51 protein-coding genes, 1 tRNA gene and 3 pseudogenes (1 of these 55 cut by a window edge) are annotated in these 56,059 nt (G+C 63.8%); 23 read left to right on the top strand and 32 right to left on the bottom strand.

All coding sequences use genetic code 11. The features are described 5' to 3' along the window. The 5 genes in view from R3C13_RS12120 to R3C13_RS12100 are tightly spaced (each overlapping or abutting the next) and all read left to right on the top strand, a layout consistent with a single transcriptional unit that may run on beyond the window. A protein-coding gene (locus R3C13_RS12120) for a DUF4350 domain-containing protein (protein ID WP_371311089.1) crosses the window boundary here: on the top strand, nt 1-847 show its 3' portion. The gene continues 383 nt to the left of window position 1, outside the view; only the last 847 of its 1,230 coding nucleotides appear in the window; its start codon lies beyond the left edge, outside the window; its stop codon occupies nt 845-847. After that, nucleotides 834-1,790, top strand: coding sequence for an AAA family ATPase (locus R3C13_RS12115; protein WP_371311088.1), 957 nt, complete (start codon nt 834-836; stop codon nt 1,788-1,790). The genes R3C13_RS12120 and R3C13_RS12115 overlap by 14 nt, the downstream gene beginning before the upstream one ends. Beyond that, nucleotides 1,787-3,100: a DUF58 domain-containing protein gene (locus R3C13_RS12110; protein WP_371311087.1), complete on the top strand. Its 1,314-nt coding sequence runs from the start codon at nt 1,787-1,789 to the stop codon at nt 3,098-3,100. The genes R3C13_RS12115 and R3C13_RS12110 overlap by 4 nt, the downstream gene beginning before the upstream one ends. Continuing rightward, nucleotides 3,097-4,098, top strand: a complete 1,002-nt coding sequence (locus tag R3C13_RS12105) for a stage II sporulation protein M (RefSeq protein ID WP_371311086.1) — start codon at nt 3,097-3,099, stop codon at nt 4,096-4,098. The genes R3C13_RS12110 and R3C13_RS12105 overlap by 4 nt, the downstream gene beginning before the upstream one ends. Beyond that, entirely contained in the window at nt 4,095-5,039 is a 945-nt protein-coding gene (locus tag R3C13_RS12100; RefSeq protein WP_371311085.1) for an RDD family protein, read from the top strand. Before R3C13_RS12105 ends, R3C13_RS12100 begins: the two co-directional genes overlap by 4 nt. On the opposite strand, the gene R3C13_RS12095 is transcribed toward R3C13_RS12100, so the two are convergent. Both R3C13_RS12095 and R3C13_RS12090 read right to left on the bottom strand, forming a co-directional pair. Further along, on the bottom strand, nt 5,036-6,190 hold the full coding sequence (locus tag R3C13_RS12095; protein WP_371311084.1) for a DUF3137 domain-containing protein: 1,155 nt from the start codon (nt 6,188-6,190) through the stop codon (nt 5,036-5,038). The two genes, R3C13_RS12100 and R3C13_RS12095, sit on opposite strands and share 4 nt — an antisense overlap. Nucleotides 6,191-6,253: 63 nt before the next feature. Further along, entirely contained in the window at nt 6,254-7,018 is a 765-nt protein-coding gene (locus tag R3C13_RS12090) for a GGDEF domain-containing protein (RefSeq protein ID WP_371311083.1), read from the bottom strand. Nucleotides 7,019-7,338: 320 nt separating this feature from the next. Between R3C13_RS12090 and groES the strand changes: the two genes are divergently transcribed. From groES to R3C13_RS12075, 3 genes and pseudogenes are all read left to right on the top strand, one after another. Next, complete coding sequence (gene groES / locus R3C13_RS12085; protein ID WP_371311082.1) at nt 7,339-7,629, top strand: co-chaperone GroES; 291 nt, start codon at nt 7,339-7,341, stop codon at nt 7,627-7,629. 55 nt (nt 7,630-7,684) lie between these two features. Continuing rightward, nucleotides 7,685-9,317: pseudogene (gene groL, locus R3C13_RS12080) on the top strand (chaperonin GroEL). Between the two features lie 195 nt (nt 9,318-9,512). Next, nucleotides 9,513-11,132, top strand: coding sequence for an acyl-CoA synthetase (locus tag R3C13_RS12075; protein WP_371311081.1), 1,620 nt, complete (start codon nt 9,513-9,515; stop codon nt 11,130-11,132). Here R3C13_RS12075 and R3C13_RS12070 read toward each other — a convergent pair. The 3 genes from R3C13_RS12070 to R3C13_RS12060 are packed head-to-tail and all read right to left on the bottom strand — an operon-like array spanning nt 11,129 to nt 12,593. Continuing rightward, entirely contained in the window at nt 11,129-11,560 is a 432-nt protein-coding gene (locus R3C13_RS12070; protein ID WP_371311080.1) for a PaaI family thioesterase, read from the bottom strand. The two genes, R3C13_RS12075 and R3C13_RS12070, sit on opposite strands and share 4 nt — an antisense overlap. Beyond that, on the bottom strand, nt 11,557-12,021 hold the full coding sequence (locus tag R3C13_RS12065; RefSeq protein ID WP_371311079.1) for a DUF192 domain-containing protein: 465 nt from the start codon (nt 12,019-12,021) through the stop codon (nt 11,557-11,559). The genes R3C13_RS12070 and R3C13_RS12065 overlap by 4 nt, the downstream gene beginning before the upstream one ends. Before the next feature lie 50 nt (nt 12,022-12,071). Next, entirely contained in the window at nt 12,072-12,593 is a 522-nt protein-coding gene (locus R3C13_RS12060) for a cold-shock protein (RefSeq protein WP_371311078.1), read from the bottom strand. A 291-nt stretch (nt 12,594-12,884) separates the two neighbouring features. Between R3C13_RS12060 and R3C13_RS12055 the strand changes: the two genes are divergently transcribed. The 6 genes from R3C13_RS12055 (at nt 12,885) to R3C13_RS12030 (ending at nt 20,368) form a co-directional block, all read left to right on the top strand. Further along, nucleotides 12,885-13,559, top strand: coding sequence for a response regulator (locus tag R3C13_RS12055; RefSeq protein ID WP_371311077.1), 675 nt, complete (start codon nt 12,885-12,887; stop codon nt 13,557-13,559). Further along, nucleotides 13,556-14,560 carry a sensor histidine kinase gene (locus R3C13_RS12050; protein WP_371311076.1) on the top strand — a complete coding sequence of 335 codons (1,005 nt, stop codon included), beginning with the start codon at nt 13,556-13,558 and terminating at the stop codon, nt 14,558-14,560. The genes R3C13_RS12055 and R3C13_RS12050 overlap by 4 nt, the downstream gene beginning before the upstream one ends. Nucleotides 14,561-14,678: 118 nt before the next feature. Then, nucleotides 14,679-15,734: an efflux RND transporter periplasmic adaptor subunit gene (locus R3C13_RS12045; RefSeq protein ID WP_371311075.1), complete on the top strand. Its 1,056-nt coding sequence runs from the start codon at nt 14,679-14,681 to the stop codon at nt 15,732-15,734. Between the two features lie 4 nt (nt 15,735-15,738). Beyond that, nucleotides 15,739-18,849 carry an efflux RND transporter permease subunit gene (locus tag R3C13_RS12040; protein WP_371311074.1) on the top strand — a complete coding sequence of 1,037 codons (3,111 nt, stop codon included), beginning with the start codon at nt 15,739-15,741 and terminating at the stop codon, nt 18,847-18,849. Beyond that, entirely contained in the window at nt 18,825-19,136 is a 312-nt protein-coding gene (locus R3C13_RS12035; RefSeq protein ID WP_371311073.1) for a DUF3240 family protein, read from the top strand. Before R3C13_RS12040 ends, R3C13_RS12035 begins: the two co-directional genes overlap by 25 nt. Beyond that, entirely contained in the window at nt 19,133-20,368 is a 1,236-nt protein-coding gene (locus R3C13_RS12030; RefSeq protein ID WP_371311072.1) for a TolC family protein, read from the top strand. Before R3C13_RS12035 ends, R3C13_RS12030 begins: the two co-directional genes overlap by 4 nt. Before the next feature lie 9 nt (nt 20,369-20,377). Here R3C13_RS12030 and R3C13_RS12025 read toward each other — a convergent pair whose 3' ends face one another. Beyond that, nucleotides 20,378-21,037, bottom strand: a complete 660-nt coding sequence (locus R3C13_RS12025) for a TetR/AcrR family transcriptional regulator (protein WP_371311071.1) — start codon at nt 21,035-21,037, stop codon at nt 20,378-20,380. Between the two features lie 75 nt (nt 21,038-21,112). Between R3C13_RS12025 and R3C13_RS12020 the strand changes: the two genes are divergently transcribed. From R3C13_RS12020 to R3C13_RS12010, 3 genes are all read left to right on the top strand, one after another. Further along, entirely contained in the window at nt 21,113-22,054 is a 942-nt protein-coding gene (locus R3C13_RS12020; protein ID WP_371311070.1) for a VOC family protein, read from the top strand. Nucleotides 22,055-22,119: 65 nt separating this feature from the next. Continuing rightward, a complete protein-coding gene (locus tag R3C13_RS12015; protein WP_371311069.1) occupies nt 22,120-22,965 on the top strand; it encodes a fumarylacetoacetate hydrolase family protein in 846 nt (281 codons plus the stop codon). A 3-nt stretch (nt 22,966-22,968) separates the two neighbouring features. Further along, nucleotides 22,969-24,441: a bifunctional 3-(3-hydroxy-phenyl)propionate/3-hydroxycinnamic acid hydroxylase gene (locus R3C13_RS12010; protein WP_371311068.1), complete on the top strand. Its 1,473-nt coding sequence runs from the start codon at nt 22,969-22,971 to the stop codon at nt 24,439-24,441. A 9-nt stretch (nt 24,442-24,450) separates the two neighbouring features. On the opposite strand, the gene R3C13_RS12005 is transcribed toward R3C13_RS12010, so the two are convergent. The 5 genes from R3C13_RS12005 to R3C13_RS11985 form a co-directional block, all read right to left on the bottom strand. Further along, nucleotides 24,451-24,807, bottom strand: coding sequence for a hypothetical protein (locus tag R3C13_RS12005; protein ID WP_371311067.1), 357 nt, complete (start codon nt 24,805-24,807; stop codon nt 24,451-24,453). A 7-nt stretch (nt 24,808-24,814) separates the two neighbouring features. Then, nucleotides 24,815-24,889 (bottom strand) — tRNA-Glu (locus tag R3C13_RS12000). Nucleotides 24,890-24,969: 80 nt separating this feature from the next. Then, a complete protein-coding gene (gene recJ / locus R3C13_RS11995) occupies nt 24,970-26,763 on the bottom strand; it encodes a single-stranded-DNA-specific exonuclease RecJ (RefSeq protein ID WP_371311066.1) in 1,794 nt (597 codons plus the stop codon). 62 nt (nt 26,764-26,825) lie between these two features. Continuing rightward, entirely contained in the window at nt 26,826-27,779 is a 954-nt protein-coding gene (gene glpX, locus R3C13_RS11990; protein ID WP_371311065.1) for a class II fructose-bisphosphatase, read from the bottom strand. Between the two features lie 56 nt (nt 27,780-27,835). Then, a complete protein-coding gene (locus R3C13_RS11985; protein ID WP_371311064.1) occupies nt 27,836-29,119 on the bottom strand; it encodes a homoserine dehydrogenase in 1,284 nt (427 codons plus the stop codon). Between the two features lie 155 nt (nt 29,120-29,274). Here R3C13_RS11985 and R3C13_RS11980 point away from each other — a divergent pair, with 155 nt between their 5' ends. Next, a complete protein-coding gene (locus R3C13_RS11980) occupies nt 29,275-30,156 on the top strand; it encodes a MaoC/PaaZ C-terminal domain-containing protein (RefSeq protein ID WP_371311063.1) in 882 nt (293 codons plus the stop codon). 178 nt (nt 30,157-30,334) lie between these two features. Here R3C13_RS11980 and R3C13_RS11975 read toward each other — a convergent pair. Both R3C13_RS11975 and R3C13_RS11970 read right to left on the bottom strand, forming a co-directional pair. Next, nucleotides 30,335-31,550 (bottom strand): annotated as a pseudogene (locus R3C13_RS11975) (LL-diaminopimelate aminotransferase). Further along, nucleotides 31,550-31,984 carry a hypothetical protein gene (locus tag R3C13_RS11970; protein ID WP_371311062.1) on the bottom strand — a complete coding sequence of 145 codons (435 nt, stop codon included), beginning with the start codon at nt 31,982-31,984 and terminating at the stop codon, nt 31,550-31,552. The pseudogene R3C13_RS11975 and the gene R3C13_RS11970 overlap by 1 nt, the downstream one beginning before the upstream one ends. A 72-nt stretch (nt 31,985-32,056) precedes the next feature. Here R3C13_RS11970 and R3C13_RS11965 point away from each other — a divergent pair, with 72 nt between their 5' ends. Beyond that, nucleotides 32,057-33,883: a PHA/PHB synthase family protein gene (locus R3C13_RS11965; protein WP_371311061.1), complete on the top strand. Its 1,827-nt coding sequence runs from the start codon at nt 32,057-32,059 to the stop codon at nt 33,881-33,883. 99 nt (nt 33,884-33,982) lie between these two features. On the opposite strand, the gene argC is transcribed toward R3C13_RS11965, so the two are convergent. From argC to rplM, 3 genes are all read right to left on the bottom strand, one after another. Then, a complete protein-coding gene (gene argC, locus R3C13_RS11960; RefSeq protein ID WP_371311060.1) occupies nt 33,983-34,930 on the bottom strand; it encodes an N-acetyl-gamma-glutamyl-phosphate reductase in 948 nt (315 codons plus the stop codon). Nucleotides 34,931-35,023: 93 nt separating this feature from the next. Then, the gene (gene rpsI / locus R3C13_RS11955; protein ID WP_371311059.1) at nt 35,024-35,509 is read right to left on the bottom strand and encodes a 30S ribosomal protein S9; all 486 of its coding nucleotides are present in this window, start codon (nt 35,507-35,509) and stop codon (nt 35,024-35,026) included. A gap of 5 nt (nt 35,510-35,514) precedes the next feature. Next, nucleotides 35,515-35,979 (bottom strand): 50S ribosomal protein L13, encoded by a 465-nt coding sequence (gene rplM / locus R3C13_RS11950; protein ID WP_371311058.1) that lies wholly within the window; start codon nt 35,977-35,979, stop codon nt 35,515-35,517. Nucleotides 35,980-36,017: 38 nt separating this feature from the next. On the opposite strand from rplM, the gene R3C13_RS11945 reads away from it, so the two are divergent. Further along, nucleotides 36,018-36,989, top strand: a complete 972-nt coding sequence (locus tag R3C13_RS11945; protein WP_371311057.1) for a hypothetical protein — start codon at nt 36,018-36,020, stop codon at nt 36,987-36,989. On the opposite strand, the gene R3C13_RS11940 is transcribed toward R3C13_RS11945, so the two are convergent. Then, the gene (locus R3C13_RS11940; RefSeq protein WP_371311056.1) at nt 36,967-38,010 is read right to left on the bottom strand and encodes a COX15/CtaA family protein; all 1,044 of its coding nucleotides are present in this window, start codon (nt 38,008-38,010) and stop codon (nt 36,967-36,969) included. The genes R3C13_RS11945 and R3C13_RS11940 overlap by 23 nt on opposite strands. Before the next feature lie 75 nt (nt 38,011-38,085). Between R3C13_RS11940 and R3C13_RS11935 the strand changes: the two genes are divergently transcribed. Beyond that, nucleotides 38,086-38,292 carry a DUF2842 domain-containing protein gene (locus tag R3C13_RS11935; protein ID WP_371311055.1) on the top strand — a complete coding sequence of 69 codons (207 nt, stop codon included), beginning with the start codon at nt 38,086-38,088 and terminating at the stop codon, nt 38,290-38,292. 2 nt (nt 38,293-38,294) lie between these two features. On the opposite strand, the gene R3C13_RS11930 is transcribed toward R3C13_RS11935, so the two are convergent. Beyond that, a complete protein-coding gene (locus R3C13_RS11930; RefSeq protein WP_371311054.1) occupies nt 38,295-39,155 on the bottom strand; it encodes a phosphatidylserine decarboxylase in 861 nt (286 codons plus the stop codon). 16 nt (nt 39,156-39,171) lie between these two features. Beyond that, a complete protein-coding gene (locus tag R3C13_RS11925) occupies nt 39,172-41,010 on the bottom strand; it encodes an ABC transporter ATP-binding protein/permease (RefSeq protein ID WP_371311053.1) in 1,839 nt (612 codons plus the stop codon). Nucleotides 41,011-41,151: 141 nt separating this feature from the next. Here R3C13_RS11925 and R3C13_RS11920 point away from each other — a divergent pair, with 141 nt between their 5' ends. Then, on the top strand, nt 41,152-41,715 hold the full coding sequence (locus tag R3C13_RS11920) for a TIGR00730 family Rossman fold protein (protein ID WP_371311052.1): 564 nt from the start codon (nt 41,152-41,154) through the stop codon (nt 41,713-41,715). A gap of 12 nt (nt 41,716-41,727) precedes the next feature. On the opposite strand, the gene secF is transcribed toward R3C13_RS11920, so the two are convergent. The 10 genes and pseudogenes from secF to R3C13_RS11870 all read right to left on the bottom strand — a co-directional run bounded on the left by secF (nt 41,728) and on the right by R3C13_RS11870 (nt 50,497). Beyond that, nucleotides 41,728-42,720, bottom strand: a complete 993-nt coding sequence (gene secF / locus R3C13_RS11915; RefSeq protein ID WP_371311051.1) for a protein translocase subunit SecF — start codon at nt 42,718-42,720, stop codon at nt 41,728-41,730. 17 nt (nt 42,721-42,737) lie between these two features. Continuing rightward, nucleotides 42,738-44,345 (bottom strand): protein translocase subunit SecD, encoded by a 1,608-nt coding sequence (gene secD, locus R3C13_RS11910; protein WP_371311050.1) that lies wholly within the window; start codon nt 44,343-44,345, stop codon nt 42,738-42,740. A gap of 39 nt (nt 44,346-44,384) precedes the next feature. After that, nucleotides 44,385-44,756: a preprotein translocase subunit YajC gene (gene yajC / locus R3C13_RS11905; RefSeq protein WP_371311049.1), complete on the bottom strand. Its 372-nt coding sequence runs from the start codon at nt 44,754-44,756 to the stop codon at nt 44,385-44,387. 93 nt (nt 44,757-44,849) lie between these two features. Continuing rightward, entirely contained in the window at nt 44,850-45,503 is a 654-nt protein-coding gene (locus R3C13_RS11900) for a protein-L-isoaspartate O-methyltransferase (protein ID WP_371311048.1), read from the bottom strand. Then, complete coding sequence (surE, locus tag R3C13_RS11895; protein ID WP_371311047.1) at nt 45,491-46,252, bottom strand: 5'/3'-nucleotidase SurE; 762 nt, start codon at nt 46,250-46,252, stop codon at nt 45,491-45,493. Before surE ends, R3C13_RS11900 begins: the two co-directional genes overlap by 13 nt. 145 nt (nt 46,253-46,397) lie before the next feature. Next, on the bottom strand, nt 46,398-47,951 hold the full coding sequence (gene serS / locus R3C13_RS11890) for a serine--tRNA ligase (RefSeq protein WP_371311046.1): 1,554 nt from the start codon (nt 47,949-47,951) through the stop codon (nt 46,398-46,400). A 44-nt stretch (nt 47,952-47,995) separates the two neighbouring features. Beyond that, nucleotides 47,996-49,024 carry an NYN domain-containing protein gene (locus R3C13_RS11885; protein ID WP_371311045.1) on the bottom strand — a complete coding sequence of 343 codons (1,029 nt, stop codon included), beginning with the start codon at nt 49,022-49,024 and terminating at the stop codon, nt 47,996-47,998. Nucleotides 49,025-49,111: 87 nt separating this feature from the next. Further along, entirely contained in the window at nt 49,112-49,903 is a 792-nt protein-coding gene (gene tatC, locus R3C13_RS11880) for a twin-arginine translocase subunit TatC (RefSeq protein WP_371311198.1), read from the bottom strand. 160 nt (nt 49,904-50,063) lie between these two features. Further along, nucleotides 50,064-50,262 (bottom strand): annotated as a pseudogene (gene tatB / locus R3C13_RS11875) (Sec-independent protein translocase protein TatB); the annotation flags it as partial. A gap of 22 nt (nt 50,263-50,284) precedes the next feature. Beyond that, on the bottom strand, nt 50,285-50,497 hold the full coding sequence (locus R3C13_RS11870) for a Sec-independent protein translocase TatA (protein ID WP_371311044.1): 213 nt from the start codon (nt 50,495-50,497) through the stop codon (nt 50,285-50,287). Between the two features lie 84 nt (nt 50,498-50,581). On the opposite strand from R3C13_RS11870, the gene R3C13_RS11865 reads away from it, so the two are divergent. Next, nucleotides 50,582-51,358 carry an exodeoxyribonuclease III gene (locus tag R3C13_RS11865; RefSeq protein WP_371311043.1) on the top strand — a complete coding sequence of 259 codons (777 nt, stop codon included), beginning with the start codon at nt 50,582-50,584 and terminating at the stop codon, nt 51,356-51,358. Here R3C13_RS11865 and R3C13_RS11860 read toward each other — a convergent pair. The 3 genes from R3C13_RS11860 to R3C13_RS11850 form a co-directional block, all read right to left on the bottom strand. Further along, nucleotides 51,355-53,289 carry a glycoside hydrolase family 9 protein gene (locus tag R3C13_RS11860; protein ID WP_371311042.1) on the bottom strand — a complete coding sequence of 645 codons (1,935 nt, stop codon included), beginning with the start codon at nt 53,287-53,289 and terminating at the stop codon, nt 51,355-51,357. The two genes, R3C13_RS11865 and R3C13_RS11860, sit on opposite strands and share 4 nt — an antisense overlap. A gap of 99 nt (nt 53,290-53,388) precedes the next feature. Next, nucleotides 53,389-54,165 (bottom strand): hypothetical protein, encoded by a 777-nt coding sequence (locus R3C13_RS11855; RefSeq protein ID WP_371311041.1) that lies wholly within the window; start codon nt 54,163-54,165, stop codon nt 53,389-53,391. 13 nt (nt 54,166-54,178) lie between these two features. Further along, nucleotides 54,179-55,786, bottom strand: coding sequence for a hypothetical protein (locus tag R3C13_RS11850; RefSeq protein ID WP_371311040.1), 1,608 nt, complete (start codon nt 55,784-55,786; stop codon nt 54,179-54,181). Nucleotides 55,787-56,059: the final 273 nt, after the last annotated feature.

Here is a 56,059-nt window from a genome sequence, read left to right as displayed (position 1 = left end):
GAAATTCCAGAAAGACACACGCTTCACGGACGCCAGCACCGTCAACGACCTGCTGGCTCTGCTCAAGATCGGCGGAGAAGTCGGGCGCATCGACGTGCCCGCAGAAGTGGACACGCCCTTCGGCGAAATGGCGCTCAAGCCCGACGTGAAAATGCAGGTGATCCAGTCCTCGACGCTGGAGCCGGTCGCGGGCACGAAAGATGGCATCCTGCTCGGCCAGGTGCCGGGAGAGGACATTTATGTCCTTGCCGATCCGGACATGATCAACACGTTCGGCCTCGCGCGCATCGAGAATGCGCGCTTTGCCGTGCAGGTCATCGACTACATCCGCTATTCCAGCGACGAGCCCATCGTCTTCGATGCGACTCTCCATGGCTTTGAGCGCTCGGAAAACCTGCTGCAGATGATGTTCGATGTTCCCTTTGTCGGCGCGACCCTGGCCGCGTTCGCCACGGCGCTCCTGCTCGGCTGGGCAGCGACCGTGCGGTTCGGCCCGCCAGCACGCGAAGGCCGCGTCATCGCACTCGGCAAGCAGGCGCTCGCCGACAATTCGGCTGGCCTCGTCACGATGGCGCGCCGTGAAACGAGGATGGCGCCGGGCTATCTCGCGCTGATGCGACGGCGCGCGGCCGCCGATATCGGCGCGCCGAAGACACTTACCGAAGCGCAACTATCCGCCCTGTTCGATCGTCTGGGTCCGGAGGACCAATCCGGAAAGACCTTCTCCCAGATCGCTTCCAGCCTGAAAACCACCACGCCAAACCGCGAAACGCTGCTGCATTCAGCGCGCGAGCTCTGGCGTTGGCGCCATGACATTCTAAGGAGATCCCCGAATGACCCCAAGTGACATCCGCGCGCTCGCCGGACGCATCCGCGAAGAAATCCACAAGGCCGTAATCGGCCAGGACATGACCGTGGACCTCCTGCTCACGGCCCTGTTCTCCTCCGGCCATGTTCTCCTCGAAGGCCCCCCCGGCACCGCGAAGACGCTGCTGGCGCAGTGCTTCGCGAAAGCCATCTCGCTGGATTTCGGGCGGATCCAGTTCACGCCGGACCTCATGCCCGGCGACGTGCTCGGCACTAACCTCTTCAACTTCCAGAGCAATGAGTTCACGCTGACCAAAGGGCCGATCTTCACGGACCTCCTGCTGGCAGACGAAATCAACCGGACGCCGCCGAAAACCCAGGCCGCCCTGCTGGAAGCGATGCAGGAACGCACCGTCACCATCGATGGCGACACCTATCCGCTGAACGACCGCTTCATGGTGATCGCGACGCAGAACCCGATCGAGCAGCAGGGCACCTATCCCCTGCCCGAAGCGCAGCTAGACCGGTTCCTGTTCAAGCACACGCTGGACTATCCCTCGCGCGACGAAGAATTCGCCATCGTTGCGCGCCACGGCACCCGCACCGGAATGCGCACACCGGATGCGTTCGGCGTGAAGGCCGTTATCAGTGTCGAGGAGCTGAATGACGCCGTCAATTCGGTCGCCGCGGCCACCCTGAAGGATGACATCATCGCCTACATCGTCGACATCGTGCGGGCGACACGCACGTCGCCGGCTCTGGAAACCGGCGCGAGCCCTCGGGCGGCTTCCGCGCTGGCTACGGCTGCACGGGCACGCGCGGCGCTCGATGGCCGCGACTTCGTCATTCCGGACGATGTGAAGACGCTTGCCCTGCCGACACTGCGCCACCGTGTGATCCTGTCGCCCGCGGCAGAGATCGAAGGCAAGACGACCGATGAAACGCTCGCCACCCTGATCGAACAGACGGCGGCGCCCCGGTGATTTCCCCGACCGCCCGCGCGATCTGGCTCATGCTGCTGGGGTTGCCACTGATGGTGGCCATCGCGCTGCTGCGGCCGGAACTGTGGATCGTGGCGGCGGGATGGATTGCGCTGGTCGGCGGACTGATGCTGCTCGACGCGATGATCGGACCGGCGCTCCGGGCCTTCCGGGTCGAGGTGGATCCTCCGGCGATCCTCTATTCCGGCGGTGACGATCCGTTACCGGCGGTCTTTTCCTTCACGCGGGGCGCGGTTCCGCGCCGCATCGAGGTTCAGCTGGAGACCAATGATTTCCTGGAGGACATTCCGGCGCGCGGCCTGCGCGGCTGGGAAGGGCGCGCGCGGCCGCATGAGTTTGCGCTGACGCCGCTGCGCCGGGGGACGGCGCGGCTGGTGCGCATCTGGAGCCGCTGGCGGGGTCCGTTCGGTCTCGTGCAGAAGCGGCATATCCATGACCTTGGCATCGACATTCCGATCACGCCGAACATCCGCTGGGTGAAGGACGAGGCGATCCGGCTCTATTCGCGCGATGCCGAATTCGGCATCAAAACGCAGATCGAGCGCGGAGACGGACACGAATTCGACGCCCTGCGGGAGTTCATGGCGGGCATGGACCGGCGCGCCATCGACTGGAAGCACTCGGCACGCCACCGCCACCTGCTGGGCAAGGAATACCGTACCGAGCGCAACCACAATATCGTCTTCGCCTTCGATACCGGCCGCCTGATGAGCGAGCCGCTGGGCGGCGTGCCGAAGATCGACCGCGCGATCAATGCCGGCCTGCTCCTGACCTATGTATCGCTGCGCAATGGCGACCGGACGATGTATTTCGGCTTCGATGCGCGGCCGGGCCTGTCGAGCGGGTTCCTCACCGGATCGCGCAGCTTTCCGAAGGCGCAGAGCCTTGCGGCCGGGCTCGACTATTCCACCGAAGAAGCAAACTTCACGCTCGCCCTGTCGACGCTGGCGAGCCAGCTGGAGCGGCGCAGCCTCATCATCATCTTTTCCGATTTCGTCGACACAATCTCGGCCGAGCTGATGCTGGAAAATGTACGGCGCCTGACGGAACGCCATCTGGTTCTCTTCGCGACCTTCGAGGACGAAGCCCTGTCGTCCATTGCCGACGCGCGGCCCGACACGCCGGAAGACGTGACGAAAGCCGTCATCGCCGGCTCGTTGTTATCTGACCGGGAAGTCGTGTTCCGGCGCCTGCAGCGCATGGGCGTTCAGATCATCGAAACGAAGCCCGAACAGTTTGGCGGCACGCTCATTTCGCGTTACCTCCAGATCAAAAAGAGGGACATGCTGTGAGCGATGTTCTGAAATCCTACCGCTTTCGCGAGGAACGTGAGGCCGACTGGCGCAAGCTGGACCTGATCCTGACCCGCGCCGAGAATTCCGGCGTAAAGGGCCTCAGCGATGACGACATGGCTGCCCTGCCGCAGCTTTACCGGCAGGCCGTGTCATCGCTCTCGGTCGCCCGCTCCATCTCGCTCGACCAGAACGTCGTCAATTACCTCGAAGGCCTCTGCACGCGCGCCTATTTCTTCGTCTATGGCGCGCGCAGTTCGATCGGCGAGCGGATCGCGCAATTCTTTCGCGAAGACTGGCCCGCCGCCGTGCGCAGCGCGGTCTTCTCGACCGTGCTCGCGGCCCTCTTCCTGTTCGGCGGCTGGGCACTCGCCTTCTTCCTCTGCCTGCAGGACATGGACTGGTTCTGGACGATCCACGGCCACGGCTTCTTCGACGAACGCACGCCGGACGCGACCTACGAAACCCTGCGCGCAACCATCTATACAGAACCGGGTGAAGTGCGGGACGACCAGCTGACGGCGTTCTCCAGCTTCCTGTTCAATAACAATGCCCAGATCGCGCTGTTTGCGTTCGCGCTCGGCTTCGCTTTCGGCATCCCGACGGCCTGGCTGCTCGTCTACAATGGCGTGATGATCGGCTCGCTCTATGCCGTTTTCTGGGACAAAGGCCTCGGCTATGAATTCACCGGCTGGCTGATGATCCATGGTGTGACGGAACTGTTTGCCATCATCCTTGCGGGCGCTGGCGGCTTCATCATCGGCGGCGCAGTGGCGTTCCCAGGCAGGCTCAGCCGCATCGCGTCAGCGCGCGTTGCCGGAAGGCGGGCGGCGAATGTGGCCATGGGCTGCGTGGTCATGCTGATCATCGCGGCCATACTTGAAGGCTTCGGGCGGCAGCTGATCAATTCCGACACCGTGCGCTATTCGGTGGCCGGCGTGACGCTGGTCCTGTGGCTCGGCTATTTCTACCTGCCCCGGAAGGCGCGTTCGGAATGACTGCGCAGGCCCCATCCCCCGCCATGCAGGTGAGCATCGAGGCCGCGCGCCGCCGCCGCGCCCGCATGGCCGAGGAACAGCGCCAGTCGAAGATGACGCGCGTGCTGGTCACGCCGGAAGGCGCCGCCATTCGGCTGAAGCTGGCGACGGCGGCGGAACGGGCGGGCGCCTTCGCCATCGACGTCGCGATCCAGTGGGCCATCGTGATTGCATCCCTGCTGGGGCTCAGCGCACTGTCCGGGCCTTTCGGCATGGGCAGCGGGGCGAACATCGCCTTTGCCTTCTGGCTGGTCTTTTTCTTCTTCGTCCGGAATTTCTACTACATCTTCTTCGAACTGGGCGCGAAGGCAGCGACGCCCGGCAAGCGGGCGCTGGGCCTGCGGGTCGCGTCCCGCGATGGCGGACGTCTCACCGCCAATGCGGTGCTCGCCCGAAACTTCACGCGCGAACTGGAGATCGGCCTGCCGTTCCAGTTCATGTTCATGGGACAGGATCAGGTAACGTCCTGGCTCGCCCTGCTCGGCCTCGTCTGGTCAGGCGTGTTCCTGTTCTTCCCGGTGTTCAACAAGGACAAGATGCGGATTGGCGACCTGATCGCCGGCACATGGGTGATCCGCGCGCCAAAGGTGACGCTGATGGGCGACATCAGCCATGCCGCCGCAACCGCACCGCGCTCTGCTTCCATCGCCTTCACCGCTGAACAGGCCGACGCCTATGGCATTCATGAGCTGCATGTTCTCGAAGACGTGCTGCGCCAGTCGACACCGCAGATCAAATCGCAGGTGGCCGAGCGCATCCGGACCAAGATCGGCTGGATCGCCGCGCCCGGCGAGACCGACATCGCGTTCCTGGAAGCGTATTACGCCTCCCTGCGCCGCCGGCTGGAGCAACGCATGCTGCTGGGCCAGAAGAAGATCGACAAGTACGACACCCGCACCTAGAGGCGGCCTTTCACCCAGTCGCGCGTCAGGAAACCGTCGATAAGGTCGCACAGCAGGCCGAGTTCCGACAGCGCGCTCGAAAACCGGCGCGGATCGACCAGCGGCTCGAAGATCGAGCCTGCCTCGAACTGGTCCGGCGCTTCCAGCGCGATGGTCATGTGGCCGCTTTCGAACACGCCTCTCAGCTTGCCGCCGGAGAAGTGGCGTTCCAACGCGATGAGCCGTTCCATCCGGTCTGGTGCGAGGATCGCGCGCGCCTCAACCTGGTCGTTGGAGTAGACGGTAAAGGCATCCATCAGCTCCTTCGAAATCAGGTCGACCTTTTTCAGCTCGCCCGCGCCCTTGCCGCGCTTCCACCAGCCGGACCGGGCCATGACGGTGCGGCCAAGGAAGCGTTCGGGGAACTCCACATGCACAAGGATGCCCTGGAACACGGTCTGGCTGTTCTTGCCGCCACTATCCAGCCTGACTTCGACCAGAGAAAATTTCGCGCCGGCGCGCTCGCCTTCGATCAGATCTTCGAATTTGCGCTTTGCGTAGCCGGGCAACAGGGCCGCATCCTTCAGGATCTGAAAAGCCGGGGTTGGCGGCGGGCCACCTTCGCCATCGTGCGAGCTGACCGTCACATCGCCGAATATGGTCTTGAATGTCCTGGCATCGCCGATCTGCGGACCAGTGAGGGTTTCCGCGAGTTCCTTGCTGTGCGCCATCAGGGATTTGAGATCGGACACGCCGGAAAGATCCGGGTGCAGGGTCTGGTAGGTAAAGCCGAACAGGCGGCAGGCCGTGCCGAGCACGAGGTCTTTCGTCTCGCCCTTCAGCGAATAGACTTTCAGCCAGTCCATACCGGAAACTGCCGCGACCACGACTGCCACCAGGAAGAATAAAAGCGGAAAGAAAAAATCGCCTGCGCCGATCACGCCATAGATGACTGTCGCGATGATCAGCGCGAGGACGCCGGACACCACCGTTTTCCGGATCGCCTTGGAAACGGCCTGCTTGCGGACCGCCTCGCGCTCGCCGAGCCGCGGCGCGAGTTCGTTGTCCCAGATCCGTTCGACGTGCGCAAATTCCGGCCGGCGTGTCGCCAACTCCGCCAGCGGCCTCGCGGCCTTGATGCTTGAAGCAATATCCGATCGTCTGGCAGCCATGAGTCCTCCCCGGTCGGTCCTTCATGCAGGGAGGCTCAGGAAAAATCCAGCCAGTTTCAAAGATCAGGCGGCGCGGCGGGCCTTGCCGGTAAAGGTGATACAGTTCCGTCCGGCGGCCTTGGATTCGTAGAGCGCTTCATCGGCGCTCGCCATGACATCATCGAAGACGGCATTGGCGTCCATCAGGGCGAAGCCGAAGCTGGCGGTCACCGGGATCTCATGGTTCCCGACCTTCACGGGCGTGCGCTCAAGCCGCGAGCGCACCCGCTCCAAAACGATCTGAGCGGTGGCTTCCGTCACATCGCTCAGCATGAGGGCGAATTCTTCCCCGCCCCAGCGGCCGAACTTGTCGAACGGGGTGCGGATCTCCGCATGGACGGCCAGCGCAACGCGCTTCAGCACTTCGTCGCCTGCCTGGTGGCCATAACGGTCATTGATGGTCTTGAACCTGTCGAGGTCAATCAGGGCGAGCGCCGCGACGGCACGGGTGCGGCCTTGGCGCGCGATTTCCTCTTCGACGGCGAAGCGGAAGAAACGGCGGTTGAGCACGCCGGTCAGCGGGTCCGTGGAGGCAAAGGACTCCAGCTGGCGCTGGTACCTGCGCATCTGGAATTCATGCTGGGACGCGATGGTGGCTGTCGGGATGGCGACGCAGGCGGCGACCACGAGATTGGTGAGCAGGAAGTTCTGGCTGTCGGCCATCAGGCCCGTCTTGTAGACGAACACCGAGAACGTGAACGAGAGCGAAAGCGCGGTGATCGCCACGAACAGGAAAAACGTGAGCGAATCCCTGAGGTCCTTGGACCTGTCGGCTGGCATCCAGTCCATTGTAACGACTCCTTCCTGGCGTCGACCCGCAGAGTCGCATGCAAGTGATACTGTCGTGCCAACAGCGCCTTTGAAATTTCCGCGCCGGCTTCAGGGACTGGAAACCGTAATATCGGTGGCAGGCCCCGCTCCTCACGACAGACCCTGCCGGGCCAGGATTCCCTGAGAAAATTTCACAATCTTCCGGTTGACGGCCTCAAGGGGGCACCTTAACTCCACGCCATCGTTAGCAGTCGGCCGGGGTGAGTGCTAAATCGCCCCGACGGTGCTGACTTCCGTGAGATCAAACCAACTCGCATAGAGACTAGAGGGCAAAAGCAATGAAACTTCGTCCCCTGCATGACCGCGTCGTCGTTCGCCGCGTCAAGGAAGAGGAAAAGACCAAGGGCGGGATCATCATTCCCGACGCCGCAAAGGAAAAGCCGCAGGAAGGCGAGATCGTCGCCGTCGGCAAAGGCGCCATGGGCGATGACGGCAAGGTCGTCCCGCTCGACGTCAAGAAGGGCGATCGCGTCCTGTTCGGCAAATGGTCCGGCACCGAAGTGAAAATCGACGGTGAAGACCTGCTCATCATGAAAGAGAGCGACATCATGGGCGTGCTGGAGAAGTAATCTCCACCCCTGATCGCGTTCCAAAATACAGCAAATTCAAAGAGGTAAACTCGAAATGGCTGCAAAACACGTAGTTTTTGGCGCTGATGCCTGCGAAAGATGTCCAAGGGCGTCGACACGCTTGCCAACGCCGTGAAAGTCACCCTCGGCCCGAAAGGCCGTAACGTCGTGATCGAAAAATCCTTCGGCGCCCCGCGCACCACGAAGGACGGCGTCACCGTCAGGAAGAGATCGAGCTTGAAGACAAGCTGAGAACATGGGCGCACAGATGCTGCGCGAAGTCGCCTCCAAGGCGAACGACGCCGGTGACGGCACCACGACCGCAACGGTTCTCGCTCAGGCCATCGTCCGCGAAGGCATGAAGCGCGTTGCCGCCGGCATGAACCCGATGGACCTCAAGCGTTGGGCATCGACAAGGCTGTGTCCGAAGTCATCTCCGACCTCGCTCACCACGCCAAGAAGGTGAAGACAAACGAAGAGATCGCCCAGGTCGGCACCATCTCCGCCAACGGCGAAACCGAAATCGGCGCGATGATTGCTGAAGCCATGGCGAAAGTCGGCAATGAAGGCGTCATCACGGTCGAGGAAGCCAAGGCTCTCGAAACCGAGCTGGACGTCGTTGAAGGCATGCAGTTCGACCGCGGCTACCTCAGCCCCTACTTCATCACGAACGCAGACAAGATGATCGCCGAACTCGACGACGTCCTGATCCTGCTGCACGAGTCGAAGCTCTCCAGCCTGCAGCCGATGCTGCCGATCCTGGAATCCGTGGTCCAGTCGCAGAAGCCGCTGCTGATCATCGCTGAAGATGTCGACGGCGAAGCCCTCGCCACGCTGGTGGTCACCAAGCTGCGCGGCGGCCTGAAGATCGCCGCTGTGAAAGCCCCTGGCTTCGGCGACCGCCGCAAGGCCATGCTGCAGGACATCGCTGTCCTGACGGGCGGCCAGGTCATCTCCGAAGACCCGGCATCAAGCTGGAAAACGTCGGCATGGAAATGCTCGGCAAAGCCAAGCGCGTCACCATCGACAAGGACAACACGACCATCGTCGACGGCGCCGGCAAGAAGAAAGAGATCGAAGCCTGCATCTCGCAGATCAGGCAAGCAGATCGAAGACACCTCGTCCGACTATGACCGTGAGAAGCTCCAGGAGCGTCTTGCGAAACTGGCCGGCGGCGTTGCTGGTATCAAGCAGGCGTGACGGAAGTCGAAGTGAAAGAGCGTAAGGACTGCGTCGACGACGCCCTGAACGCAACCCGCGCAGCTGTCGAAGAAGGCATTGTGCCGGGCGGCGGCGTCGCTCTGCTGCGCGCTTCGCGCAACATCGACGTGGTTGGCGACAATGACGACGAGAAGGCCGGCATCGACATCGTGCGCAAGGCCCTCGAAGCCCCGGTTCGCCAGATCGCCGAGAACGCAGGCGTCGAAGGCTCCGTGGTCGTCAACACGATCCTGCAGACCAAGACCCGCTCGCACGGCTTCAACGCCCAGACGGAAGAGTATGGCGACCTGGTTGCCATGGGCGTGATCGACCCGGTGAAAGTGGTCCGCTCTGCCCTGCAGAACGCAGCCTCTGTTGCAGGCCTGCTGATCACGACGGAAGCCTCCATCGCGGAAGCGCCGAAGAAAGAATCGGCTGGCGGCGGCGGTATGCCGGACATGGGCGGCATGGGCGGCATGGGCTTCTAAGCCAGCCAGTCCATTCCCCTGCGGAATGACCCAAGGGCGGCCCTCCGGAAACGGGGGGCCGCTTTCTTTTGGCCATTGATGGCGTCCGGCGCGCTGATACGATTGGCCGGAAATGAGGGCGGCAAACGCTCCGGTAAAAACTCCGGTAAGGCTACGGGAACACTCCGGCCAGCGGATTCGTAGGAGGAAATGCGGATGAGCGCGAAGAATTACTACAATCTCGGGGACATCCTGGATGTCATCGGCAGCGTTCTCGGGCCGGAGGATATGGCCCTGGTGCATGGCGACCGGCGCATCAGCTGGCCGGAAATGACCGCGCGGTCGAACCGGCTGGCGCGTTACCTGCTTTCCGCAGGTGCGCAATGCGGGGACAAGGCCGGCTTCTACCTGCGCAACCAGCCGGAATACACGGAGGCGCTGGCCGCCTGCTTCAAGGCGCGGCTGACGCATGTGAATGTCAATTATCGCTACCTCGAAGACGAGCTCTACTACATCTTCGACAATTCCGACGCGACGGTCGTGTTCTTCGATGTCGAATTCGTCGACCAGGTGCGCAAGGTGCAGCCGCGCCTGCCGGACGTGAAGGTCTGGGTGCAGGTGGGCGGGGGCGCGCTTGAGCCCTACGCCGTGGCCTATGAGGATGTTGTCACGCATGGCGACGGCTCGCCGCTGGCGATCGAACGCTCGCCCGAGGACATGCTGTTTCTCTATACGGGCGGCACGACCGGCATGCCGAAAGGCGTGATGTGGACGCACGAAATCTGGCGCCAGGCCGGGATTGAAGGTGCCGAATCCGCCGGCCTGCCGGTGCCGCAGGATCTCGACCAGCACGCCATGGTGGTGAAGGCGCTCGGCCGGCTGGTGAACTATGTACCCGTCTGCCCCCTGATGCATGGGACGGGCCTGTTCACGGCGATGAATACGCTGATCGGCGGCGGGACCATCATTACACTGACGAGCAACAAGCATTTCGACGCGCACAATCTGTTCGAGACCGTTGAGCGCGAAGGCGTGACCAATATGGCAATTGTCGGCGATGCCTTCGGCAAACCGATGCTGGCGCTGCTGGACGAACATCCCGGCCGCTACAAGCTGGACACGGTCATCGGCATCGTCTCCTCCGGCGTGATGTGGAGCACGGAGGTGAAACAGGGCCTGATAAAGCACATGCCGCAGGTTGCGCTGACCGACAGTTTCGGCGCCTCGGAAGCGGTGGGGTTCGGCACCTCCGTCATGACGGCGGAGGGCGAGGTGAAGACCTCGAAATTCACCATCGGGTCCAAGTGCAAGGTCTTCACCGAGGATGGCCGCGAAGTGGTGCCCGGCAGCGGCGAGGCCGGCTTCATCGCGCGCGGCGGGGCCGTGCCGCTCGGCTATTACAAGGATCCGGAAAAATCCGAAAAGACCTTCAAGACCATCAACGGCGTCAGATATTCCGTACCCGGAGACTGGTGCACGGTGGAGACAGATGGCACGATTACCCTCCTGGGGCGCGGGTCAAACTGTATCAACACGGCAGGCGAAAAGGTCTATCCCGAGGAAGTCGAGGAGGCACTGAAGGCGCATGGCGCGGTGAAGGATGCTCTGGTCGTCGGCGTACCGGACGATAAATGGGGCCAGGCGATCACCGCGGTCGTTTCGCTGGATGCGCCGGCGGACGAGGCAACCCTGCGCGACTTCGTGAAGACCAAGCTCGCCCACTACAAGGCGCCGAAGCGGATCCTGTTCAAGGACGATCTTGGCCGGGCGGTGAACGGCAAGGCGGATTACAAGTCGATCAAGGCCTTCGCGCTGGCCGAGCTGGGCCTCGCCTAGCGGGACTTGCGGCGCAGGCACCGGAACACGGCATCGGCACGCGCGACGAGCGCGCCACCGGGCTTCACGAGGGTGCACATGACGTGGACAAGTTCCCCGTCGATGCCTTTCACCTCGGGATGCGCTTCCAGCCAGGTGCCTTCCTGGACAATGTCCATGAATTCCATGGTCAGCTTGATCGTCACCGATGAGCGCCCGGTGGCCAACCAGACCGCCCAGGCGAGGGCACTGTCGGCAAAGGCGCAGATCATGCCGCCATGCATGAAGCCATGGCCGTTGCAGTGCCTGTCGAGCACCCACATACCGCTGCGGATGTCGCCGTCTGCCTCCGCCAGATAAGACGGGCCATTATGAATGGAGAATTTGCCCCGCGTCGGCCGCAAGGCGAAGCCGGGTGGCGGGGCCTTGTGACTGGCCTGAGCCGTCATCCCTGGCTGTTGCCGAAGATCTCGTGATGGACCGTGTCGCCGGGCTCGATGCCGAGTTCCGCAGTGCGTCCGCCGGCAAGTTCCAGAACCGATTTCACCGGCACGCCCGGATTGATGGTGCGCAGCGAGCCGGGAACGGTGTTGCGGGCGATCGCGACGACCTTGCCCTTCGCGTCGATGAACAGCATGTCGAGCGGGATCAGCGTGTTCTTCATCCACATGCTCGCTTCACGCGGCTGGCCGAAATCGAAGATCATGCCGGCATCCGGTGCCAAGCTGTCGCGGTTCATCAGACCGATGGTGATCTCTTCCGGATCGTCGGCGAGTTCGACCGTGAAGGCGTGCGACCCGTTCCCGGACGCGACGGTCAGCGGCCCGGTTTCGAGCGATTGCACCTGCGCCAGCGCAGCCGGAGCAGACAGGATCAGGGCGAAAAGGCCGGAGGCAAGGATGCGTTTCATGGGCACTGGTTTAGCCGCGCCCCACACGGGCGGCAAGCGCTCGTGGCTGTTCAGATCGGCTTCAGCGCTGAAACATTAGCGCCCTTGCTGCCCATGCCGATGACGGCGTCGAGGCACATGCCGGGCTCGAGCTTTTCATAGCCGGCCTTCCGCATCACGACGGCATGGATGAAGATGTCCGCGTCGTCGCCATCGCGCTGAACGAAGCCGTAGCCGCGGGTATTGTTGAACCATTTGACCATCACCGGCTCATATTCCGGCGTGACGCCCTGCTCCTTGGCGATGACAGCCTTGGGGCGCTCCATCTCGATGATGTTGGCCGTTTGCCAGCCGCGTTCGCCCTGCATGGCGTCGCACACAATCCGGGCACCTTCGTCGGCATAGGATTCGCCATACGTGCGCAGGCAGGTGATGTGCAGCATGACATCGCCGGACAGGCTGGCGTCGGACGTCGACTCAGCCACGATGAATCCATAGCCCTTCGCGCTGTCGAACCATTTTACACGGCCGATCACACGCACCGTTTCCGGCGTCGGTTCATTTGAATCGGATGCCACAGCTATGCCCGTCATCAACCCTATTTCCCCAAGGGAGCAGCCTAGGAAAAGTTAACGCGCTTGTCACGCGATCTTCACACGAAATGGCAGCGCCTTTCTCAGCCCTTTCGCATGGCAATGTGGGCAAAGGGTGGCAGACGTGCGGAAGTTGCGGGCCGATGCGGAAATCACACTTCTGAAAACAAATGACTATTTCAATTCGTGTGCCGGTGGCAGACTTTACCATACACCCGGCCGGGCCTCACCCGGTCAGGACCATGTCAGGCTATTTTCCCAGAATGCTGGCAGACAGGACTTCGGACACGCATGCGCACGCTGATCGTCGAGGACAACCGGGAACTCGCCCTGCTGCTGGCTGAACGGCTCGGCACGCGCGGGATCGAGAGCGATACGGCGTGCACGATTGCCGAAGCCGACGACCAGATGGCGGTGGGCCAGTTCGATGCGATCATGCTGGATCTGGGCTTGCCGGATGGCGACGGGATCGACTGGCTGCGCAGCCTGCCGGAAGACCGACCGCCTGTGCTGATCCTGTCGGCGCGCAGCACGCTGGACGACCGCGTGACAGGGCTCGACACGGGCGCTGACGACTATCTGGTGAAGCCGGCGGAGATTGATGAGATTGCGGCGCGACTGCGGGCGCTCGTGCGCCGGCCGGGACGGCGCGACCCGGTCATCCTGCAGGTCGGCAATGTCACCTTCGACCCGACGAGCCGCCAGGCGGAAGTCAGCGGGCACATCCTCGCCATCGGCCGCAAGGAGGCGGATTTCCTGGAAATCCTGCTGCGCAATGCCGGCAAGGTGGTGCCGCGCGAGCGGCTGGAGGGCATTCTCTACAGCGCGTCGGAGCCGGTAACGCCGAATGCGCTGGAAGCCGTCGCCTCGCGGCTGCGCAAACGCTTTGCAGACGCCGGCGAAGAGGACATCCTGCATACGGTCCGCGGCGTCGGATACTTTTTTGGCAACCGGAAAAGCTCATGAAATCGATCGCCGGAAAACTCCTGTTGGGACTGGTCGTCTCGGGCCTGATCGGCGGCGCCGTGCTCGCCGTGATGGTGACCTATGAGTATGGCCTGCTGAGCCCGAAGCCGCCGCCGCTCTGGATCACCGTGCGCGAGATCACCGAGCATGTGCTGGTGCCATTCGGCGTGTTCGTGGTGCTGTTCGGCACCGGCGCGCTGCTGGTGGTGCGCCGCGTCGAGAAGCAGCTGAAGGAGACGGCGCGCGAGGTTTGCAAGGCGGCGCAGGAGCTGCGCAGCTACCAGGCGCCGGAAGGCACGCTGCCGACGGAGCTCAAGCCCTTCACCGATGCCGTGAACGTGCTGACCGCGCGGCTGGAGGCCCACGCCCGGCGACAGGAAGCCTTTGCCGCCGACGCCGCGCATGAACTGAAGACGCCGCTGGCAATCCTCGCCTTGTCGCTGGACAAGCTGCCGGCGGAGGATGCCGAGCCGCTGCGCACGCAGGTGCTGTCGTTGTCGAATATGGTCGACCAGCTGTTGCTGCTCGCGCGCAGCAATGCGCCGGACCTTGCGCAGCGCCGCTCGCTGATCGAGCCGGATGTCATGGCGCGCCGCGTCGTCGCCGAACTCGCCCCGGCGGCGGTGCAGGTCGGCCGGCGCCTGTCGGTGGAGGAGGACGCGCCGCGGCCTTTCCGCGGGCTGGAAGAAGCGGTCGCGGCCTCGCTGCGGACGCTGATCGTAAACGCGCTGCGCGCAGCGCCGGAAGGATCAGAGGTGATCGTCAAGGCCGGGCCGGGCGCCAGCCTGACGGTCATCGATGGCGGCGCAGGCCTTGCCGCGGACGAACTCGACCGCCTCAAGGCGCGCGGCATCAGGGCCGACCGGGCGCCCGGCGGCACAGCAGGCCTCGGCCTCGCCATCGCCGACCGGATCGCGGAGGCGCATGGCGGCGAGCTGGTCACCTGCCTGCCGGCCTGTGCCGGCCTCACCCTCAATTTCCCGGAAGTCCGCCCCGCCTGACATTTTTTGCCGCGCGGAATGCTGCAATGCAAAAAAGCAGCGCTGCTGTCAGGCTTGTGTCAGTCACCCCCGCCAGAAACGCAGTCCAGGCTGAAAACCACTGAACTGCGAGAAGACCATGGTGAATTGGGTATTGCGCGCTGCGCTGGCTGTCATGTGTGCGGCGAGCCTTTCCGGACCGGCACTGTCCCAGACATTCGAAGTGTCTGCCGCGAGCCGCAAGGCGCTGGGCATTTCGACCGTGCCGGTGCTGGAAAATGGCACCATCGAAGGCACCTCTGCTTTCGGCACCGTGATGGCCCCGCCCGGCAACGCCCACCCGGTGGTGAGCCCCTTCGAAGCCGTGCTGCTGCAGCCCTATGTCATTCCGGGAATGCAGGTGAAGGCCGGCGAAGCGGTGGCCCTGCTCTATAGCCCGGACTTCGAGACCGCGCGCGCCGACCTCGAAGCGCAGCGCATCATGGTCGAACATATGGACCATCTCTATGAGCGGACGCTGGAGCTGCATGAGCTTGGCCTGCGCTCGGCGCAGGAGACCGACGAGGCCGAGCACGACACAAAAACCGCGCGCCTTGAGCTGAATGCTCAAAGAGCGCGACTGAGCGCGCTGCGATCTGCCAAGGGTGCGGGCCGGTTCGAACTGGTCGCCCCGGCAACAGGTATCGTCTCCGAAATTTCCGTCGAGGCCGGCGATGCGGTCGGCATGTCGGAACCGTTCCTGTCGATCTTCGACGGTCAGCGCTACTGGCTCGACGCGGTCCTGCCGGAACGCCTCGCCAGCACGATCCGCGTCGGATCGGCCGTGACGGTGCCGGGCACGCCCGACAAGGCGAGCGTCATCGCGATCGACCCGCAGGTCGATGCGCATCTGCAATCCGTCCGGATAAAGATCGAATTGCCGAAATCGGGCACCTGGCGGCTCGGCCAGCTGGTCGACCTTTCCTTCGAAGCGCCGGAGCAGGCAGCCGCGTTCGTTGCGCCGGCCCGGGCGCTCGTCCGGATTGGCGGCACCGATGGCGTGTTCGTCGATACCGGCGACGGCTTCCGCCGCGTCGAGGTCGAGGTCGTCTCGCGCAGCCGGGATGAAGTCGTGCTTCGCGGCGATCTCGCCAGCGGAGACCATGTCGCCGTGTCGGGCCTGGCCGCCCTGAAGAACCTCGCCGAAGGGGCCTGATACCGTGCTCGACCGTCTTGTTGCCTTCTCGCTGACGCAGCGGATCTTCATTCTCGGCGCGGCCCTTGTGCTCATCGTGTCCGGCCTGTTCGCTTCGGCGAAACTGCCGATCGACGCCTTCCCCGAAATTGCGCCGACGCAGGTGAAGATCATCCTGAAGGCGCCGGGCATGACGCCCGAGGAAGTCGAGTCGCGCGTCGTGCGGCCGCTGGAAATGGAACTGCTCGGCATTCCGAACCAGACGATCATGCGCGCCAAGGCGAAGTATGCCATTGCCGACATTACCATCGACTTCCGCGAAGGCACCGACATCTACTGGGCCCGCCAGCAGGTCTCCGAACGCCTGACGGCTGTCAGCGGCGACTTTCCTGAAACGGTGAATGGCGGACTTGCGCCGATTTCGACCGCCCTTTCGGAAGTCTTCATGTTCACCATCGAAGGCGGCGACCTGACACTGGAAGAGCGGCGCTCCCTGCTCGACTGGGTGATCCGCCCGGCGCTGCGCACCCTGCCCGGCGTTGCGGATGTCAACGCACTCGGTGGCCGTGTGCGGACATTCAATGTCATCCCCAACGAAGCCGCCATGGCGATGGCCGGCATCAGCCTCGCCGACATCCAGTCGACGCTTGAGAACAACAACCGCAATGACGGCGCAGGCCGGATCAGCGAAGGCGAGGAAGCCCTCGTCGTGCGCTCCATCGGTGCCACAGAGAACGAGGCCGACATCGCCTCGCTGGTTGTGCGGGAAATGGATGGGCAGGTCATCCGGGTGCGCGATGTTGCCACCGTCCGCCTCGACAGCCTGACCCGCTATGGCTCCGTCACCCGCGATGGAACGGGCGAAGCGGTGGAAGGCATCGTCGTCGCCCTGCGCGGCGCCGATGCGCGAACCGTTGTCAGCGGCGTGGAACAGAAGCTCACCGAACTCGAAGCCAGCCTGCCCGAAGGCGTCAGCATCGAAGTCTTCTACAACCGGTCGGACCTCATCGAGAAGGCGGTGTGGACGGTGACCGAGGCACTGCTGATCGCCGCCGTGCTGGTGATCCTGCTGCTGATCGTTTTCCTCGGCGACTGGCGCGCCGCGCTGGTGGTGACGCTGATCCTGCCGGCGTCCGCACTTGCGACTTTCCTGCTGATGAAACTGTTTGGCCTGTCGGCCAATTTGATGAGCCTTGGCGGCCTTGCCATCGCCATCGGCATGATTGTCGACGGCGCCATCGTGGTGACCGAAAATGCCGTGGAGCGGCTGCACGAGAACCCGCGCGCCAGCAAGCTGCACGTGATCTATCGCGCCGCCTCGGAAGTCGCGCTGCCGACGGCCTCCGGCATCTTCATCATCTGCCTTGTCTTCGTGCCGCTGCTGACGCTGCAGGGCCTGGAGGGAAAGCTGTTCGCGCCGGTGGCACTCGCCATCGTGTTCGCGCTCGGCTCGGCCCTGCTGCTGGCCTGTACGCTGATCCCGGTGCTCGGCTCCTACCTGCTGAAATCGACCGGCGGGCATGAGACGCTGCTGATGCGCGTGATCGGGCCGGCTTATCGCCGCATGCTGAGCGGCGTTCTCGGCGCCCCCATCGTGATCTACGCGGCCGCCGCCATCAGCGTTGTAATCGCAGCCTTCGCCTATACCGCGACGGGCAAGACCTTCATGCCGACCATGAACGAAGGCTCTATGGTGATGCAGCTCGCGGCCCTGCCCTCGATCAATCTCAACCAGAGCGAAGCCGACGCTATGCGCGTGCAGGCGGCGATCATCGAGAAGGTGCCGGAGGTGGAGCACATTATCGGCCGGATCGGATCCGACGAACTCGGCCTCGACCCGATGGGCCTTAATGAAAGCGACATGTTCCTCGAACTCGCCCCGCGCGAAGAGTGGCGTGGTCCGGATACGGAATGGCTGGTGGAAGAGATCCGCACCGTTGTGGATGAATTTGCCGGCATCGAGTCTTCCTTTACCCAGCCGATCGAGATGCGCGTCTCCGAAATGCTGACCGGCTCGCGCGGCGACCTCGCCATCAAGATCTTCGGGGCAGACTCGGCCGAACTCGCCGACCTTGCCGGCCAGATCGAACGTGCTGTTGCCGAGGTGCCGGGCGCATCGGATGTGTTCACCGCCTCGAACGATGTGTCGGAATACCTGCAGGTGGATATCGACCCCATCCGCGCCGGCCGCTTCGGCCTCGACGTCGTGACCATCCAGAACGAATTGCGCGCACGGCTCGAAGGCGTCTCGGCCGGGGAAGTGATCGAGCCCGGCCGGCGCACGCCCATCCTCATCCGCACCGATCAGGCCGCGGGCGCCGCCGCCTACGATTTCGACAACATCATGCTGGTGAATGCACAGGGGCAGACCGTGCGCCTGTCGGATGTTGCGCATGTTTCCCGCGTCGCCGGCCTTGCCTCGGTCTCCCGCGAGAACGGGTCGCGCTACGCCGTCGTGCAAGCCTTCGTGACGGGCCGAGACCTTGTCGGCTTCGTCACGGATGCACAGGCCGCCGTCGATGCCATCGGCCCGCTGCCGCCCGGCTATACGCTGGAATTCGGCGGCGAATTCGAGAACCAGCGCCGTGCCTCGGCCCGCCTGTCCCTGATGGTGCCACTGTCGCTTGGCCTCATCTTCATTGTCCTGTTCGGAACGCTGCGCTCGTTGCGTCAGGCGCTGCTGATCCTGTTCAACATCCCGTTCGCGCTCGTCGGCGGGATCATCGCGCTCAGCCTGTCGGGGGAATACCTGTCGGTGCCCGCATCGGTCGGCTTTATCGCGCTGCTCGGCATCGCGGTGCTGAACGGGCTGGTTCTGGTGACCTGCTTCAACGACCTGCGTGCGCTCGGCTATGAAACCGAAGAGGCCGTGCGCCAGGGTGCCGCGCGCCGCCTGCGGCCGGTGCTGATGACGGCCACCGCCGCCGCGCTCGGCCTCGTGCCGCTTCTGTTCGCACACGGACCAGGATCTGAGCTGCAGCGCCCGCTCGCCATCGTGGTGATCGGCGGACTTGTCTCGTCCACCATCCTGACACTGTTCCTGCTGCCCGTGCTCTACCGCCGCTTCGGCGTCGACCGCACGCCAGCCGGCATCCCGCAAGGAGAGGTCCAATGGACACGCCCCTACGCAAACTGACCCTCGTCTGCCCAAAGAGTATCGAGCCCACCCTGCTCGACACGCTCGACGGGCTGGTGCCGGAACTGCCGGGCTATACCAGCCAGGACGGCCTCGGCCGCGGCAGCTCGATGGACCTTGCCTCCACCGCCGAGAAGGTGAAAGGCGCGATGAGGATTTTCACCGTGATCATGGTGCTGCCGGAGGACGGCATTGCCCATGTCCTCGAAGCCGTGCGCCGCGCCTGCCCGCGCCGACAGATTTCCTACTGGGTTGAACCCGTACTCGATTTTGGACGCCTGAAATGAAACGTCTCTTTCTTGCCGCCACCGCGATCTGCGCCAGCCTGTTCGCACTGCCTGCATTTGGCCAGTCCGCACCGATCGTGGACATCATGGAACAATCTGTCCGCACCAGCCCCGCCTATCTCGCTGCCGACGCGGACCTGGGCCGCGCCGCGGCTGCCGCAGACCGGATTGCTGCCGGGCCGTATGAGTTCGAAGTCAATGCCAGCGGCGGCCAGCGCAAGATCGACAATCCTCTGGCGTCTGACGAAAGTTATACCGAATGGTCCGCCGGCGTGGCCCGCACGGTGCGCCTTCCGAAGAAGCGGGAGGCGGATTACGGCCTCGCCCGCATCGAGAACGAGCTTGCCCGCGCCTCGCTCGACCAGGTTCTGCAGGCCGAACGCCGGCACTTTGCGATGCTGTGGAGCGCGTGGCGGCAGGCCGAACTCATGCAGGAGACCTCCTCCGTCCAAGCGGACGAAGCCCGGCGCATTGCGGAGCTGGAACAGGTCGCGGTCGACAAGGGCGCGCAACGCCAGATCCGCGCCGACCAGCTGGCGGCAGAAGCCGGCCTGCTGTTCCTGCAGGCGGAACAGGACCGGAATGCGGCTGAAGCCGCGCGCGCGGCGCTGGTTGCCCGCTATCCGGACACGCCGTTTCCGGAGCGGGCCTTCGCGCTCGACTGGTCCGACGAGAACCTCCAGCAAGTCCTGGCAGCCCCGCTGGACCAGACCCCGGCCTATCGAAAGTCCCGCCTTGAGGCCGAGCAGGCCCAGCTGCGCGCGCGGCGCACGCGCATGGACGCCCTGCCGGACCCGACACTGGGCCTCGATTTCGGCAATGAGTTCGGCGGCTCCGAGACCAGCCTGATGGCGCGCATCACCATTCCCATCGGCGGATCGGCGCGGCGCGCCTATTCGCGCGAAATGTCGGCGAATGCGACCGTTGCCGAGCTGAACCGAGTGGGCGTCGAGCGGGAAACCTATCAGGCGGTCGAGGCCGCGCGCGTGTCCCTGAGAGCGTCGTTGTCGATGTACGAGACCGCGCTGGCGACGGCGGCCGCTTCTGAAAAATACCTTGGCACGATGCGCAAGGGTTATGAGCTCAGCGAAATCACCATAACGGAGTTCCTGAACAGCCGCCGGTCGACCATCGCTGCCGAGCGCGCCGTGGCGGAGCAAAGGGCAAAAGTCGAATCCGACCTGCTCACGCTCATGGTGATGACGGGATCGCTCGCGGAGACGGACGGGTGAACAGTCGCGTCAGCTCGCCTTTGCGGGCGCAACAAGCAGCATGGCTGCGCTTTCGTCTGCAAGGCCGCGCGCCTGCTTTTCGCTTACGCCGAGCCCCAGCAGTGCCATGAACATCATGTCCTGCATGAGCGCCGCCGCCTTGCGGCGTGACAGCCGCAATTCGATGACGCTCGCCATGAGGGAGTGACAGGCACCGAGCCAGAACAGAAGGCCTGTCGTTTCTGCCTCCTTGCGTACAAGGCCCTGCGCGCTCGCCGCGTCGATGTCCTTGCGCAAGCCGGAGTTCAGTGGGTGGTCCCGGCCAGTCATCAGCCGGAACCCGCGTGTCATCACGATCGAGCGCTCTTTCTCCGTCAGCGTATAGTCCACCGCCACGCGCATGCCGCCCGTCAGGCGCTGAAGGGGATCTTCAAGGTGCCGGTTGGCCGCGCTGACCCGCGCCTCAAGGTCCATCCGGATTTCCGCGCCGATGGCATCGGCGAATTTCTGCTTGTCTTCAAAATGGTTGAAGAAACTGCCCTTAGCGACACCTGCCGCCGCAACGATGTCGTCGATCGGGACCGCATCTACCGGGCGTTCCGCGAAAAGCTGGAGTCCCGCCGCCACGAGGGATTGCCGCGTGCGGATGCTGCGCGGGTTTTCGGGCTTCTCTGCGACTGGACCTGCCATCACCGGCTCCACTTGACTGAATAGTCACCTAACAGTATATGACTAAAAAGTCAATTAATGACAAGGGAGGAAAAGGTGGAACCGATTATCAGGATCGAAGACATTTCTCATGTGCGGTTCGCCGCGCCGGACCTGTCGGAAATGCGCACTTTCCTCGAAGATTTCGGCCTGATCTGTTCGGAGCATGGCGGCCGGCTCTATGGCCGGGGCTCTGACGGCGCGGCCTTCACGCATTGCACGGAACAGGGCGAACCAGCGTTCAAGGCGCTGGGCTTTCGTGCGGAATCCCTGGCCGATCTCGAGACGTTGGCGCGCCGGGAGGGCGCCGAGGTTGAAGCCCTGGACGATCCGGGTGGCGGCCATGTGGTGCGGCTGACAGATCCCGACGGGTTCCTTGTGGAGGTGGTCGCCGGTCAGGCCCCCGCCGTGCCGGAAGCGCCCCTTAGCGACACCCCGCACAATACGGCTGCGGCGCGGCCACGGCTGCGCAAGACGATCCGGCTCGCGCAGGGGCCCTCGCATGTCCTCCGGCTCGGCCACTGCGTACTGAATGTCTCGGACTTCCGCGCATCTGAGAATTGGTACAAGGAACGGTTCGGTTTCCTGACATCCGATGAGATCGAAATGGCACCGGGCGCCGCAATGGGCGCCTTCATGCGATGCGACCGGGGCGATCAGCCGACGGATCATCACACGCTGTTCCTCGCCCAATTGCCCCAACCGCCGGGCTTTCTCCATGCCGCATTTGAAGTCGCGCATCTTGACGATTTAATGCTGGGCCATGCGCACCTCAAGGCCAAGGGACGCGACCAGGCCTGGGGTGTCGGCCGGCATATCATGGGCAGCCAGGTGTTCGATTACTGGCGCGACCCGTGGGGTCACGAGCTGGAACACTGGACCGATGGCGACCTCTTCACGGCAGCGGACCCGCCCAACAAGATGCCGTTCACGGCCCTGCTCGCGGTCCAATGGGGCACACCTCATCCAATGCTGGCCGGAGAAGACGGGCCGAAATAGGTCGTCCCGCTCCCCATAACTCCCTCCCCTACAGATGGCGGCGCACCGCCAGGAAGGACACGCAGATGAAACTCGCGACCTATAGTGACACGCCGGATAGCCCTGCCCGCATTGGAATCGTCGCGGACGATACGCTCATCGATGCCGGTTTCGATGGCGCGATGCCGGAGCTGATCGCACGATGGGACGAGGTGAAGGACAGCCTCGCAGGCCGTTCCGTATCGGGTGCGGGCAAGCCTCTTTCCTCCGTACACCTGCACGCGCCTGTGAAGCGGCCGGGGAAGATCTGGGCCATCGGCCTCAATTATGCGGACCATATCGCAGAGTCGAAAATGGACACGCCGACGCGACAGATATGGTTCACAAAGGCACAGACCTCTATCAACGGCCCCTATGACCCGATCCTTCTGGCGCGCAACGCGCCCTATGTCGACTATGAGGTCGAACTGGTTGCGATCATCGGCAAGGGTGGCAAGTACATTCCCGCTGACAAGGCGCACGAGCACGTTTTCGGCTATTGTGTCGGCAATGACGTGACCGAGCGGATGTGGCAACATGCGGGACCGCAATGGTCGCTGGGCAAGAGTTTCGACACGCACGCCCCGATTGGCCCCTGGATCACGACCGCTGACGAAGTGGCCGACCCGCACGCGCTGGACATCAGCTGTTCCGTGAACGGAGACATGAGACAAACCTCCAACACCCGACACCTTGTGTTCAGCATCTGGCAGCAGATCGAACATCTGTCGGCGGCGATGACGCTTGAGCCGGGCGATGTGATTTTCACCGGCACGCCGGGCGGCGTCGGCGCAGCGATGGAGCCGCGCCAGTTCCTGAAGCCGGGCGACGTGGTGCGATGTGCGATCCAGGGCCTCGGCAGCATCGAAGGCACGATGCAACAGGAGGCATGAGCCATGTCCGCCCATGACTGCGATGTCCTGATCGTCGGCGGCGGCCCGACCGGGATCGCGCTGGCGCTGATCGCCGCGCAACACGGCGCCTCTGTGATTGTCTGCGAGAAGGAAGCGGACATCTATCCGCTGCCGCGGGCGGCACATATCGACCATGAAGTCATGAGGATCTTCCAGTCGGTCGGCGCGGCAGATGAAATCGCGGCAACCAGCCGCACGACCAGCCACTATGATTTCCTGACGGCGGGCGGCGAGATCCTGCTGCGGTTCGATGGATCCGACCAGACCGGCCCCGGCGGCTGGCCCGGTGCGAACATGATCCATCAGCCGTCGCTGGAACGCGCGTTGAGGAACCGGCTGCCTTACAGCGGACATGCAGACCTGCGCGTCAACTGGAGTTTCGCTGGGTGCGAAGATACTGCCACAGGCATCAGCGCGACGTTCGAGACACCGGACGGACCGCGGATGCTCACCGCAGCGTACCTTGTCGGCGCGGATGGAACCCGCAGCCCGGTGCGCACCGCGGCCGGCATCGAGCTGGACGATCTCAAATTCGACGAGCCCTGGCTGGTGATAGACACGATCGTCCACGATTTCGACCGGCTGCCGAAGGTGAACCTGCAGATCTGCGATCCGGCGCGGCCGACGACCTGCGTGTTGATGGGCGAAGGGCGTCACCGCTGGGAGTTCATGATCCTGCCAGGCGAGACGCCGGAGGATGTGCTGGACGATGCCTTAATCGCGCGCCTGCTGGCGCCGTGGAATGTCGAGGGTGCCGTCACGCTGGAGCGCAAGGCGGTCTACCGGTTCAATGCGCGGGTGGCGAAGCAGTGGCGCAAGGGCCGTGTGCTGCTGGCTGGCGATGCAGCGCACCAGACGCCGCCTTTCGCCGGACAGGGCCTCTGCGCAGGCGCGCGCGACGCGGCGAACCTTGGCTGGAAACTTGGCCTGATCGCCACCGGGCAAGCCCCCGACAGCCTGCTCGACACCTACCAGGCCGAACGCGAGCCGCATGCACGCGCAACGATCCAGATGGCGATGATGATGGGCCGGACCGTGTGCATCACCGATCCCGCCGCCGCCGCGGAGCGCGACCGGCAGATGCTGGCCGCAAGGGCCGCGGGACAGTCGCCCGATGGCCGCACGAACTATCCGGACATTGCGTCGGGCGCGATCCTCGCGGGCAGCGCCGGCGCGGGCGGATATTTTCCGCAGGCGGTGTCACAGGGCGGCGCGGAGCGTCTCGACGACCTGCTGGGCGCCGGGCCCTGGCTGGTCGGGCGCGGCACATTTCCGGATCAGCCTGGCCTGAAATGCGTCCATCTCGACAGCGGCGGCGCTGGCGCGTTTTCGAACGCGCTCGGCGAATGGCTGGACCAGCACAAGGCCGACGCCGTCCTCATCCGGCCTGACCGTTATATCTTTGGCACAGGGGCGCCTGACGCGCTGGCGCAGGCGTGGCGGACCATGGCGTGACTGTGGACCTCAGGACGACCAGAAGCTGACATCGTGATGCATCGGGTCGTGCGCATCAAGCTGCAACGAATTCCAGTCCATCATGGATGACATCGCGAATGAAGCGATCTCTCCCAGACCTGCATGGGTGTCTGCGAGCCCCACATCCTGGAATATAGGCCCTTGGTAGACGGGGAATGGAGCCGCCCGCATAGCAAGCCTGATCCAGGACGGAACCATCACCGTTGACGGATGGGAGGACGCAGCGACCCCGGCCATCCGCGCCGGGCGCATTCTGGATAAGGTGCTGGATGAATTCAGCCGAAATGCGCTTCTGGCCGCCGAAATCTGACGCAGCGACAGGCAAAACGCAATGTAAGGGAACATGGAGCGTTGGCAGTCCCTAGGGGAATCGAACCCCTCTTTCCAGGTTGAAAACCTGGCGTCCTAACCGATAGACGAAGGGACCGCACCGGCTTGAAGAACAGGGCATATAGCGGCTGATGCAGGGTTGGGCAAGCCACCTGTCACCGGCTTTCTGCACATATATCACGCCTCGGCGGCGTCCATCACTTCCAGCTGCACCCGGCGGCGTCCATTCCATTCTTCGGCCTTCAGGCGCCCGGCCAGATGCACTTTCCTGCCCGGCGTCAGGACTTCGCCCAGCGGCGCATCTGCCGCGCGCCAGGCAATGCAGTCGAGGCGCCCGGTTGCATCCTCGGCCGTGATCTTGAGGTGGTTCGCCCCTACCTGACGGGCATGGCTGACATGGACGGACTGGAGTGCAAAAACCGGTTCCGGCGCACCGGCGCCATAGGGGCCGAGGCCCGCAATCTGGTCGGCGAGCTCTGTTGTCACGGCGCCGGGGGCGAGCACGGCATCGATGGTGAGTTCAAGCGCAGCAGCACGTTCTGCAGTGAACTGGGCCATGTGGTCGACCATCCATCGGTCGAAGCCGGGGATCTGGTCCGGCTCGAGGCTGAGGCCGCCCGCCATCGCGTGGCCGCCGCCGGACAGGATGATGCCTTCGCGCGCCGCGGCGGAAATCGCGTCGCCAATGTTCACGCCCGTGACGGATCTGCCGGACCCCTTCGCGACGGGGCCGAGGCCCCGCCCCCAGCCGATGACGATGCTGGGCAAGTGGAAGCGTTCCTTGAGGCGACCGGCGACGATGCCGATGACGCCGGGATGCCAGCCTTCGCCGGCGGCGATAAGGATGCCGCGGTCGGGAGTCTTTGCCAGTGCCTGCTCCGCCTGCGCCGTCGCCTGATCGAGAATGGCGGCCTCGACCGCCTTGCGTTCCTCGTTGAGGGCATGGAGCTGTTCAGCGAGGGCGATGGCCTCGGCGCGGTCGTCGGTGGCGAGCAGTTTGGCGGCAAGCCATGGATCGCCGACGCGGCCACCTGCATTCAGGCGCGGCCCCAGCATGAAGGTCGCGTGGTAGACCGTCTCGACCTTGCTGATGCCGGACACATCCGCAAGCGCCCGGAGGCCCTCATTCTGGCCGCGCGAGAGCATGGTCAGGCCCTGCCGGACAAAGGCGCGGTTCACTCCGCGCAGCGGGGCGAGGTCACACAGCGTGCCGAGGGCGGCAAGGTCCAGCAGGTGCATGATGTCCGGAAGGCCGTCGGACGGGGCAATGCCGCGCTCGCGCGCGAGCCGGTTCAGCGCCGCGACGAAGACGAAGACCACGCCTGCGGCGGCGAGGTGCCCCTGCCCGGACGTATCGTCGGGCCGGTTCGGGTTCACCAGCGCCGCGGCAGGCGGATGGTGACCGGACATGAGGTGATGGTCGATGACCACGACGTCGAGGCCGATCCGCTCGGCCTCTTCCAGCGCGTGCACGGCGGCTGCACCGCAATCGACGGTGATGACAAGGTCGTTGCCGCTTTCCTTAAGGTGGCGGAAGGCTTCGGGCGACGGGCCGTAGCCTTCTTCCAGACGGTCCGGCACGTAGAGGCCGAGTTCCTCGCCCCAGGCGCGGAAATAGCGGGTGAGGATGGCGGAACTGGTGCCGCCGTCGACATCATAGTCGGCGAAGACAGTGACCTTCTTCTTGTCGAGGATGGCGTCGAGCACAACGGCGGCCGCCTTGTCCATGTCGGCAAAGCTGGACGGGTCGGGGAAGCTGTCGCGGAGCGTGGGGGACAGGTAAGCGCCGGCCGTGCCCGGCTCCACGCCGCGCCCGGCGAGCAGGCGCGCCACAAGGTCCGACCCGCCGACGCTGGAGGCAAGCCGGCGCACCAGCGCCTCATCCACCGGCGACAGGGTCCAGAACCGGCCGGTCGCGGACCGGTCGACGCCGAACAGCAGGTCTTCGGTCTTGCGGGCTGGCAGGGACATGGGCGCTCCGGAATCAGTGATCCGGAGAGCCTAGCACAGCCATGGGCGGGATTGGCCCCCGCTTATGCCTTCCGGTTGGAGCGGATGTAGCGGACCATGCCGTCAGCCGAGGTCATCACCAGCGAGTGCGTGTGGACGCGGCCATCGCGGTGCTGCACGCCGCTCAGCAGGGTGCCCTGCGTGACGCCGGTGGCGCAGAAGACGGTGTCTTCCGAGGCCAGCTCGTTCAGCGAATAGGTACGGCCGAGATCGGTGATGCCGACGCGTTCGGCGCGCTTTCTCTCGTCGTCATTGCGGAAGACGAGACGGCCGAACATCTGGCCGCCGACGCATTTCAGGGCAGCTGCAGCGAGGACGCCTTCCGGCGCGCCGCCGGAGCCGACATAGAGGTCGATACCCGTCAGCGGGTTGGTCGTGGCGATGACGCCGGCAACGTCGCCATCTGTAATCAGCGCAACACGTGCGCCGGCCGAGCGGAGGCTTTCGATGATGTCTTCATGGCGCGGGCGGTCGAGCACGCAGGCAGTCATGTCGGACACGTCCTTGCCTTGGAATTTGGCGAGGGCGGTGATGTTTTCAGCCGGCGAGGCGCCGAGGCTGACAATGCCTTCCGGATAACCGGGGCCGATGGCCAGCTTGTCCATATAGGTGTCCGGCGCGTGCAGCAGGCCGCCGCGCGGTGCAATGGCCAGTACAGCCAGCGCGTTCGCCATGGCCTTGGCGGTCAGCGTGGTGCCTTCCAGCGGATCGAGGGCAATGTCGATTTCCGGGCCGGTGCCGGTGCCGACTTCCTCGCCGATATAGAGCATCGGGGCTTCGTCGCGCTCACCCTCGCCGATGACGACGCGGCCTTTGAAATCGACGGCGTTGAAGGCGGTGCGCATTGCATCAACGGCAGCAGCGTCAGCCTTTTTCTCATCGCCGCGGCCGACCAGTTTCGAGGCAGCGATGGCCGCTGATTCGGTCACGCGGACCATGGAATCCGCCAGGCTGGGCGTCAGAACATTGTTTTTCATGAATTTTCACTCTCCGAACGCGGATATCTTGTTTCGTTTTGCCGCTTCTGAAGCAATTAGCTTGCCGCTTCGATACGAATAAGCCGTGGCGCGTCAATTGGTATTGAAATTTTTTCAAGGCGCGCAAGCGCTGCCAACATGTGACTGCGGGGGCAGCGATGCGTGACTATAACGACCGGTGCAGCCCCGCTTTCATCGGCAGAATCCTGCAAAAGCTTGTCCACCGACACGCCTTCGGCGGCGAGCGCCTCGGTGAGGGCGGCGAGGGCGCCCGGCTGGTCGGCAAGGCGGATGCGCAGGAAGAAGGGCGCAACCTCGTCGGCGGCGCCGGCCACGAAGGGGCGCGCCTTGTGGTGCTCGGCACGACCGAAAGCCGGGCGGATGGCCGGGCGGAAGAGTTTTGCAATGTCGCCCATGACGGCCGATGCCGTGGGGCCTGAGCCGGCGCCGGGGCCGGTCAGCGTGATGGCGCCAACGGGGTCGCCTTCGATGCGGACGGTGTTGAGGCTGCCATTGACGCGGGCGAGCGGATGCGTGGCCTGAAGGGCCAGCGGTTCGACGCGGCAAACGACGCCCTTGTCGGTCAGCACGCCTTCCGCGATCAGCTTGATCCGGAAGCCGAGCCGGTCGGCCATGCGCAGGTCGAGGAGGCTGATCTGGTCGATGCCGGAGACGGAAACCTTGGAGAAATCGAGGTCGGCCGAGAAGGCGATGGCCGAGAGGATGGCCGCCTTGTGGGCGGCGTCCATGCCTGACACGTCGAGCGTCGGGTCGGCCTCGGCATAGCCAAGGCGCTGGGCCTCAGCGAGGACGTCTTCATATTCCCGCCCCTGCTCCAGCATGGTGGAGGTGAGATAATTGCAGGTGCCGTTGAGGATGCCGGCGACGCGCTTGACTTCGGTGCCCGCGAGGCTGTCGCGCAGCACACGGACGACCGGGATGCCGCCTGCCACAGCCGCCTCGAACAGCAGGTCGACCTGCTTTTCCGCAGCAAGCTTCGCGAGCGCCATGCCGTGCTTTGCCATCAGGGCCTTGTTGGCGGTGACGACATGCTTGCCGGCCTTGAGGGCGGTTTCGACGGCGAATTTCGCCGGGCCGTCACTGCCGCCGACGAGTTCGACGAACACGTCGACATTCGGGTCTTCGGCGAGGGTCGCGGCGTCATCGAACCAGGGATAGGCGTCAATCGAGACGGGCCGGTTGCGCGACTGGCTGCGCGCGCTGACGCCGGCGATTTCCACCTTGCCCGGCAGGCGCAGATTCTGCTGGCGCTGGACCAGTTCGATCAGACCGCAGCCGACATGGCCGAGGCCTGCGATTCCTATTCTCAAAGGTGCCACAGGGCGCCCCTTTCACATCTCACTCTTCGCGCTGCTGCCTAGCGGGTTTGGGGCGCGGGGGAAAGGGGTGGACCGCCCAAACCAGCGGCATTGCAGAGGTCCGCGGCAACATGCTTAATCAGCGCACACATAAGAAACAGAGGGAGCGCCACACCATGCCAGTCAATCCGGATGCCGTCGGATCCAAGGGAACACCCCGCACCTGGGCGTGGGACTCGCGGGACGCCCTGCTCTATGCGCTCGGCGTCGGCTGCGGCGTCGAAGACCCGGTCGGGTCCGAGTTGGAGTTCACGACCGAGAACACGATCGGCGTGGACCAGAAAGTGCTGCCGACCTTCTGCGTGCTGGCAGGGTTCAATGCCGAGGGCGGACGCGGAGCCATGGGCAATGCCGGGAGCTATGACCCGCGCATGCTGGTGCATGGCGAACAGGGCATCCGCCTTTACCGCCCGATCCCGGTGAAGGGCGAAATCACGCTCAACGACGAGATCACCGGCATTTACGACAAGGGCAAGGGCGCGGTCGTCGCCACGAAGGCCGAGGCCATCCTGACGTCCGATGGCAAGCCCCTGTTCGAATTGACCTCATCCGTCTTTATCGTCGGCGAAGGTGGCTTTGGCGGCGACCGGGGCCCTTCGGACAAGGCCAATGTCGCGCCGGATCGGACGCCGGACCATAGCGTCACCTATCAGACCCGGCCGGACCAGGCCCTGCTGTACCGCCTCAGCGGCGACCGCAACCCGCTGCACTCCGACAAGAAATTCTCCGATGTCGGTGGATTCCCGAAGCCGATCCTGCATGGCCTGTGCACCTATGGCTTCACCGGGCGGGCGCTTCTGTCCGCGCTGTGCGGCAACGAACCGGCCCGGTTCAAAGCAATGGATGGGCGCTTCTCCTCGCCGGTGCTGCCGGGCGAAGCGCTGACCATCAATATCTGGACCGGCGAAGGCGAGGACGGCACGGCCATCTTCCAGACCCTCGGTGGCGATGGCCGTGTCGTGCTTAACAATGGCGGGTTCAGCTACGAGGAGGGTTGACCAACGGGGGCTCCTCCTCCCGCCAGTTCATCCTTCGACTTCGCTCAGGATGAGTCCGGTTACCGCGGCGCCTTCCTAGCTCTCATGCTGAGCGAAGTCGAAGCATGTGCGCGGAGGACCGGGCCCAAATCCGCTCACCCAAGCAAACACCAGGATGAGCGGAGAACTGGAGCGCACCCTACTCCGCTGCCGCGGCCGCAGGCTTGATCTCCTTCACGCCGCGTTTGGCGAGGAATTTCCGGATGTTGCGGGCGGCCTGGCGGATGCGCTGTTCGTTCTCCACGAGGGCGATGCGGACATGGCCGTCGCCATGCTCGCCGAAGCCGGCGCCGGGGGCGACGGCGACGTGGGCCTCGTTGATCAGCTGCAGCGAAAATTCGAGGCTGCCGAGATGGCGCAGCTGTTCCGGGATCGGGGCCCAGGCGAACATCGAGGCCTTGGGGCTCGGGATCGGCCAGCCGGCGCGGGTGAAGCTCTCCACCAGCACGTCGCGGCGTGACTTATAGATGGCGCGGGTCTCGTCCACGCAGTCCTGCGGGCCGTCGAGCGCAGCAACGGCCGCCACCTGGATCGGCGTGTAGGCGCCATAATCGAGATAGGATTTCACGCGGGCGAGCGCGGCGATCAGCTTCTCATTGCCCGCGACGAAGCCCATGCGCCAGCCGGCCATGGAATAGGTCTTCGACATGGTCGTGAACTCGACCGCAATGTCCTTGGCCCCGTCGACTTTGAAGGATCGAGGGCGTCGGCTCCTCGAAATAGATCTCGTTATAGGCAAGATCCGACAGCACCCAGAGTTCGTGCTTCTTCGCGAACTTGATGGCGTCCTTGTAGAAGTCGAGGTCGCACACGGCGGCCGTCGGGTTGGACGGATAGCAGAGCACCATCGCCGTCGGCGGCGGCACGGAATAGTGCACGGCCTTGCCGAGGTTCGAGAGATATTGCTCCGGCGTCTGGGCCGGCACGCCGCGGATCGAGGCGCCGGCAATGATGAAGCCGAAATGGTGCAGCGGATAGGACGGATCGGGCGCGAGGATCACGTCGCCGGGGGCCGAGATGGCCTGGGCGAGGTTGGCAAAGCCCTCCTTGGAGCCGAGCGTCACGATGACTTCCCGGTCTTTATTCAGGGTGACGCCAAAGCGACGCTTGTAATAGTCCGTCACCGCCCGGCGCAGGCCCGGAATGCCGCGCGAGGCGGAGTATCCGTTAACGTCTTCCTTGCGCGCGGTCTCGCACAGCTTGTCGACGATATGTTTCGGGGTCGGCAGGTCGGGATTGCCCATGCCGAGGTCAATGATGTCGGCACCCTCAGCACGCAGGGCGGCTTTCGTGCGGTTCACCTGCTCAAACACGTAGGGAGGCAGGCGGCGGATCTTGTGGAAGTCGGTATTCATTAGCGGTGGACCTTGAGGCCTTCAGTCACTCGGGGAACGTTAAACGCAGCTTCGATCGCCATGATCTCTTCCTGCGTCAGGAAACCGGGATCGGCCGGAAATCCGGCGAAATCCGCGTCTACCCGCTGCAGCAGCGCTGCCATTTCGGCCGCTGCGTCAGCGGGGGGGGCCGCTCGCTCGTTCCCGTCGAACATGGCCTGAAGCACCTGAACCCGGCCCGCCGAGACCGGCAATGTCTTGCCGGGCATCTGGTCTGCAGCGAGTTCCGGCACCTCATAGAGCTTCGGATAGCCCTCGCCGCGGATCTCGGCACGGCGCTCGCCATACCATTCCGGGGCCTGGTTAACGGCGTCCCGGACCTGCGCAAATGAGTTCGTGCACCCTGCCAACAGCAGGATCGACACGCTCATGAGGGGAATCGCCGTGTTTTTCATGGTTAAACTCACTAAATCACAAACATTGCGGCGCATAGTTAAGGACCGCAAAAACAGGCGATAGTGGGACGAATGAGCGGCAACGACAGAAACAGAAACACGCCCGACTCCCTGGCCCAGTTGATGGCCAGCCAGGATCCCATACGCCTGCAGATCCTGCTGACCACTCTTGCCCTCGCCAATACAGAATCCCAAGCACTTCTTGCTGATGTCCTAATGGGGTCCGGCCCGCTGGGCACAGTGAGCCAGGGCGACCCCATGAAAGTGGGCGAAGCTTTCCGCGCCGTCGGCTGGCATATCGCCTCCAACCCCCAGGCCATGTTCACCGCGAACATGGAACTGATGCAGGGCTGGATGAAGCTGTGGCAGGAGATGGCCACCGAATCCCTGATCGGGGAAGACCACAAGGAAACCGACAAGCGGTTCTCCGACCCCGAATGGCACCGCAACCCGGCCTTCAAGTTCATGCGCAAGGCGTATGACCTCAACACCCGCTGGCTGAACAGCCTGCCGGACCATGCGACCGGCCTGCCGGAAAACCTGCACACACGGGCAAAGTTCTTTACCAACCAGCTGACCGAGACGCTGTCGCCGACCAATTTCCTCGGCACCAACCCGACGGCCCTGCGCGCCTTTGTCGAGACCGGCGGGCAGAGCGTGCTGGACGGCCTGCGCCTTGCCCGCGCCGACATCAAGAAGGGCGGCGGCAAGCTCTATATCAGCCAGACCGACGAGACGCCGTTCAAGGTGGGCGAGAATATCGCGACAGCGCCCGGCCAGGTCGTGTTCCGAAACGACCTCATAGAAGTTATCCATTATGCGCCGAGTGGCGAGCAGACCTATTCGCGTCCGCTTCTGATCTTCCCGCCCTGGATCAACAAGTTCTACATCCTGGACCTTCAGGAAAAGAATTCGATGATCCGCTGGCTGGTCGACAAGGGCCTGCCGTTGTTCGTCGTCTCCTGGCGCTCCGCCGACGAGGCGACCAAGGACTACACCTGGGACGATTATGTCCAGAAGGGTGTCTATGCCGCCGTCGAGGCGACACTGATGGCGAGCGGGGCGAAGGATCTCAACGCCGTCGGCTACTGCATCGGCGGCACGCTGCTCTCCTCCGCTCTCGGACATATGGCAGCAACCGGCGACGACCGGATCAAGGCCGCGACCTTCTTTGCCTCGCAGTCGGATTTCGAAATCGCGGGCGACCTCAAGGTTTTCACCGATGGTCCGGGCCGGGATTATATCGACAGCGTCATCGAGGATAATGGCGGCGTGATGCCGGGCTCGATGATGTACGAGACCTTCAACTGGCTGCGCCCGATCGACCTCGTCTGGCGCTATGTCATCGACGAATACATGCTGGGCAAGGCGCCCCGCCCGTTCGACCTGCTCTACTGGAACGCCGACCAGACCAATATTCCGGGCAATGTGCACCGCCGTTACCTCAAGGAATGCTATGCCGAGAACCGCCTCGCTACGGGCAGCTTCAAGGTGATGGGCCAGACGGTGGACCTGAAACAGGTCAAGATCCCGATCATGGTGCAGGCGAGCCGCGACGACCATATCTGCCCGATGGAGAGCGTCTATCGCACCTCCAAGGTGTTCGGCGGCGATACGAAATTCGTTCTGGCCGCGTCCGGCCACATTGCCGGCGTGGTGAACCATCCGGACTCCGGCAAGTACTGCCACTGGACCAATGACGCCTCACCGGCAACGGGCGCGGAATGGCTGAGCGGCGCGGAGGAAATCAAGGGTTCCTGGTGGCCGACCTGGTGGGACTGGCTGCGCCCGAAATCCGGCCGGAAGGTCAATGCGAAGCAGCCGAAGGACATGGGCCTCGGCCCGGCGCCCGGCCGCTACGTGAAAGTACGCCTCAGCGACATCAAGCTGCCGCTTTAGCCCCCGCCAGATCATCCTTCGACTTCGTTCAGGATGAGCCACGCACCCGTTTTGCTGACGTAGCGCTCATGCTGAGCGAAGTCGAAGCATGGGCGCGGGCTAGGTCTGCAGCCCTGCCCCTTCGTCCAGACCCAACGCGATGTTCAGGTTCTGCACGGCAGCGCCTGAGGCACCCTTGCCGAGATTATCGAGGCGGGCGACGAGGCGCGCCTCTTCATCCGATCCGAACACGAACAGTTCGAGCCGGTTGGTGCCGTTGCAGGCTTCCGGCTCAAGCCCCTTCAGCGCATCGCTTTCGGCCAGCGGAATGACTTTGACAAACTGTTCTCCGGCATACGCTTCGGCCAGCGCCGCATGGATGGCGCCGCGCGTCACCTTGCCCGGCAGCGCCCAGAGCGGCAGCGCGATCTCGACGATCATGCCCTGCGCGTACCGCCCGACCGACGGCATGAACAGCGGCGCGTTATCCAGCCGGCCGTAGCGCTTCATCTCGCCGATATGCTTGTGCTTCTGGCCGAGGGCGTAGATGCGGTAATTGTCGTGGGTGTACCCCTCCGCGCCCGCATCCTCGAACTCCGCAATCATCGACTTGCCGCCACCGGAATAGCCGGACACCGCGTGCACATGCACGGGCCAATTGGCCGGCAGCAGGCCACGGCCCGTCAGTGGGCGGATGAGCGCAATCATGCCGGTGGGATAACAACCCGGATTGGAAATCCGCCGCGCCGCCCGCAAAGCGGCACGCTGGGCCTTGTCCATTTCGGGGAAGCCATAGGTCCAGCCGTTTGCCGTGCGGTGGGCGGTAGAGGCGTCGATGATCACCGTATTCTGGTTCGTCACCAGCGACACGCCGAGCCGGGCGGCATCATCCGGCAGGCAGAGGATCACGGCGTCGGCCATGTTCATCAGGCGCGCGCGCTCGTCGAAATCCTTGCGCTTGCCGGGATCGATCGAGATGAGCTGGAGATCTGTCCGGCCACGCAGCCGGTCGGCGATCTGAAGGCCGGTCGTGCCGGCTTCGCCATCGATGAAGACTTTGGGCAACATTGCGCTTCGCGCCCCTATTCAAACGCAAGACAAAAGCAAAGCGGGCGCTTCGTCACCGAAGCGCCCGCCCGAAAAGGAAAAACCGGATGCGGCTTAGCGCTTCGAGAACTGGAAGCTGCGGCGGGCTTTCGCCTTGCCGTACTTCTTGCGCTCGACCACGCGCGGGTCGCGGGTCATGAAGCCGTGCGGCTTCAGAACCGGACGCAGGCCCGGCTCGAAGTTGACGAGTGCGCGGGCGATGCCGTGACGCACGGCGCCGGCCTGACCCATGAGGCCGGAGCCTTTCACGGTTGCGATGACGTCAAACTCGCTCTCGCGGCCGGCTTCGATCAGCGGCTGGGCGATGACCATACGCAGCACGGGGCGCGCGAAGTATTGTTCCTGGTCGCGGCCGTTGATGGTGATCTTGCCGGAGCCGCGCTTGATCCAGACGCGTGCGACGGCTTCCTTGCGGCGGCCGGTGCCGTAGGAACGGCCCTGGGCATCGATCTTTGGCTCGGCGACTTTCACCGGGGCATCAGCGGCAGTGCCGCCAGCCATGGCACCAAGGTCCTGGAGGGAGTTTGCAGTATCGGTCATAATGATCAGGCCGTTTTGACGTTTTTGCGGTTCATCGACGCGAAGTCGACGGTCTCGGGGTTCTGGGCCACGTGCGGATGCTCCGGTCCAGCGTACACGCGCAGTTTACCGTACTGCTTGCGGGCCAGCGGGCTTTCCTTCGGCAGCATGCGCTTCACGGCCATTTGGATGGCGCGCTCCGGGAAGCGGCCGGAAAGGACCTTGCCGGCCGTGGTCGACTTGATGCCGCCCGGATAGCCGGTGTGGCGGTAGTAGACTTTGTCGGTCAGCTTGTTGCCGGTGAACTTTGCTTTTTCCGCGTTGATAACAACGACGTGATCGCCGGTGTCGATGTGCGGAGTAAAGTCAGGGCGGTGCTTGCCGCGCAGGCGTTTGGCGACGTAAGAAGCAAGGCGTCCGACGACGACATCAGTCGCGTCGATCACGACCCACTTATTCTCGACGTCCACGGGTGCGTTATAGGTTTTCATCGCTCTACTCAGAGCCTCTCGCTTTCGGAGTTCTTGGAATGGAATTCAAGCGCTGGCGTTTAAGCGCCACATCCCCCGTTGTCAACGCAGGGCTTGGACTTGCCCTGCTTTTTACCGCAGCCGGGTGCAGCAAGCAGGAAAAGGCGGCAGAAATCGCGCCTGAAGCTGCTGAAATTGCTGCAGATGTGGAGCTTCCGGCCGTCTGGGCGACCCGCTCTCTCGCGGGCCCGGTACGCTCTCTTGCGCTTTCGGGCGGAACCGGGGGCGTTCTCGCGGTCGCCTACAAGGATGGCGGGCTGCAGCTGTTCAACATGGATGCCGAACGGCTCGGCGAGCCGATCCAGTTCCGGATCCGGGCGCTGGCGAACGGCAAGGCCGCGACGATTGCCGGCCGCACGCTGACCCTGTTCCCCGGTGTTACCGACGACGGCGCCATGAAGGCCTATGTCTATGGCGAGGGCCTGATGGCCCCGGCGCAGGTGGACCTGCCGGTGGATGGCGAGTCTCATATTGCCGGCATCTGTTCCGGCCCGACCGGCACCGAGGGCCTGATGCGCCTTGCCTTCTGGACGGAAACCAACAACCGCGTGCTGCAGGCCGGGATCGTGCGCGAGAGCGAGGGCGAACTCTCCTGGGATCGCGGCGATTCGACGTTTACCGATTTCCCGATCCGGTCCTGCGCTTATACCGAAGATACGCTGGTCGCCTCGCCGCGCGCGGTGGCGGCAGCGCCGCTGGTGCGGGGCGGGTTCTCCGGCCTCCTGTCGCTGGAGGAGGATTCGGCGCTAAACCTCTCCACCGATCTCGGCATGACGTCCTCGGCCCTGAAGGTGCGCGACGGGATCACCGTGGTGATGCCCGACTCGGTCGACGCCATGACGGCCATGGGCACGATGATGTCCGGCGGCTATCCGGGCGGGCTGATCGTGGTCGCGGGCGAAGTGGCGCCGGATGACAACCAGGTCGTGTTCATCGACCCCAGCGTGATTACGCTGGCCGGGACGAACTAGGCGCCGACACCAGCCAGACGAGGCGGACAGCCGCGAGTGTGACGATCACGCCGAGCGCCTGGTGCGCGAGGGCCAAGCTCATCGGCGCGGCGTTCAGCAGGGTGAAGATGCCCCAGAGCGCCTGCGCGCTGACAAGCACCGCAAGGTGGACGAAGGCCCTGCCCTGCGCCGCGCGCCGGAACGCCCAGGCGGCCACAAGGCTGCCGGCCCAGATGGCGTAGGCAATGAGGCGGTGATTGAACTGCGTCGCGGCGCGGCCTTCGAACAGGCTGCGGATGCCGAGGCCCTGCTCAATATAATGAGACGGCACGATCTCGCCCGCCATCAGGGGCCAGTCATTATAGGTTCGCCCGGCATCGAGCCCGGCGACAAGCGCTCCGGCAGCCATCTGGACGAAGATGGCGCCAAGCAGCAGCTTTGCAGCGAACCTTGCCCGGTCAGAGGCAGGCTTGCGGTCGCGGTTGCCGAGGTCCAGCCAAATCCAGGCGGTGATGGAGATGATGAGTAGCGCCAGCATGAAATGGGTCATGAGCCGGTACGGCGCGACATCCACCCGCGTTGTTTCGCCGATGCCGCTGGAGACCATCCACCAGCCGATCGCGCCCTGAAGGCCGCCGAGCAGGATCAGGAGGATGAGACGCCGGGCGAGCGGCCCATTCAGCCATTTGCGCAGGGCAAACACGACTAGTCCGCCGACCGCGACAAGGCCGATCATCCGGCCGAAGAAGCGGTGGCCCCATTCCCACCAGTAGATCTGCTGGAACTCCGCCATGGACATGCCGGAATTGACCAGCCGGTACTCGGCGGTCTCCTGGTACTTGGTGAAGGCATCGTTCCAGGCCGCGGCGGAGAGCGGCGGGATGGCGCCCTTGATCGGATCCCACTCGGTGATGGAGAGGCCGGAATCGGTGAGGCGGGTTGCGCCGCCGATCAGGATCATGGCGTAGACCATGAGCCCAACGGCCACGAGCCACAGGCGGATCCAGCGCGACGCAGCCGGGGAGATTGCGGAATTGCTCATGCGCTTTAATTGACGCGGGGGCCGGGCCCGGCAAGTGTCCCGGTCGTCGCAAGCTGCAGAAAGGTCGATTGCCCCATGCGAAAGCCAGCCACCGCCATCCTCCTGCTGCTCTGGATGGGATTCTGGATCGTCGCGGCCGTGACGGTCGGCGGCCTGATTGCCGGCTGGCCGCACTGGGCGCACCTTATCTATTATGTGGTAGCGGGGATCGGCTGGATCATTCCGCTGAAGCCGCTGTTTGCGTGGATGAACCGGGGCGCCGTGCCGCCGGAAGAGGACTAGGCTCAGTCGCCTTCTTCGCTGCGCCGGGCCGCTTCACGCAGGCGGGCGAACAGCACCGCCGGGTCTTCAGACATGTCGGCCTCGTCGGGCGAGAGATAGTCGTCGTCCATATCCTCGGCTTCTTCGACCTTGGGTTCGAACGCGTCTTCTTCCTTGGCCTCCGCCACCGGATAACGGATCTCGGACTCGGCGCCGAGACGGCCGATGACCGTTTCCCCGCCGACCAGAGACTGGCCGGGCCAGGCGGTCACGGCGGCATGGGCCGGCAAGAACACGTCGCACCAGCCGCCGAGGCGGCGCGTGCCGCAGGGCCGGCCGAGCCGCGCGATGTCGCCGGCCACCATGTCGATATCGAGCCGCGGGCCAAAGCCGCCGGAGGCAAGCTTCACGCCGACATGGTCACCCTGGCTCTCAAAGGACATAAAGGCGCGCGCAAGGCCCTCATCGTCCGGGCGCATGGCGAAGGGAATGGAGTTGTCGCCGTCTTCGACGATGGCGTTCTCGAGGCTGCCGGAAATCGGCGTGTAGACCTTGTTGGTGGCGGTGGGCGCGGAAGAGATGCGGATACGGGTCATCGGCTTCTGGTCGAGGCGCAGTTCCGGCGGCACTTCCGCAAGACCGACCGAAACCACCATGCCATCCACCGGCGCGACCACGCCATTGGCGACTTCCGGCGGAGTGCGGTTTGCCCAACGCGCGGCAAACAGGGCCGCCACAGCGGCCGCAAAACCAATCCAGAACAGCGGTGCCCAGATCCAGCCGAGCAGGAGCGCGACGAGCAGCGCCGCAAGCGCCGCGGCGATGCCTTCCACGTCGAACCCGCCATTCAGCCAGGGCGTCGATTTGCGCTCCAGATCGTCCATCGTTCAGCCATTACCCTCATTCAGCCGCGAGCGCGAGATTCGCGCTGCGGGCCTGACGTTCCCACATATCAGCATATTTGCCAGCTTTTGCCAGCAGGGCGGCATGATCGCCCCGCTCGATCACCTGCCCGGCTTCGAGGACGAGGATCTCGTCGGCGGATTTCACGGTGGAGAGCCGGTGGGCCACCATCAGCGTCGTGCGGCCCTGCGAGGCTTCGTCGAGGGCCTCCTGCACGGCCTGTTCGGTGGCGCTGTCGAGGGCAGAGGTTGCTTCGTCGAGAACGAGAATGGCCGGGTCTGCGAGGATGACGCGGGCGATGCCGACGCGCTGCTTCTCGCCACCGGAGAGTTTCAGGCCACGTTCGCCAACGCGCGTATTCCAGCCTTCCGGCAGGCTCTCGATAAAGTCGAGTAGCTGGGCGCGCCGCGCCGCATCGCGCACATCTTCATCACTCGCATCGGGACGGGCATAGGCGATGTTCTGACGGATCGTGTCGTTGAAGAGGACCACGTCCTGCGGCACGAGGCCGAGCGCGCGGCGCAGCGATTCCTGCGTCAGTGTGCGGACGTCATGGCCATCCACCAGAACGCGGCCGCCCTTTACGTCATAGAAGCGGAAGAGGAGTTTCAGAAGGGTCGACTTGCCGGCGCCCGACGTGCCGACGAAGGCGACCTTCTTGCCGGGGGCGAGGTCGAAGCTGACATCCTGCACGCCGACGGCGCGGCCTTCATGGCTGAACGAGACATGGTCGAACTGAACCTCACCGATCGGGTGCGCGAGCTCGATGGCGTCCGGTGCATCGGTGATTTCGGCCTTCATATCGAGCAGGCCGTAAAGCTTTTCGAGGTCCACCGCGCCCTGTTTGATCTCGCGCCAGGCCCAACCAAGAATGTTGAGCGGCGCGTAGAGCGACAGCATCATCAGCATGACGGCGGTGAGATCGCCGATTTCCATTTTCCCGTGAATCACGTTCCAAGCCGACAGGGCGAGTACGGCCACAAGGCCGGCATTCATTACCAGCGCCTGCGTCGTGTTGAGGACGTACATGGAGCGCACGGTCTCGACATAGCGCTCATTGTAGACGCCCATCGCATGGCTGAAGCGGCCGGTCTCGCGGCGTTCGGCGGCGAAGGATTTGACGGTTTCGAAATTGGTCAGGATGTCGACCGCCATAGCGCGGAAATGCGTGTCCGCCTCGTTCATCTTGCGGCGCTGGCGCACGCGCCATTCGGTAATGATGACCGTGGCAATGACATAGACGGCGATCGTCACGACCGCGATCAGCGACAGCTTCACGTCGAAAGCGATGCCGAGCGCGACGGAGGCAAGAATGAGGCGCACGAAGGTGGGCCCGATATTGAAGGCGAGGAAGCGGATCAGATAATCGATGGCCCCTGCCCCGCGCTCGATCACGCGGTTGAGGGCACCGGTGCGCCGGGTCTGGTGGAAGTTGAGCGACAGCATCTGGGCATGACCGAAAGCGTCGACACTGGCGACGCGCTGAGCCTCCTGGCTGACCGGGGCGAACAGCCAGTCGCGCACCTGTGGCAGGCCGGCCGCGGCGAACCGCACCCCGATGCCGATGGCGAGCCAGGCCAGCGCCGCCCCGAACAGGGCCGGCGCGCCGCCCGCAGGCGCAACCTGGTTGATGGCATGGCCGATCAGCAGCGGCGAGACCACTTCGAGGACCGATGCGACCAGCGTGAGAATCACCGCAACCGCCATGACCAGGCGCCACTTTTTCAGCTCCGGCCGGGCCAGCAGCTTCAGGATTCGGAGGATCGAGACCCAGAGACCGCCATCGGCGCTCTCGATCTTGTCATGATCCTTTTGCGGTGTGTCGGTCGTGGTCATCTGACGGCATATGGGGCCGATTTGCGCCGCAGGGAACCCGACGGCGCAGGACCGGGCCTGGAAATGGCCTGATTTTCGCTCTGGATACCGGCAACGGCGCCCCATATGAGGAGCAGAAACGAAGAAAAGAGGCCATCAGGGATGTCGAACGTCAGGTCTGTCTGTGTGTATTGCGGCGCGTCGAATGACGTGAACAAGGACTATATCCGCCTTGCCGAAAAGCTTGGTGCGGAACTGGCGAAGCGCGGCATCCGCATGGTTTATGGCGGCGGCGGCGTCGGCCTGATGGGCGCCAGCGCAAGATCAGCCCACAATGCAGGCGGTAAGGTTCTGGGCATCATGCCCCGCTTCCTGCTGACCAAGGAAATGATCTACGAGGATGTCGAGCACGTCATCGTGGAAGACATGCACACTCGCAAGCAGATGATGTTCCAGGAATCGGACGCCTTCATCGTGTTGCCGGGCGGCATCGGCACGCTGGAAGAGGCGGTGGAGATCCTGTCCTGGGCGCGGCTGAACCTGCACGCCAAGCCGATGGCCTTCCTGGACGAGGACGGCTTCTGGGCGCCCTTCTTCGAACTGATGGACCATATCATCGGCGGCGGCTTCACGCCCAAGAGCTTCCGCTCGATGCTGGTGCACTGCGACACGCCGGAAGCGGCGATCGACGCCCTGTGCGACCGGATCGTGAGGCTGGATCAGTAAGCGGTCAGGCCCTCAGGGCCCGACGCCGGTGAAGCCCTGCACTTCCTCGGCTGTTTTCTTCGTGAAATCCATGCCCAGCGACAGGACCAGCGCCGAGGCGATGAAGATCGAGGAATAAGTACCGATCACGATACCGAAGATCAGCGCGAAGCTCATGCCCTGCAGCACCGGGCCGCCGAGGAAGTAGATCGCGAACAGCGAGATCAGCGTGGTGCCGGACGTCAGCAAGGTGCGCGACAGAGTGACGTTCAGCGACAGGTCGATGACTTCGCGGTCAGGCATCTTCTTGTACTTGCGGCGGTCTTCACGGATGCGGTCGAACACCACGACCGTGTCGTTCATCGAGTAACCAATGATCGTCAACAGGGCCGCGATGGAGGTCAGGTTGAACTCGATCCAGAGCAGCGAGAACATGCCGAGCGTGATGATCACGTCATGCGCCAGTGCCGCAATGGCGCCGACTGAGAACTGCCACTGGAAGCGGAACCAGATATAGACCAGCATCATCGCCAGCGCGACGACCAGCGCCGTGATCCCGTCGGTGAACAGCTCCTTCGACACTTTCGGACCGACGGAATCGTTCCGCAGGATATCTTCGTCGGTCAGGCTGAAGGCCTCTTTCAGTGTCCGGACGATCAGTTCATTGGTGGCGCCCGAGGCGCGCTCCGCCTGCTGATCCGCTGGAAGCGCCTTGAACTCGTCACCGAGCAGGTCGGCCGGCGCCTCGCCGAACTTGACGACGACGATTTCGCGATTGTCGGTGCCGCGGGCACTGTTGACCTCGGCATTGATGGGCATGGCCGCCCGCACGGCCGGAACCGTTACCGTTTCGGTCTTTTCGAGTTCCATCACCGTACCGCCGGCAAAGTCGACACCGAAATTCAGGCCGCGCGTCGCCAGCAGGAAGGCCGACGCCGCGATGAGAAGGACAGAGAACATGGCGCCTGCGAAACGCAGGTTCATGAAGCGGACATTGGTCTGCTTGGGCCAGTAGCGGATCAGCATGGTTTCTCTCCCGGCGCCTAGATGTTGAACCGCTTGGGCTTCATCAGCTTCATCCAGCCGACCGTGATGATCCGGGTCACGACATAGGCCGTGAAGACGGAAGTCACGATACCGATGGACAGCGTGACGGCAAAGCCTTTCACCGGGCCGGAGCCAAGCAGGTAAAGGATCGTCGCCGCGATCAGCGTTGTGATGTTCGCGTCCATGATGGTCGACAGGGCGCGCTCATAACCTGCCTGCGTCGCCGTCCAGGGCGACCGGCCGTCATTCTGCTCTTCACGTATCCGTTCGAACACGAGGACGTTGGCGTCCACGGCCATACCGATGGTGAGGATGATGCCTGCGATACCAGGCAGGGTGAGCGTCGCGCCGATGCCCGACAGGCCGGCAAAGATCAGCACGATGTTACAGGCCAGCGACAGGACCGCGAAGAGGCCGAGCATGCCATAGGCCAGCACCATGAACACGGCGACTGCGGCAAGGCCGATCACGGCGGCGGTGAAGCCGGCATTGATCGAGTCCTGGCCGAGCGTCGGGCTGACGGTACGCTGGTCGAGGAATTGCAGCTTGGCCGGCATTTCGCCTGCCTCGATGATGGCGGCGAGGTCGATGGCTTCCTGCTGGGTAAAGCTGCCGGTGATCTGGACATTACCTCCAGGGATTGGCTCGTTGATGCGCGGGGCCGACATGATGACGTCGTCGAGGACGATGGCGAACAGCTTGCCGGAATTGTTCCGCGTCGTTTCGTAGAACTTGCGCGCGCCATTGCCGTTGAGGCGGAAGGTGATGTCGGGGCGGTTTGCCTGGTCGAAGCTCTGCGCCGCGTTGGCGATGTCGGAGCCGACCACTTCCGGAATGTCACGGACGAGCAGCGGGCCGGTTTCTGCACCGGTCAGCAGGCGGTAGCCGGGCTTCACGACGCCGCGCTGGGCCGCGTCGATCGCGCTCGGATCGGAATCGACGAGGTTGAAGGTCATCCGGCCGTCGCGGCTCAAAAGATTCTTGAGACGCTGCGGGTCGGGTTCGCCGGGCGCTTCCAGAATGATGCGATTGTTGCCCTGCGGCGTGATCGCGATTTCCGAGACGCCATCCGGGTCCACCCGGCGGCGCACAATGGTCATCGTCTTGCCGAGCGCGTCCTTGACCAGCGATTCCTCGGCCGCGGCCGGCACGGTAATGCTGATCGTGTCCGGGGACGTGATCTTCATTTCGTACATTTCGGCGCCGCCGATAACGCCACCGACCGGGCCGTTCAGTTTCTGTAGGCGCTTCAGCGCCTCTTCCGTGCGGAAAGAGCCGTCCTCGTTCGGACGGGTCAGCTTCACTTGAAGGGTGCGGCCGTTGATCTCGGTTTCATTGTAGAGGCGCTCGGCAACGCTCGCGCCGCGCATGGCGGACGAAACATCGCGGGCAAACACGTTCAGCCGGTTGGCGACGACCTCGTCGGGCTCGATCTCCATCATGAGATAGACACCGCCGCGCAGGTCGAGGCCGAGATTGACCCCCTTCTTGGGTACCCAGCCCGGCGCGCCGGACATGTTCGCAACGTTCGGCAGCGCCAGCACGGCGCCCCACAACAGGACCAGGAAAATCAGGCCGATCTTCCAAGGGGGAAACTGAAGCATGGGGGAATCCCTGTCTGGCCGCCGGGGCGGCGACGCACCCTAGTCGTTGGCGGCGACGGGCTCGGCCTTGCCGCGCACCTCAATGACCATCGACTTGATGACCCGGACTTTCACATTCTCGGCGAGTTCGAGCGAGATTTCGTCATCGAACACCTTGTTGACCTTGCCGACGAGACCGCCGGAAGTGACCACTGTATCGCCGCGCTTGAGGCCCGACACCATGCCGGCATGCTTCTTGGCGCGCTGCTGCTGCGGCCGGATCAGCAGGAAGTAGAAGATGGCAACGAGGCCCACCGGCATGATGAGCAGCTCAAACAGGCCGCCGCCGGGGCGCTGGGCGGCCTCTTGCGCAGCGGCGGGAAGCCCCATCAGCGTAGCCCCGGCAATCAGCGCGAAAAGCTTGTTCGACATGGCATTCCTCTCCCTTGGCCCCGAAAAAGATACAGCCCTATAGCTGTGCCCGCGGGCCTTGGCAAACAAGGGCTGCAGGCGCCGAAAACGCAGCTACAGCACCTGTGACCGGCCCTCTGTGAGCCGCGGCAGGGGGTAGGTCAGCGGCATGTTTTCCCGCCGGCCGCCCTCATGGATGCGCAGCAGGGTCTGCCCGGCCCCGCTGACCACCGGGGCAACCAGCAGGCCGCCTTTCGCCAGCTGAGGGAACAACAGGTCCGGCACATCCTCGACCGCGCCGGTCAGCAGGATCCGGTCATACGGCCCCCGCTCCGGCCAGCCGATCAGGCCATCTTCCCAGCGCACGGCGATATTGGAGAGGCCGAGTTCCACGATTCGGCTGCGGAAATCGTCGGTCAGGGTCTGGTAGCGTTCGACCGCAAACACGTCAGAGGCGAGCTGGGCGGCCAGCACCGCCGTATAGCCAGACCCGGCCCCGATCAGCAGCACCCGCGATTCGCGGCCCTGCTTCAGCTGCAATGCCTGCAACAGCTGCCCGGTCGCGGCGGGGCGCGGAATGATCTGGCCGCACGGGATCGGCAGCACACAATCCTCGAAGGCGAGCGGGTTCAGCCGGTCATTCGCGACGAAAGCCGTCCGGTCGATCGTCTCCATGGCCCGCAGCACGCCGTCATCGGTCACGCCCTCCTGCCGCAGGAGAAGGACGAGGCGGGCGGACCGGAACGGGTCGGCAATCAGTTCTGCCATGACCCTTTGAGCTTTTTGAGGAATGCCTCGTGCGTCAAGTCCACATGCAGCGGAGAGACCGAAACATAGCCCTCATAGATCGCTCTGAGGTCGGTTCCCTCATCCGGCTTCGACAATTTGCCCCGGTAGCCGATCCAGTAGTAATCGTTGCCGCGCAGGTCTTCCCGGCGGTCGGTATGGATGATCGACTCGTCGCGGAAGCCCTGACGGGTGATCTGGATGCCCCGCACATCTTCCGGCTCGACGTCGGGAAAGTTGACGTTCATCACCACGTCCGACGGCCAGCCATGATCGATCAAGGGGCGCAGCGTCTTCGCGCCCCAGGCCCGCGCTGTGTCCCATGGCAGCGAGCCGCGCTCGCGGAAGTTCTGCGACTGGCTGAGCGCGATGGAGGGAATGCCCATCTGCATCCCGAACATGGCGGCGGCGATGGTGCCGGAAAAGCTCGTATCCTCGGCGATGTTCTGGCCGCGATTGACGCCGGATAGGACGAGGTCCGGCTTGTCGGGCATCAGTTCGTGCACGGCGAGCAGGACGCAGTCGGACGGCGTGCCGGTGACGGCGAAGGCCTTGGCGCCAACCTTGCGCGTGCGCACCGGATGGGTCAGCGAGATCGCGCGGCCCTTGCCGGACTGCTCCTCTTCCGGCGCGGATATCCAGATATCGTCGGACAGCTCGCGAGCGATCTCTTCCAGCACGGAGAGACCGGGGGCATTGATGCCGTCGTCGTTTGTGAGGAGGATTCTCATCGTTGGGCTCCCTCACCTCCCATCGCTGCGCGATGGGCCCCTCCTCTCCCGGAGGGAGAGGGGTTGCGACGCGGAGCACGGATAACCCCTCTCCCGCTTGCGGGAGAGGAGGGGCCCGCGCCCGCAGGGCGTGGGAGGTGAGGGCTCATACCGAAATCACCTCAAGCCCGCCCATGTAGCCGCGCAGGGCTTCGGGAACGGTGATGGAGCCGTCTTCGTTCTGGTAGTTTTCGAGGACAGCGACCAGCGTGCGGCCCACGGCGAGGCCGGAGCCGTTCAGCGTGTGCACGAATTCCGGTTTCGCGCCGGCTTCCGGGCGGTGGCGGGCGTTCATGCGGCGGGCCTGATAGTCGCCGCAATAGGAGCACGAGCTGATCTCGCGATAAGTGTTCTGCGAGGGCAGCCAGACTTCGAGGTCATAGGTCTTGCGCGCCCCTGCCCCCATGTCGCCGGTGCACAGCAGAATACGGCGGAACGGCAGGTTCAGGCGCTTCAGGACTTCCTCAGCACAGCCCGTCATGCGCTCCAGCTCGGCCAGGCCTTCTTCCTCGTTCGCGACGATGGAGACGAGTTCGACCTTGTTGAACTGGTGCAGGCGGATCATGCCCTTCGTGTCACGCCCGGCACTGCCCGCTTCCGAGCGGAAGCACGGCGTGTGCGCTGTGTAGCGGCGCGGCAGGTAACCCGGCTCGATGATCGTCTCACGGACGATGTTCGTGAGCGGCACTTCGGCGGTGGGGATGAGGAAGTTTTGAGCCGTCAGGTATTTCTCTAAATCTTCAAACTCGTCCTGAACAGGCGCATACCCAAGGTCCAACTCGCGACGTTCCGTTCTCAATTCCTCAATTAATAGGTCGAGACGCTCATCAACCTCGCCATCAGAAATTCCAGTTCGTTTGAGGTACTCCTCCGCTTCGATAAATTTCTTGGTAAAGCCACGCATCATTACAGATCGAAGATGCTCCACCTCGGCAATCTGCATCTTCAATTGTTCAAATTTATGCCTTGTCGACTCAGGCACGAACACACGAGTCTGAAATAGATCCTCTTCAAACTTCGGCAACTGCCCCGTGCCCACCAGCGCCTGGTCTTTGACCAACAAGGGCGGCGAACATTCCGTATACCCATGTTCCTCCGTCTGCAGGTCCAGCATGAAGGCCGCCAGCGCCCGCTCCAGCCGGGCGAGCTTGCCCGACAGCAACACAAAGCGCGCGCCGCTCATCTTCGCCGCCGTTTCGAAATCCATCATGCCGAGCGCTTCGCCGAGGTCGGCATGGTCTTTCGGGGCGGCGATGGCGCGAGGTTCGCCCCAGCGGTGCTGCTCCACATTGCCATGCTCGTCAGAGCCTTCGGGCACATCCTCCAGCGGGATGTTCGGCAGGCCGTAGAGCAGTTCATCGAGCAGCTTGCGCGCGGCCTCCTCCTGCTCGGCGCAGGCGTCGATGGTTTCCTTGGCATCGGAGACGACCTTGCGCAGGCGCTCGAACTCCGCCTCGTCGCCCGAAGCCTTGGCCTTGCCGACCAGCTTGGAGGTCTCGTTGCGCAGCTTTTCGGCTTCCTGCTTGTCGGTCACGGCCGTGCGCAGGGCCGCGTCATGGCCGTGGATGGCGTCGACAGCATCGCCTAGGCCGGGCTTGCGCCGGTTCCAGGCCTTGCGGAACGCTTCAGGGTTTTCGCGGATGGCGCGCAGGTCAAACATCGTAATCGGGCCTCAGGGCTTGGGTCGTCTTCCGGCCCCAGCCTCTAATCCGCTGCGGGCCGCGCGTCCACTTGCGTTTCAGCCGCAGAGGCCTGCGCCTCCCCCTGTGGTGCCTGGTCAGCAAAGCCGAACACGCGGCCGCGGCGGGCGCGGGGGCCGCGCGGGCGCACCCGGCAGACGATCTTCAGGCTCTTGTCGGCCAGCGGGAAAATCTCGATGTCCGGATTGTGCTCGGAGATCTTGCGCATCAGGGCGTTGAAGTTGCGCTGGCCCAGCCATGGCTTCACCCGGTCGCGGTAGCGGGTCTGGAAGCCGTCGATGGATTCGAGCGCGCGGATCACCTTGTTGCGCGGCAGCGGCTGATCCGGCGTCTTGGAGCCGAGCTGCATGACGATGTCGGCGGCAAGCGCGATCTGCTGCTGCGGCAGCGGCGTGCCGTTGGCCTTCTCGGCCCGGACCGCCTCGCGCACCCGCCCCATCAGCATCGACCGGCGTTCCGCCACATGGCGCAGCGGCGCGATTACCGGCGGCGGCGATTGCAGCTTGTACCATTTGCGCGGCGCCCGCTCATAATCGAAGGCCGCCTTCAGCGCGCCGATATGGATGACGGCGTCGGCATGGTCGGAATAGAGTTCGTAGGTCGGATCGGTCTCCTTGCCACCGGTCACCACCCGCAGGGATGCCCCCTGCAGCCGGTTCACCACAGGCACGAAATCGGAGTCGGTGGTCAGGAGGATAATCTCGTCGAGCCGGTGCTGCGTGTGCATCAGCTCGATGGCATCCATGGTCATCACGATGTCGGCGGAACTCTTCCCTGCCGCGATCTTGGACTTGGCATGGGCCCGGCAGTTGAAGGCCTCGAAGCCGGCCGCCTCGAAGGCCGGACGAAGGGAGTCGTACTGGTTGTTCCAGTAGACGCGTTTGGCAAGAAACGTCCGGCGCACGCTGCCTTCCGACAGCGCCCCATCCGACAGCCACAGGAGCCATTTTGGCAGCGTGTCCACGAATGCCTGGCCGGTGGCGGCAAATATGTTGTCAAAGTCCACCAGCAGGACACTTCTGACCCGCGCCACGCTACGCTCCCCGGTTCTCAAGGCGTTTTTCGGGCCGAACGTCCAACATTCCCACTGGCATTTCAACTGTGCCTGACAGCGCAGTCGTCATTCCGCTACGGCAGATGCCTCACGCTCGGCTTCTTTCTTCTCGATCATTTTGACGCTGAGGATGCCGATTTCGTAAAGCAGTAACACCGGTACGGCGAGCAGAACCTGCGAAATCGCGTCCGGCGGTGTAAAGACAGCGGAAAAGGCGAGAATACCGACGATCGCGAATTTGCGTCCGCTGGCCAGTGCCTGCGACGAGACGATGCCGATCTTGCCGAGCAGCGTCAGGATCAGCGGCAGCTGGAACGAGATCCCGAAGGCCAGCATCAGCGCCATCACCAGCGACAAATAGTCCGCCACCTTGGGCAGCATGGTGATGTTGGCGACTTCGCTGTCGGTCAGCTCCATGCCCACGGTGAACCGCGCCAGCATCGGCAGCATGATGTAATAGACGAACGCCGCGCCCATCGAAAACAGGATCGGTGCCAGCACGAGATAAGGCCAGAAAGCGCCGCGCTCATTCTTGTAGAGTCCCGGCGCGACGAAGGCATAGACCTGCCAGGCGAGATACGGGAACGAGACGAAGAGGCCCGCGAACAGCGCAAGCTTCAGCTTCGCAAAGAAGAACTCCATCGGCGCGGTGTAGATGAATTCCAGCTTGGCGCCGCGCACCTGCTCGGCCATCGATGCGAAGGGGCCGATCAGCAGTTCATAGATGTCCTGCGCGAAGAAGAAGCAGCCGATGGTCGCGATCGACAGGGCGATCAGCGCCTTGATGAGGCGGCTGCGCAGCTCGACCAGATGGTCCAGCAGCGGGGCGCGGCTCGCCTCGACTTCATCATCCGTGATGTCGGGCTGTTCGTCTTTCGGGGGAATATGGGTCACGCGGGGCCCTCTTCCGGTTCGGACGGCGGGGTTTTCGCCATGACGGCGGAATTCACATCTGCCTCATAGGTCGCAAGGTCGTCGGTCGCCGATTTCAGCGAATTGGTGCGCTTCAGGTCTTCGATTTCCTTGCGCAGCTCTTCCAGCTCGCTCTGGCGGGCGATGTCGTCAAAGGCGGCCTGGAACTCGCGTGCCATGGCCCGGCCCTTGCCCACAAACTGGCCAAGGCGGCGCATCATCATCGGCAGGTCCTTCGGGCCGACAAAGATCAGCGCCGCGATCGCAAGGATGACGAGTTCGGAAAATCCGATGCCGGGCAGCATGGCGTGCGCCCTCCGTCAGGGTTCAGGACGAAGCCTTGGTTTCGTCCTTCTTGGGCGTCACGTTGATCGTCTTGTCATCGTCAACAGCCCGGGTCTCTTCGTCCTTGAGGCCCTTGCGGAAGGCACCGATGCCTTTGGCCATGTCGCCCATGATCGAGGAAATCCGTCCGCGGCCGCCGAACAGCAGCAGCGCGGCGATCACGACGATCAGCATTTGAATCCAGCTAGGGGCCATGCCGGGGGTCTCCTTGACGTTTCAGGAAGTATAGGGGCCTGAACCGGCTGGAACAATGGGGCGAAGCTGTTAAAGGTCTCCCCCATGCGTATTGCCACCTGGAACGTTAATTCGATCAAGGCCCGCTTCCCAACTGTGCTGGAAGTGCTGCAGGCCATAGAGTGCGACGTGGTCTGCCTTCAGGAACTGAAGTGCGAGACCGACGCCTTTCCTTACATGGAGCTGGAGGAGGCCGGATGGCATTGCGAGGTGCTGGGCCAAAAGAGCTATAATGGCGTCGCCATGCTCTCGAAATACCCTCTTGAGGATGTGCAGAAAGGCCTCTCCACGATGGAGGACGACCAGGCCCGCTTCATCGAGGCGCTGGTCATGTGCGAGCACCCGATCCGGGTCGGCGGGATCTACCTGCCGAACGGCAACCCGGCGCCGGGCCCGAAATACGACTACAAGCTGGAATGGATGGAATGCCTGCTGGGCCATGCCCGCGAGCGGCTGAAGGCCGAGGAGCCGTATGTGCTGTGCGGCGACTACAACACCATCCCGACGGCGCTCGATTGCTGGGACGAATCGGTCTGGGCCGACGACGCCCTCGCCCTGCCCGAAACGCGTGAAGCTTTCCGCCGGATCAAGAATGCCGGATTTGCCGACGCGTTCGAGATCGCCGATGGCCGGGCGCACCAGTATACCTTCTGGGACTACCAGGGCGGCGCCTTCCAGAAGGATCACGGCATCCGGATCGACCACCTCATGCTGTCACCGCAGGCGGCCGACCGACTTCAGTCGGTCGAGATCTTCCGCAAGGCCCGCACGCTCGACAAGCCGTCGGACCATGTGCCGGTGATCGGCATCTTCGAGGACTAAGTCCGGTCGACCTCATCTGCCCAGGCCGCCAGCCAGAACACGGCGGACTGCCAGTTGATCGCCACCTCGTTCAGCTCATACGCGTCGACATGGTCGGCATAGCAGGTCTGGGCGTGGCAATTGTCTGCGAAGGCGGCAGAGACCGGTCCGGCGATGGCCTGGTTGTTCGACCCGCCTGAAACAGCCCCCGGCGGCGGCAGCGGCCAGCCCGGATAGTTCGCCCCGGCCCATACCCGGTGGTGCGGCGCCTTGAAGGCATTTGCGCCATGACCCGAGACATAGGAAATGTCCCGCGGATTGCGGCCGAGGATGTAGTCCAGCATGTCGAGCGCTGCATTTCGGTAGGACTTGTCGCCCGTGAATTCATAAACGGTCGCGAGCAGCACACCGCGATTGGCAAGTTCGCCGACCGAGCCCCAGGGCCACTTCTCTTTCGTGTACGCGATGCCGTAGCCTTCGGCAGGCCGCTGGGCGAGATACGCGTCTGCAATGGTTTTGAGTTTGGCGCGCCCGGCGGCCTTCACTGCCTCGTCCGGTGCAAAGCGGGCGAGCGTCATCACGCCGGCATATTCGGTGTCGCTCCATCCCAGTTGGCGCTGGCCGGCCGGGTCCGCCTCAAGGCTCGCTTCGGCAGCCTGAAGATCTGCGAGAAAGGCGGCGTCGCCAGTCGTTGCGTAAAGCTCCGCCGCGGCCCAATAGAACTCGTTGCGCGGGTCGGTCGAGCTGTAGGGGCCGTTGCCGGTGAAGTTGTTGTATGAATACGCATCCGGCACGCGCTGCGCGGCGGCATAGGCACGCTTCGCCGCCTCAAGGCAGCGCGCCGAAAATGCTGCGTCTACGGACTTATAGATACGCGCGCACTGGGCGCCCGTCGCCGCAAGGTGCAGAGTCGCCGTGGTGGAAGGCGGATACAGCGCGCGCGGCGTGTCGTCCTCATGCGGCATCATCGGAACGGGCGGCCATTTCACCGTGCCTTCCTTGTGATGCACCATGCCGGAAACATCGATGACTTCGGGCTTGATGCCTTTAGCCCCGTCAGGACTCATCCCGCGCGCCACGGCCGCCTTCGCGCCCTCGGGCGCCTGCATGCGCAGCATCCAGTCCATGTTGAAGCGAACCTCGTCGAGCAGGTCGTTCTGGCCGTTGCCCGCCTCCGGCAGCTTCACCTTGCCGTCTTCGAAGCCGGTGAAGCCCACCTCATAGGCATTGAAAAGGGTCCACATGGTGACGCCGGCGTTCACGGCATATTTGCTCTGGTCACCGGCATCATACCAGCCGCCATGCACGTCGAGCGTGTAGTCGCAGCCCGGCCAGGCGATGCCGTTCATGTCCTTGCCCCTGAAGCAGGTCAGGGTTTCGCGAGGCTGGCCCGCCGGACGCGCCCACGCTTCGCCGCCGGCATACTTCGCCTCGATCGGGATGCCGGCCCGGTTATGATAATAATAGTTCAGCAGGTCATATTTCAGCGCATGGAACACGTGGTCCGAAACGCGGAAAGGATGGCTGTCGCCGACGCCTTCGACGGTCAGCACATAAGGTCCGCCCGCCGGAAGGCCGCTTTCCATCAGGATGCTCTGCACAGCGGCGCCGGAGCCGGTATCGCCCCCGAACGGCACCGTCATGCCACTGGCGATGACCTTGCCCTTGTCAGTGTGCACCGACCAGGAGCGCGGCTCTGCAGCGTCAGTTTCGACGACGCCCAGCACCGGGAAGCCCGGCCGGAAGCCGGTCTGGCTGATGCGGACAGGCCCGCGGGGCGCGTTGAAGGCTTCGATATACTGGTCGACTTTGGGAACCACGACTTCTGCGCCATTGGCCATGCCGGAGGGCCTCTCCGGGGCGGTTGCGCAGGCCCCCAGAAACATCAGGGCGCCCGCCGCCAGGCCATATCCGGTGGAACGAAAGCCTTGCTGGCGCACTGATCCGGTCATCGCCGGTCCTCCCTCATGTTATTTTGGGAGGATCAAACGCAGCGGGGAGGGCTTATGTCAAGGTTGACATAAGCCCTCCCCGATCAGGCTTCAGTGAGATCAGTTGACCGAGCCGTAGGTAGCGCCGGCATCGGTGAAGTAGGCGCGCCAGAAGCCTTTGACGTCTGCCAGCGGCAGGTCATAGATCTGGCGGGGCACCACGCGGGCGACAACTTCGACGCCCTGCAGGTGCGGGCTCATCTCCGCGAGCTTCGAGTCGAGATAGGCGTCATAGTCGGCGCCGATCTTGTAGAAGGAGAAGCTGTCGGAATGCTGCATCAGGTCCGAGACAAGGACCACGCGGCGCGCGTTCTGCTGCGGCTGGAAGTCTGCACGGTCGGAAATTGCATAGATCGCTTCCGACAGAGGCGAGCTTGGCTGCTCCTTGTCGAGCAGCGCATGCTCCACCGTGTCGGCCAGCGGCTGGAAGAATTTGCTCTGCCAGGTCTGTTCGATCATTTTCGGGTTCTGCGTGATCGGGTTGGCGGCCTCCGCGCTACCCGGCGAACAGGCCGCATACAGAACTTTCGGATTGTACGGATCGGTAGCGTTCGGGACCATGATGGTCAGCTTGCCGTATTTCGGCAGGCTGCGCGCTTCCTCGTTCACCAGTTCGCGCACCCAGTCGAGGTCGTTCGGGTTGAACGGGTCGGACTGGTCGATCAGGAGGATCGTGTGCGCGGGATCCTTGCGGTCGAGACGGCAGCTGTCCTCCGGCATGATGGCCGGCGGCTGGCTGAACGCGACCAACGCGAATACGCCGAATACACCGCTCAGCATCGCGGCGATCGTGCCGCGCCAGAACCAGGGGCCCTTTTCGTTCCTGCGTCGTGCCATGCGTGGCTACTCCCTAAGCGCGCCGGGCCATGTCGACCGGGACATGCGTATCGCCCTTGCCGCTCTTGGCTTCCCGAGCGTCACGCATCTTGCCGATCTCGGCGATGACCTTCTTCTCGATCGAGGAAAGCCCCTGCTGCACCTGCTGGATGTGCTGCTCCAGCCATTCGCGTGTGATGTTCAGTGCCGTGATGTTGTTGTCGATCGCCTTGATGGCGGCCTGTGCCTGCTCGCGCTCCTTCGTCATTTCGAAGGCCGGCAGCTGCGGCGTGACGATCTCGTCGAAATAAGCCGGGCACGGCGCCTGGTCGCCTAGGCGGTCGCGGTTGGCGTTGCGGGCGCGGCGGTGGGCCTGGCGGTAGGCAACCTTCAGGCTGCGTTCCTGGTCTGCGGCCCGTGAGGCGATGGCGATGGCGAAGTCGCGGCGGGAGTCGAGCAGGTTCATCGCCTTCTCGATTTCACGCTTGGCGGCGACATGGCGGGATTGCTGCGTTTCGAACCAGAGGCGGCAGCTGGTGAAGTAATCGGAGAGATCGTCGCGCACCGCATTGCGCACCTGCTGGCGGCGCTCATAGGCATTACGCTCCTTGCGCCACACGCGGCCATAGCCGGGATAGCGGTCGGAAATGCGGTCATACCCTTCATAGATCGCGAGACCGAAAACCGTCAGCCCCATGAACAACAGGCCAAGGGCGATGAAGCTGTCGAGGCCGACAATGTTCGGGAACATCGACTTGAACACTTCCGACGGCGAGATCGAGAACAGCGAGAAATCGCCCATCGCGCCGGCCGCATTTGCCGCCATCAGGCCGACTTCCACAGCATCGCGGAAGTGCGCGATGAAGAAGTTGAGGATGAGGCCGCTGATGAGGCAGGACGCGAAGATCGTCCAGCCCAGCACCCGCTGCACGATGTGCGAGCTGTTAAGCGCATAGCGCAGGCCGAAGAAGCCGGCGATGACGCCCATGCAGACGTTCACCGCGCTGACGGCAAACGCGATCAGCATGCCGCCCATGAGGCCGTTGGCCTGCGCATCCTTGAACAGCAGCGCGTTGAAGCCGCCCTCCAGGATCATGATGAAGACGAGGATGGCGATGGCCTGCTCGACATTCTTCTTGATGTCCGGTGTGCGGTCGCCGATCCGGTCGCCATGCTTGGCGCGGAACTGCTGCAGCTCGATCACGGCAGCATCGTGCGAATCCTTGGCCTGGATCGTGTCGTCGGTTTCGTAGTGACGGTACTCGTTCTCTTCCGACTTTATCGCTTCACGCAGCTGATCGAAATGAATGTCGATCGGCGTGTAGTCGGCAATATAGTTGCGGACATTCGCGGCCGTGGTGGACATCCAGGTGCCGAGCCCGCGGCGCACTTCCTCGGCGCGCTCGGCGATCATCTGCTCGCGCTCGCTCCATTGGTCCTGCGTGATCGCTTCGGAGACCGGAAGGCCATCCTGCGCGTCCGCCTTCGCATCCTTGCGGGTCATCTGGCGGCTGATTCCCAGTGCGCCCTTCGCGCGCTTGCCCTTCAGGCCATGCTCGCCAAGATCGTTTCGAAGCTCCAGCGGCTTCACTTTGGTCTGACAACCAACGTCTGCGCCCCAGCGCACAGTATTCTTCGCCATTACGCATCCTCATTAACAATAAGGGTGTGGAAATTAACTTTCCGCAGAATGCGCAGTCTTGGTTACTGATTGCTGAAGATCAGGTGCGTCTGTGCAAATCGTAATGGTGCTTAACGGCCTATCAGACATGCTCTCGCAGCACGGCGAAGAATTCCACAGGCGAGCGGTACACGCACATCATGTCGCCCGACGGCAGATAGGCGACCGGCACACCGACTCGCTGCGCCTCGCGTTCGATTCCCTCCTGCCAGAAAGGCGTGGTTTCGCGACCGC

Source organism: Hyphomonas sp., assembly GCF_041398385.1.
In the GTDB taxonomy this organism is placed as follows: Bacteria; Pseudomonadota; Alphaproteobacteria; order Caulobacterales; family Hyphomonadaceae; genus Hyphomonas.
Note: the sequence above shows the minus strand (reverse complement) of the source record. Positions and strands in the feature narration are given on the sequence as shown.

What these genes read in the sequence shown, in the direction of transcription:
- R3C13_RS12115 (WP_371311088.1), top strand. Translation starts at nt 834, where the DNA reads ATGACCCCAAGTGACATCCGCGCGCTCGCCGGACGCATCCGCGAAGAA.
- R3C13_RS12100 (WP_371311085.1), top strand. Translation starts at nt 4,095, where the DNA reads ATGACTGCGCAGGCCCCATCCCCCGCCATGCAGGTGAGCATCGAGGCC.
- R3C13_RS12095 (WP_371311084.1), bottom strand. Translation starts at nt 6,190, where the DNA reads ATGGCTGCCAGACGATCGGATATTGCTTCAAGCATCAAGGCCGCGAGG.
- R3C13_RS12090 (WP_371311083.1), bottom strand. Translation starts at nt 7,018, where the DNA reads ATGGACTGGATGCCAGCCGACAGGTCCAAGGACCTCAGGGATTCGCTC.
- groES (WP_371311082.1), top strand. Translation starts at nt 7,339, where the DNA reads ATGAAACTTCGTCCCCTGCATGACCGCGTCGTCGTTCGCCGCGTCAAG.
- R3C13_RS12075 (WP_371311081.1), top strand. Translation starts at nt 9,513, where the DNA reads ATGAGCGCGAAGAATTACTACAATCTCGGGGACATCCTGGATGTCATC.
- R3C13_RS12070 (WP_371311080.1), bottom strand. Translation starts at nt 11,560, where the DNA reads ATGACGGCTCAGGCCAGTCACAAGGCCCCGCCACCCGGCTTCGCCTTG.
- R3C13_RS12065 (WP_371311079.1), bottom strand. Translation starts at nt 12,021, where the DNA reads ATGAAACGCATCCTTGCCTCCGGCCTTTTCGCCCTGATCCTGTCTGCT.
- R3C13_RS12060 (WP_371311078.1), bottom strand. Translation starts at nt 12,593, where the DNA reads ATGACGGGCATAGCTGTGGCATCCGATTCAAATGAACCGACGCCGGAA.
- R3C13_RS12055 (WP_371311077.1), top strand. Translation starts at nt 12,885, where the DNA reads ATGCGCACGCTGATCGTCGAGGACAACCGGGAACTCGCCCTGCTGCTG.
- R3C13_RS12050 (WP_371311076.1), top strand. Translation starts at nt 13,556, where the DNA reads ATGAAATCGATCGCCGGAAAACTCCTGTTGGGACTGGTCGTCTCGGGC.
- R3C13_RS12045 (WP_371311075.1), top strand. Translation starts at nt 14,679, where the DNA reads ATGGTGAATTGGGTATTGCGCGCTGCGCTGGCTGTCATGTGTGCGGCG.
- R3C13_RS12035 (WP_371311073.1), top strand. Translation starts at nt 18,825, where the DNA reads ATGGACACGCCCCTACGCAAACTGACCCTCGTCTGCCCAAAGAGTATC.
- R3C13_RS12030 (WP_371311072.1), top strand. Translation starts at nt 19,133, where the DNA reads ATGAAACGTCTCTTTCTTGCCGCCACCGCGATCTGCGCCAGCCTGTTC.
- R3C13_RS12025 (WP_371311071.1), bottom strand. Translation starts at nt 21,037, where the DNA reads ATGGCAGGTCCAGTCGCAGAGAAGCCCGAAAACCCGCGCAGCATCCGC.
- R3C13_RS12015 (WP_371311069.1), top strand. Translation starts at nt 22,120, where the DNA reads ATGAAACTCGCGACCTATAGTGACACGCCGGATAGCCCTGCCCGCATT.
- R3C13_RS12010 (WP_371311068.1), top strand. Translation starts at nt 22,969, where the DNA reads ATGTCCGCCCATGACTGCGATGTCCTGATCGTCGGCGGCGGCCCGACC.
- R3C13_RS12005 (WP_371311067.1), bottom strand. Translation starts at nt 24,807, where the DNA reads ATGTTCCCTTACATTGCGTTTTGCCTGTCGCTGCGTCAGATTTCGGCG.
- recJ (WP_371311066.1), bottom strand. Translation starts at nt 26,763, where the DNA reads ATGTCCCTGCCAGCCCGCAAGACCGAAGACCTGCTGTTCGGCGTCGAC.
- glpX (WP_371311065.1), bottom strand. Translation starts at nt 27,779, where the DNA reads ATGAAAAACAATGTTCTGACGCCCAGCCTGGCGGATTCCATGGTCCGC.
- R3C13_RS11980 (WP_371311063.1), top strand. Translation starts at nt 29,275, where the DNA reads ATGCCAGTCAATCCGGATGCCGTCGGATCCAAGGGAACACCCCGCACC.
- R3C13_RS11970 (WP_371311062.1), bottom strand. Translation starts at nt 31,984, where the DNA reads ATGAAAAACACGGCGATTCCCCTCATGAGCGTGTCGATCCTGCTGTTG.
- R3C13_RS11965 (WP_371311061.1), top strand. Translation starts at nt 32,057, where the DNA reads ATGAGCGGCAACGACAGAAACAGAAACACGCCCGACTCCCTGGCCCAG.
- argC (WP_371311060.1), bottom strand. Translation starts at nt 34,930, where the DNA reads ATGTTGCCCAAAGTCTTCATCGATGGCGAAGCCGGCACGACCGGCCTT.
- rpsI (WP_371311059.1), bottom strand. Translation starts at nt 35,509, where the DNA reads ATGACCGATACTGCAAACTCCCTCCAGGACCTTGGTGCCATGGCTGGC.
- rplM (WP_371311058.1), bottom strand. Translation starts at nt 35,979, where the DNA reads ATGAAAACCTATAACGCACCCGTGGACGTCGAGAATAAGTGGGTCGTG.
- R3C13_RS11945 (WP_371311057.1), top strand. Translation starts at nt 36,018, where the DNA reads ATGGAATTCAAGCGCTGGCGTTTAAGCGCCACATCCCCCGTTGTCAAC.
- R3C13_RS11940 (WP_371311056.1), bottom strand. Translation starts at nt 38,010, where the DNA reads ATGAGCAATTCCGCAATCTCCCCGGCTGCGTCGCGCTGGATCCGCCTG.
- R3C13_RS11935 (WP_371311055.1), top strand. Translation starts at nt 38,086, where the DNA reads ATGCGAAAGCCAGCCACCGCCATCCTCCTGCTGCTCTGGATGGGATTC.
- R3C13_RS11930 (WP_371311054.1), bottom strand. Translation starts at nt 39,155, where the DNA reads ATGGACGATCTGGAGCGCAAATCGACGCCCTGGCTGAATGGCGGGTTC.
- R3C13_RS11925 (WP_371311053.1), bottom strand. Translation starts at nt 41,010, where the DNA reads ATGACCACGACCGACACACCGCAAAAGGATCATGACAAGATCGAGAGC.
- R3C13_RS11920 (WP_371311052.1), top strand. Translation starts at nt 41,152, where the DNA reads ATGTCGAACGTCAGGTCTGTCTGTGTGTATTGCGGCGCGTCGAATGAC.
- secF (WP_371311051.1), bottom strand. Translation starts at nt 42,720, where the DNA reads ATGCTGATCCGCTACTGGCCCAAGCAGACCAATGTCCGCTTCATGAAC.
- secD (WP_371311050.1), bottom strand. Translation starts at nt 44,345, where the DNA reads ATGCTTCAGTTTCCCCCTTGGAAGATCGGCCTGATTTTCCTGGTCCTG.
- yajC (WP_371311049.1), bottom strand. Translation starts at nt 44,756, where the DNA reads ATGTCGAACAAGCTTTTCGCGCTGATTGCCGGGGCTACGCTGATGGGG.
- R3C13_RS11900 (WP_371311048.1), bottom strand. Translation starts at nt 45,503, where the DNA reads ATGGCAGAACTGATTGCCGACCCGTTCCGGTCCGCCCGCCTCGTCCTT.
- surE (WP_371311047.1), bottom strand. Translation starts at nt 46,252, where the DNA reads ATGAGAATCCTCCTCACAAACGACGACGGCATCAATGCCCCCGGTCTC.
- serS (WP_371311046.1), bottom strand. Translation starts at nt 47,951, where the DNA reads ATGTTTGACCTGCGCGCCATCCGCGAAAACCCTGAAGCGTTCCGCAAG.
- R3C13_RS11870 (WP_371311044.1), bottom strand. Translation starts at nt 50,497, where the DNA reads ATGGCCCCTAGCTGGATTCAAATGCTGATCGTCGTGATCGCCGCGCTG.
- R3C13_RS11865 (WP_371311043.1), top strand. Translation starts at nt 50,582, where the DNA reads ATGCGTATTGCCACCTGGAACGTTAATTCGATCAAGGCCCGCTTCCCA.
- R3C13_RS11860 (WP_371311042.1), bottom strand. Translation starts at nt 53,289, where the DNA reads ATGACCGGATCAGTGCGCCAGCAAGGCTTTCGTTCCACCGGATATGGC.
- R3C13_RS11855 (WP_371311041.1), bottom strand. Translation starts at nt 54,165, where the DNA reads ATGGCACGACGCAGGAACGAAAAGGGCCCCTGGTTCTGGCGCGGCACG.
- R3C13_RS11850 (WP_371311040.1), bottom strand. Translation starts at nt 55,786, where the DNA reads ATGGCGAAGAATACTGTGCGCTGGGGCGCAGACGTTGGTTGTCAGACC.